We start from the raw sequence: 57,671 nt of genomic DNA on the forward strand, positions 1-57,671 counted from the left end.
GAAGTTCTTGAAGTGCTACTTCTCCGTCCTGGAAATCACGCAGCTTGGTGGCTCTGCCGTCTTTTTCCAGAAATCGCTTTGCGATCATGATATAGATGGAATCATCATCGATCAACCAGAAGTTCATATTACCGTTGTTCAAAATCATTATACTTATTGAAATTGATGATGAAAGTAGTACCTCTACCAGGAGAACTTTCAACCGTTATTTCACCTCCGAGGGATTCTATTTGATTCTTAGTCATAAATAACCCGATGCCCTGCCCCTCTTTTTCCCGATGAAAGGTTTTGTTCATTTTAAAGATTTGGTGACCATACTTTTTAAGATCGATTCCCAATCCGTTATCTCTAGCGACTAAAAAGACTTTTTTCTCCTCCACAAATGAGACGAACGAAATTTCCGGTTTTCGACTTGGGTCCGCGTATTTCAAAGAATTACTTAACAAATTCAAGAGAATACTTTCCAAATATACCCGAGGATAAAGAATTTCGGGAGCTCCGGAAAAGTCAGTAACGATCTGGGCGCCCGCTTCCTTGATCTGTGCAGATAAAAGGCTCTGTACCTTACCAAAAGCGTCCTTGAACAGGACCTGTTGTTTGTCGATATTTCGATTTCTTCGGATCTTGATCACTTCTACGATATCATTCAACGTTACCATCAAATCCTTGGCGCTTGTTTCCAAGGATTCAAGAAGTTCGTCCTTGTCCGTACCGTCTTTTTCGCGGAGCATTGTGGATAACGTGAATATGTTTCCGATCGGAGCCCTAAGATTGTGCGACACGATTTGATTGAATTCCTCCAACTGAGAATTTCTCTCCGTTAGGTGATTGCTCAAAGCTTGAAGCGCTTCGTTTTTTTCGACCAAAGCCGAGATCATGTTTTTACGATCCGTGATGTCTTGAATCTGAGAAATAAAGAACAAAGGTTTTTTATGAACGTCTCTCACAAGGGAAACGATCAACAGTACCCAGATCGTGCTTCCATTCTTATGAAAGTATCGCTTTTCCATCCGATACGTGTCCCGCTTTCCGTCCAAGGTTTCCTGAAGCAGCGTTAGATCGGCCATCAGATCGTCGGGATGTGTGATGTCTTGGAACGTGAGTTTTAAAATCTCTTCGCGAGAATAACCGATGATCTCCAAAAGACTCGGATTCACTTCGAGCCATTTTCCTTCCAGGGAAACGAGAGCCATACCGACGCCCGAGTAATAAAACGCATTGAAGAATTTTTCCTCCGAAAGACGGATGTCGTCGAGAGCCTGTTTTTTTTCCGTCTCATCCGGAATCGTATTCAATCCCTGATATTCCCTGGAAGTCGTAAGAAGGGCGGTCACTTCTCCTTGATCGTCGTAAATCGGCTTCGCAATCGTCTGAAGCCAAACATACTTCCCATCTTTTTTGAGGAATTGATACTCGATCAATCCGATCGAATTACCCTGTCGAATTGGTTCATGAGAATTTTTTAAAATTCTTTCACGATCCAAAGGATTGAAATAATCGTAAGGATTTTTTCCGATAAGTTCCGCGGGTTGATAACCTAACATCGATGTTACGGAAGGACTTACGTACCGATAAATCCCGTCTGGCTCGTGGATACAGATCAGCTCGGGACTTTTCTCGACGATAAATTTATACATATCGGCCGATTGAATATCAAAGTCGTTCAATGTAACTACCGTAGGTTTTCCTTAAAATAAGTTCCATTTCATAAAAGACAATCCATTACGAATCGGAGAAGGGGGAATTTTACCTTTTTTATCGGCAATCGAACGCTCGATTTCAAAAAAAGAAATCGTTATACGAAGTTTATTACGGCAAAACAGAACGCGGGCCTGCCATTGTAAGCAGTTCTTTTAAAAGAATTAGACCTTAGAATAAGAAGAAAGAATTATTTGCGGAAGTCTGGAACAGATCAAGGAATAAGGAAGAAAGCGGATTTCCTTGTCGGACATGAATCCGACAAGTTTTCGATTTTATTCTCCGTCGTTTCCGAGCGCTTCCACGGGACAGATTTCCATCGCCTTCTTTGCCGCGATTTCCTCTTCCGGAGTCGTGGGTTGCTTATGAAAATAAACCTTGGATTCGTCTTCGGTGTATTTGAGAAGCGTAGGAGCTTCTTCCAAACAGTCGTTACAAGGAACGCAGCTATTATCGATATAATATTTACCGGGTACGTTCTGTTTGACTTTATCGTTTTTATCAGCCATGCTTACAAAGTTTATCGAACGATTGTTTCGTCAACCCCCTTTTCAGAATTGACACCCATTCCAACACGAGGATACTCACCGAAGTTATGAGCGTATGGACGGAAAAAATATCGAGACGTAAGCTATTCGGTTTCGGATTAGGCGGACTGTTGAGCATCGGAATCGGAAGCATCTTTCTGAGCCGATCCAAAAACGAATCCCTTCCTAAGACGTTATTCTTCTCTTCCGCCGAAGCTGAATTCATTCTCTCTTACGCACAAACTCTACTACCGATCGAACCCGGTTTCCCCGATTTGGAAAAGACCGAAGTGATCCGCAGACTCGACGAAGAATTCTTTTTTGTCGACCCGACGATCTCGGACGATTTCAAATCCCTCATTCTAATTTTGGAATATCTTCCGTTAGTCAGCGGATATTGGAGCCGCTTTTCAAGGATGAACGAAGAAGACAGAAAGAATTTTCTTCATTCTCAGGAAGCGACGGACTCGGATACGATTCGAGCTGCATTAGCAAACCTTAAACTTCCGATCTTCTTGGTTTATTACGGACACGAATCTTCCTTTAAAGCGATTTCGTATGACGGACCCTTCGGAAATCCTCCCGAAAGATTAAGCGAATCCAGAATCTATTATAAAAAAATGCTGGGGGAGCTATGAGCGGCCGAGTTTACGAATGGAAAAATCTCGGAGATTCGAGAACCGTTAAAGCGGACGTTGTCATAGTCGGAACGGGATGCGGCGGAGCGACGCTTGCATACGAACTTGCCAAAAACGGAAAGAAGGTCGTTCTCATCGAAGAAGGCGGTTACTATCACACAGGCACATTCGACAATCATGAACTCAATATGGCCGGAAAAGTTTCCGCCGAAAGAAACATGGCAACGGATGCGACGGGAACCATCAATCTCGTTTATGGAAAGAACGTCGGCGGCGCCTCCGTTCATTATTGGGCCGATAGTTATAGAACGCCCGATGATCGACTCAATCTTTGGAAGGACCAATACGGAATTCACGCTCATTCACCGGAGGATCTGAATCCATATTGGAAAGAACTGGATGAAACCTTAAACGTTCATCCCGCCAAAGAAGAATATCATAATAAGATGAATCAGCTTGTGAGAAAGGCCTGCAAGTCCCTCGGTTGGGAAGGCAATCCGGTTCCTCAAGCAAGAAAGAACTGTCAAAAGTCCGGGCATTGTATGCAGGGATGTATGTACGGAGCGAAACAAAGTCAGTTGGTGACGCATATTCCGAGAGCGATGGCTTTGGGAGCGGACATCTACGCGGATTGTAAAGCGACTCGCTTGGAACTCAAAGGCGACACGGTTGAATATTTGGAAGCGGTAATGATCGATCGCCCATCCGGAAAAGAATCGGGAATCACTTTAAAATTCGAGGCTCCGATTTTCGCGATCGCGGCCGGAGGGTTCGGAAGTTCCACATTCTTACTTAGAAACGGATGGAAGAAAAAACTTCCCGCACTCGGAGAACATCTTGCGATCAACCCTTCTCCCTTCGTTCACGCGTTTTATGACGAACCCATCGTTCAATGGAGAAACATTCCTTCCGCATTCGGAGTGGAAGAATTTCGCTTAGCCCTTTTTCAAAAAGACGGAAGTTATATCGAAGGCGGATTTTTGATTATGGCGAATCAGCTTCAACCCGGAAGCCTCGCCGCTTTGATTCCCGGATTCGGAACGGAACACAGAGAAATTATGAAACGACTTCCGCAACTGGGAGGAACGATCGGCTGGATCGACGACGTTCCTTCGGAACTTGGAAACATATCCGTTAGTTCTTCCGGAAAGCGAACGGTCACATATAACTTCGGAAAACTTACGAAAGAATTCCTTAAGGATTGTATTCGCAAACAAGTGCTGTTGAATTTTCGAGCGGGAGCGAAGTGGATTCTATTACCGGATCTGAAACGAACAAAACTTCTTTCCGAAAAAGAAATCGATAAAATCGATCAACTCGAATTAAGTCCCGCTTCGATGATGATGGCCGCTCCTCATCCTGCCGGCGGATGCAGGATGGGTCAGGATCCATCGCGTTCCGTCGTGGACTGGAAACATAAGGTTCACGGATTGAAGAATCTTTACGTTTCCGATTCGAGCGTGTTTCCCACGGGAGTTTCGGTGGATCCGAGTTATACGATCATGGCTTTCAGCAAACAAGCGGCGAAATTCATTCTCGAAAATTAAACGCGATCGATTTTAAGAAAGAATCCGGCTTAGTAAAATAATTTCTTGCATTCGAATACGGAAGGCTTAATATCTTGCTCCGTTATCCGAAAAGAGTTATGAAATTTTTACGCCGCTTTCAACGGACGAAAGTCGAAATTTTGTTTTTTACCGTTTTACTGATCGGGTTCGGAACTCCGACCGTCTTTGCCAAAGAGGATCTGCAACCGATCCTCGCAAAAATCAGGGAGAATTCCAGAATGTCGATCTCCTCGTTTAAAGGAATCGATTATAAAAGAAATCTTACGATCACGGAAATCGATTCTTCGACCGGAAAAGAAATCTCCGTTTCCAAGGTTTTAACGAGAAGAGTGGAATACTACTACGATCGACCCGTGGTAGTCGTATTAAATTATGTTAAGAACGGAGTGACCTTACCGCCGAAAGATTATGAACCGGAAAAATCCTCACCGACCTATCCGATCTTTGACGATCAATCCGACGAACATTATCTTTTCAACATAAGCGGACCCGTTTTTTTTCAGAACCGTCAGAGTTACGTCGTGGAGATCAGCCCGCTTCAACTTTCGACCCGGCATTTTAAGGGAAGAATTTATTACGAAAAGAATTCTCTGCATCCGTTTTACGTGGAAGGAACCACTTCGAAACTGAAATTCGGAGTCAAGGAAATGTATTTTAAGATCTTTATGGAGGTGTCCAAAGAAAAAGTCGCAATCGTCCGCTCCGGGGAAGTGTTCGTAAAAACGTACATTCCGTTTCTGCTTCCGGAAAAAGACATTCGAATTCAAATCGAAACGATCGACGCGGTCCCGATCCGTAAATAAGAATCACATCATAAAAAATGCATACGTTTTTTAGGAAACGAATGCTCCTTGACTTCCCGAACTTTAAAATTAGAATCGATAGCGTATATGGAAAGTTTCGCGAAACCGTTTCTCGTTCTGGGCGCTTTGTTTTTATTCCTGGGTTTATTATTTCTGTACGGAAGTAAGATTTCTTTTTTTGAGTTTTTTGGAAAATTGCCGGGGGATATCCGGATCGAACGGGAGAATTTTAAATTCTACTTTCCTTTAACCACGTCGATCTTGATCAGCGTTCTGATTTCCTTGATTCTATTTCTGATTCAAAAGTTCAAAAGCGGTTCCCCATGAAAGAATCGTTCTCTTTCAGTTCGCGTTTCTCATTTCAGGAAGGAGAAAACGAATTTGCGGAAGTTCTTTCGCAATATAAGGAAAATCGAATTTCCTATTTCGATTTAACCGCGTCGAATCCTACCCAAGCCGGTTTCCAATATCCTACCGAAGCGATTCGACATAGCTTTCATACGGCGGATTTAATCACCTATCACCCTGATCCGCAGGGGAATCTCGAAGCGAGAAAAAAAATCGCCGGCTACTATCGGTCCAAAGGATTGGAAATCGATCCCGAAGATTTATTTCTAACTTCCTCCTCTTCCGAGGCATATTCCTATTTGTTTAAGTTGTTCTGTGATCCCGGAGATTCGATCCTGATTCCCGCTCCCGGATATCCCCTCTTCGAATTTCTTTCCGTGATGGAAGGTCTTCAGACGATTCCTTATTTTACGAAAAAGGAAAACGCCTGGAAAATCAAGGACGCCGATCTAAAACCGCAAGACCTGGCAAGGGCGAAACTTTTGCTCGTCGTTAGCCCGAACAATCCCACAGGGGCAATTTTTGGAGAATCCGATTTCACTTCCTTGAAACGCACATTCAATCATTATAATTTACCGATCGTGATCGACGAAGTTTTTTCGGATTACGTTTACGGGGAAGAATCGCATAAAACGATTTTAGATTCGGAAATTCCCGTGATCAGCGTAAACGGTTTATCCAAAATTCTCGGTTTACCGGGAATGAAACTTTCCTGGATTCTTCTAAGCGGTCCTCCGGATTGGAAACGAAAAGCAAAAGAATATTTGGAACTGATCTCGGACACGTATTTGTCCGTAAATACTCCGGTTCAAAACGTCCTTTCCGATTTGCTACAATGGAAGAATTTGATTCAATCGCAAATTCTAAAACGAATTCAAAGAAATCTCGTCTTTTTAAGACAGACATTGATCGATCCTAAACTTTCTTCCAAGGTTCGATGCGATTTCCCGAGTTCAGGCTGGTATTGCGTTTTAGAGAGCGAAGCATTCTTCCCCGAAGAAAAAGTTTCACTTCGTTTATTAAAAGAAGGGAAAGTTTATGTTCATCCGGGAGAAATGTTCGGTTTTCCGGAAGAGAAGAATAGCGGAAGAATCGTCCTCAGTCTTTTGACCGAAACGGAGACGTTCGAATCCGGAATTCAAAAGATCGTTTCGTTTTCTTCCGACAATTTTTCGTAAAACGCCCGGCCCCTCCCTTTCTTTGGGTGGGGGGTGAGGTGGTGGGAAGAAATCGGGAAATTTCCCTTTATCACAAAATTAAAGAACCTGCAACGATCTTTCGATCTCTCACAACTGTCGGAACTCCTACATTCCTCGGAGATCCCGTTCCCAGTCCTTCGGCCTGGTTAAAGCAAGACGAACAAAATCCCGCAAAAATCCTCTGTATCTTCCGACCGTCTCGATTTTGTTAAACGAAGCCGGATTGAAGATTCCGCGTTTGCGAAAGAGCTTCGACGGATCTTCCTTTATGTCCGACCAAGTCCCCACTTCCAAAGTCAAAGGGAGAAGTTTCGATTTCCAGTTGGATGAATTCTCGGTATGATAATTTCTATAGTGATCGTAAAACTTATCCCACAGATCTCCATGAGTCGTATACGTCTCGCTCTGCGGTCCGTATTGAAAATGAAGATGTCCACAATGATTTTTGAGATGATCCCCGATCTTTCGATATAAAGCCGTATCGGGACAAGCCTCTTTCGTATAAGCGTAAGGCCACCAAACGTTGTCGATGGTCCCGAAACCGGAATGTAAGTCCAATACGGGAATAATCGCGTCTTCGACTTCGAAGAAAGATTCCTGAACGAGTCGAAACAACGCTCTCGATTCGGGTTCCAATCCGTTCCCGCGAAAGTAAGGAAGACGTTTGGAAATTTTTTGACCGCCGAAAAAGGGCAACGGTTTTACAGCGTCGATCCCCGAGTTACGCATCAAATCCACTCCCGCCGGATTGGATCTCTGTTTTAAAGCGACGCCGCCGGGATTGACGATCGGAAGAATTACGATTCCTAACTTTCCTTTTTTCAATTCCGGAAGGTAACCCGTGGAATCCGGATGAAGAATGTATTCCAAAAAGTCGAGGAGGATCAAAATTCCGATCGTTTCCAAACCGTGAACTCCCGCCACGATTCCGACCGGATGTTCTTTCAAACCCTTCTCCGTTCCGATCCGCAAAGCCTGTATCGGAAATCGAAAACCATCCGCGGTCTTTCTGGAAAATCCGATCTGGCTTAGGGACGCGAGCTCCCCTCCCAATTTAAGAATTTTCAGAATCTTCTTATCGTAGCGATTGAGTCGTTTAAGACCGCGTAACATAGTTACTCACGTTCGGATTGTATAGTCTGCAATCGAGTGCAATCTTCGGAAAATTTTAAAACGCCTTTTCGGATTTTTTCACAAGATGCGGACGCCGCCATTTGAAAACAACCGCGGACCGCCTGTTTAATCGTTTCCGGACTTTCGTGAACGAGCAGATACGCGTTCGATTTGCGGAATTTTTCCGCGCAGTTCGCCGGATTTAATCTTTCCTGAATCAATGTTTTCGCCGAGTCTTTGAGTTCGGAAGAAGTTTCTTCGGCACAGGTCGCGATTTTTTGACAGTAAGCGGAAACAAGTTCGGAAGATTCCTCCCTCCACTTTTCGTCCACGATTCCCTCGGGACTATTCGCTTTTTTACAAAATAGTAAATTCAAAAAAAAGAATATTCCCAAAAGTAAGAATGTTATGTAGGTTTTTTTCAGTTTCATATCGATCCGATCAATGTTCCGTTTTTTTACGAATATAGATTTCGACTCTTTCTCCCGACGCTTTTCCTTCCGGTGTTGCCGCGGAAGATTCCACCGGTTTGAATCCGCTCGACGCTTCGATGGAAATTTTTTCCTTTGGGATTTTATAATTCTTAGATAAGGAATCCGCAATCAATTCGGCGCGATAGGCATTGTATTCCCATGCGTTTCGGAAACCTTTCTGCGCCGCTTCGTTCCCGTAAGGAATCTGAACCTTCAGAGTGATGTCCACATCCATTGCGGTCGACAACTCCGAAATTTTCTGAAAGGCAAAGATCATTTCCTCGTCCGGCTGAAACTGACCTTCCCCCAAAGAAGAACCGAACAGAATGATTTTAATCTCTTCCGTTTCCTGGATTCCGATATTGAGTTTGGCTTTTTCTTTCAGCCGCTTCAAAGCGTAGCTGATTCTTTCCCAAAAACGATACAAAGAAGTTCTGGGTTGAAGAAGAGGATCTTCCTCGATCGTGACATTGCTTCCTTGAAAGAAGGATTCTCCCAAACCGAAACCGCCTCGAATCACGTCCGCGACCTGCTTCAATTTGATTTGGTCCACTTGAGAAATCGAATACATAATGATGAATAAACCGAGCAGGAGAGTGATCATGTCGGCGTAGGTCAAAAGCCAACGCTCTCGGTTTTCGTGAGATTCTTCCTTGCGGCGACCTCTTTCCAGAAGCTGTCTGCGAAGTCGGCTCATGCTTCCTTACGATTTTCCCCAAGCAAATTATGAATGTATTCCGTTTCCCGTTTTTCCACTTCTTCGTAAAACGAATTGAAGATGTTCGCAGAAACCGGAAGAGTCGCGTTATAGGCTTCTTCCACGCTTTGAAACAAAGCGGAAACTCCGAGCAATGAGGCCATAAAACGGGCCGGCTTGATCAGATAAGCGCTGATGGGTTTATGCGCGAGTTCGTAAAATACTTTCAAATTTCTTAATACGATTTCGAGCTGCCTCATTCTTTCATGATAATGGCCCATTTGACTGTAGTGAAGATCGTATTCTTCCCTGCTGAGTTTTTTTCCGTCCCAACCTCCGTCTACGAGGTGTTTTGCGAGAATCGTGTCCATCTCTTCGGTAAGATTGTTGAGCTCTATCAAATATTCGATATTCTCGCGGGAAGTTTCCTTCATCATACCTTTTACTTTTTGGTACGTATCCATCGCGAGCTGAAGCCACACTTCCCTTCCTTCGAGATTGTAGATCTTCTCGAAAAAATATTCCACCATAGGAATGGTTTCTTCCAAATGAAAGTAACTCGCGTAAAACACGCGGAATCGCTCCACTTGTGCGCGAACGACTTCGGCTCGGGCCGCTTTCAGTTTTTTTCCCGCGAGATCACTCATTCTTTTTTCGAAACCAGCTCCAATTTGTAGGAAACGAATCCTTGCTGATCGGTTTGTTTTTGAATCGATCCGAATTGATTCGGGAGATTGACGACTTCTCTTCCCATTCGAGTCGAGGATCGAAACAAAACGCTCGGAGTTCCGTCCTTATCCGGCGTTAAAGTAAATCGAATTCCGTACTTATGATTTCTTCCCCAACCTTCTTTCGTGATTTCAACGAGAGGAACGGAGGAGTTGATGTATTTTCCGGTCGAAGAAAAGACGCTCGAACCGGGAGAATAAATTCTTTGTCCTTCTTTAGTCGTATCGATGCTAACCTTTCCTCCGTCCGGAAACGAAAGGGAAAGATACGTGACTCCAGCGTAAGAGCCGCGATTTTTAAACCAAAGAATCGCTTCGCCCGGAACTCCCTTTTTCCACTCGTTCGGAGCCTCCAAAGAAAGAAGAGAAGGAACCGCAACTCTCGGAATATCGGGAACCATTTCCCAGCCGTTGAAGATGAAGTTCTGCGCATAACTTCGGTTCGACGGAAAAATAGTGATGTTCTTTTCACCCTTGTTGTAATCGAAATCGGTCCGTTTAGATTTAATTAGAAATTCATGATCTTTTAATGAAACCAACCCGTCCAAGATCTTTTGTCCCTTGCGGATCGCATACGGAACGGAAAAGAGTCCGAGAGGAGGTTCTTCGCTCAACACTTCCAAAAAGAGGGAATTGAATCCGTCTCCGGGAAGTTCGTCCATTAGAATTCTCTTAACTACATAACTCGCTTCTCTCGTCTGAACGTCGCCTTCTCCGGGGAGCCAAGACGATTTGGAAGCGTCGTAGTGAAGCGGTCCGATATTCAAAAGAGAAAAGGAGAATTTGCCGAGCAAAGACCATTCCCCTCCTTTCTTTTTAAAAACTCCGAGAACCTCTTCGGTTCCGTTGCGGACCAAGGCAAAGGATTCCAATTCTGGATCTTCATCCAGGTTCCCTACTTTTTTTAAAACGACATCCGGATTCTTTCGATCACCGGTCGGCAATAATAGATCTACGATTTGAGAATCGGAAGGGGTCTTTGAAGAACAGCCCACGGCCAATGCGAGCACGATCAAACTGAAAAGAATTTTCCGAAAACGAAATGAGAATGGGTTCATGTTCGATTACAGAATCCGGGAGGGAAAACGGCCTGTCTATGATTTTCCGAGGAATCTAACTTAGGTCCAAAACTTCCTTTAAGATCCGTGAATTGACTCTTCCGGTATACTCGTCTTCGTAACGTTCCAATTTCGTTACAAATTCCTGCGAAAAACCGGCCTCTATCCTGGTTTCGGGAAAGTAATGATACCCCTTCGCCCTTCTCGGCGTAAACGGAAACTCGATCAAGGAAAGATAGTGATCCCATTCGTTTTCGGAATCTGACATTCTTTTTTTGATGTAATGATACCCGCGCCGCACGTGTTTGATTTCGTCTTCGTAGACTTTCCGCATAATGTCCGCTTTTTCGAAATCTCCGAATCGTTCGAATGCCATCGTATAAATTTTCGAAAAGTCGAGATTGGCTCCTTCGAAGGAAATCGCCATAATCGCGTAAAATTTTTCGAGAGTCTGCATTCTCGGAATCTGTTTCCAAAAGATATAATTCAAGGGCCGGTCCCCGAGTTCCATTCCGCCTTTTTTCATTTCGGAAAGATAGAGCTTCAAATGAGTCTGTTCTTCCAAAAGGGTCCGATACAATCCGAAACGAACCGAAGATGCGGCGTCTTGAAATTTTAGAAGGGCGTATGCGAAGAGTTCGATCGCCATAAGCTCATGATTGGCAAAATGATGCAGGGTAACGATTCGATTCTCTTCGTTAAACAACTGCTCGAGCCTCGGAATCTTGCTTTTATGATCGGAGATCGCGATCTTTTGTTCGCGGATCGGCAGCGACGGTAAATCAGTATATTCTAAAGAACGAATATCCATCGGAGGAACGGAAGGCGAAAAAAGTTTATCTTCGAGGCTGGGGCCGAGAAGCACCTGTCTGGCGAACTCGTTTAAAGTCATGGTCAAGCGGTATGTTTGGAAGCGTCGAACCCTAGTTCGATGATCGAACCTTGAATGTTCTTTTCATCGGGGTTCGAAGAAATTTTGCCTTCTCCGCAGTGATACATGATTTTGAAAGTGTCCATCAAGGATTGGATGATCTGAAGTCCCCTTCCGATGTTTCTGTGAGGGATTTGAGATCCTTTCCAAGGGAGAATCTCGCACTTCTTTTCTTGATGTTGTTTGATGCAGTTGAGATAGTCTTTGAGGTTGGAAACTCGGGAATCGGTCATGATGGATTCTAACTTTTCGGATTTGAGTCCGGAACCGTAGTCCATGATCCACATCGTAAACTTACTATCTTTGATCACCCAACGACAAATGATCGTTTCGTCGGAGCTGACTTTTACGTTAGCGGAAATGGAGTTGGTTAGAGCCTCGTCGGCGGCCAATTCGATATTGGTAATATCTTTGGTTGAGAAACGGTTTTCCGACAGGGAGTTTCTCAAAGCGAACCTAAGTTCTTTGATGCTGGTTAAATCGGTGGGAAGAAACATAACGTACGACCCGCCATTGTGTTTTACCAGTAATGATTCGTCAGAATCTCTCATCTCCGTTCCAGCGCCCACTTTCAAAAATAACAGCCTAAAGCAGGCGATTTGAGCAAAATATACCGGTTTTTTTCAGGACGACAACGAAATTCCTGCTTCCCCGGCTGTTTTTTCAATTCTCTGTAGGAGCTTTTCTTTCCCTAAAAGAGGAAATAATATCGGTAACTCCAGTCCAGCTGACTTTCCGGTGGTTGTAGCCCGGATCGGCATATAGAGAGTTTTTCCTTTCTGTCCGGTTGTTTCCCCGACCTTGGACATTAGGTTCTTATAGTCCTCATCGGTCTTCGGATCTCCATTCTTCAGCATTCCGTAGAATTCCCGGACCACTTTCGGGCCGTCGCCGTCCTTCATAAATCCGGCCGCTTCCGGCGACTGGATCTTTAAATCGGTTACGAAGAATTCCGCGATGTAATCCGGAGCCTGGGTCAGGTTGTCCAGATATACTCTTACAGATTCGACGATTGAAGTAAGCACGGGGTTACTTACATTTTTCACTTCTTCCGGAATATCTTTTCTGTCTTTCAGAAAAGGGAGAAGGTTTTCTACTACTTTCGGTAAGTCTAATTCTCTAATCGTTCGGTTGGATAACCAATTGAGTTTCGATTTCGGATTCATCGCTTCGGCGATTTGCGCGAGGTCGGAGAAGTTCGTTACGACCTCGTCTTCGGCTTTCGGCTTTTTGAATACGTCGAAGGTGGACGGAGATTTGGAACAACGATGTACGTCGAAGATTCTTTCCAGTTCGTCGCCGGGCAGAAATTCTCTTCCGTCCGCGGAAGTCCATCCGAGGAGCGCCATATAATTTCGGAACGTTTCCGGAAGATAACCCAAATCCCGGAACGCAAGAATGGAGGTCGCACCCGCACGCTTGGAAAGTTTTTTTCCGTCCATACCGACGATCTCGGAAGCGTGCGCAAACTCGGGAACCTCGTAGCCGAGAGCTTCGTACAACAAAATCTGTCTCGGAGTATTGGAGAGATGTCCGACGCCTCGAATGACGTGCGTGATCTTCATCAACGCGTCGTCGACAACGACCGCGTAATTGTAGGAGGGAAATCCGTCGGACTTCACGATGATGAAATCCCCGATCAGTTTCGTTTCGAATTTCACTTTTCCCTGAATGATGTCGTTGATGATCAAAGTTTTTGCGGGAGTTTTAAAACGAACCGAATAGGGAATTCCCTGTTTGAGTTTTTCTTCCACTTCTTCGTCGGACATGTTCGCGTGAAGTCCGTCGTAGACGTACGGAACTCCCATCGCCTCGGCTTGTTTTTTCTTGGCCTCTAATTCTTCCTGAGTACAAAAACAACGGTACGCTTTTTTTTCCTTCAGGAGTTTTTCGGTGTATTCTTTATAGATGTTTAAACGCTGGCTTTGAATGTAAGGCCCGTATTCTCCCCCGGCCTCCGGACCCTCGTCCCAATGAACTCCCAACCATTTCAAAGATTCTAATATGATTTTGAAAGAATCTTCCGTGGATCTGTTTTGATCCGTGTCTTCGATTCTTAAGATGAACTTGCCGCCTTGAGCTTTTGCGTACAGATAATTGAAAAGAGCGGTTCTCGCTCCGCCTACGTGTAAAAATCCGCTGGGAGACGGAGCAAATCGTGTGCGAACTTCTCTATTTTGATTCATGGGGATTGATTCTTCTCGTTCGAAATTCTTATGATAGGATAATTTTTGAAATTAGCCGTTGTGGTAAATGGTTTATTTGCGATCAGATCGTAAAATGAAACGGATTTTTTGACTTCATTCTTTCTAAGCGAGGTTAAGTCGATCTCGGAAGGAAGATCCAAACAATAGTATTCGACATAAGAATCGGTTTTTCGAAGAGGAAGAATCGGAATCGAACCGCTAAGTCCGATCGCGGGAGGATATTCCAAGGATTCGTAATCGTAGTCTCTGGATAAGGAAACAACTCCGCTTGCGGAAACGAATTCGGTTTGCATCACCTTCGTCAAAATTCCACGGAGACTGTGTCTCCATTTTAGAATTCCGATTCCCGGAACTCTGCGGATTTCTTCGACTTCGCGCAAGCCGCCCTCGTCGTTGATCAGAAATTCTTTTTTGAAATCTTCAAAGACTTCGCTTTTCGGTTGAGGAAGAATTTCGGGCAACGCTTTCGTGTTCGATATTTCGGATCGTTTGCTTATCGACTTCGCAACGAATTCGATTCTCCGATTGTCGTTCGGATTTCTAAGAATCGGGCCTCTCCACTCCGAAACTTCGAGAAGAATTCTCTCGGAACGTTCCGCCTTTTCGCCGAGCTCCAAGTATTTTAGAATTCCCTGAATCATTTCATCCTTTCCCGATCGGTTGCGGAGGATCACGTACCGAACTTGAAGGCTGGACGGTTCGTAATACGGAGAGTGGAGCGTGGAAGAAGCGAAGAAGATTTGTGATGCGTAGTTTTCGGAAATCGGTTTGGAACCGAAATGCAAAACCTCTTGAATACTTCCGCATTGAAATAAAAAGAAAAAAGAGCTTAGAATCCAAACTTTCTTGGAAAGCGAATTCCGTAGAATCGAAAGCGTCTGCATAGGTTTGAAATCGGTTTTCATTGAATTGTTCATCTTGATTTTCGAAAAAACCTGCAAGGAAAAACCCAAAAATTAAACTTTCTTTACAAAAACGGGGGGTGGTTTATGCAAAGTGCCCGAAAGCGAATTGTTCAAGAATTCGCCTCAAAAACACTATATTCAATCCGGTCAACTTTTTTCATTTGACAGGATAGTCTTCTAGAATTTCGTTGGCCAAAACCGTATGAAGAATTCCAATCCACCAAAATCAAAAGAATCGTTTCCAAAACGTCCTTTTGAAGATCAAGTCAATGACGATCAGAGAAAATATTCTCGCTATGTATGTGATTCTCGGGCGATTCCGCACGAAATCGACGGTCTGAAACCCGTCCAGAGAAGAATTCTCTGGGCTATGTGGAACTCGGACGCAAGAAACCGTTATACAAAAACCGTAAAAGTCGCCGGTCTTGCGATGGGATATCACCCGCACGGCGATAAATCGATTCAGGATGCGCTTTCTCAGATGGCTCAGGACTTTACCTTTGCCAACAATATTCCTCTCGTTTCCGGTGAAGGAACCTTCGGAGACGTTTTGGATCCGAGCGCGATCGCTTCTCCGCGTTATACCGAAGTAAAACTATCCGACTTTGTAAAAGATTTGGGATTCTTTGAAAGTTTGCCGGATATCGATTACGTTAAGAACTACGACGAAACCGAGGACGAACCGATTCATTTTGTCGGAAAAGTTCCGATCGTTCTTTTGAACAACATTCAAGGAATCGCGACCGGATTTCGTTGTTTTATTCCGGGCCATAGACTCGCCGACATCGTTCGATCTCAGGTCAATTATCTCAAAACCAAAAAACCTCTTCCGTTAAAGCCTTGGTACAAGGACTTCAACGGGGAAGTGAAGATGGCGGAAACCGAAGCCGGAAATATCACGATGTCCACAACGTTCGCGTTTAAATGGGACGGAGATACTTTGTATCTTACCGATTCGCCTATGAACTGGAACCGCGAGAAGGTGATTTCCCTCTTGGACGATATTCTCGAAAAGAAGGATTCGTGGCTGAAGGATTATGTGGATTATTCCAGCCAAACGTTTAAGATCGAACTTCAGTATAAGAAGGGAGAAAAACCGAGTCAAAAGGAAATCATGGCCCTCTTCAACAAAGAGGACGTGCAAACTCTGGCGACAAACGTCATCACATACGACGGTAAACTGAAGAATTTAAAGCCCGAAGAAATCATCAAACGCTTCTGCGACTTCCGTAAAACGCATTTGATCCGAAGATTCAAACGACTCGCCGGTTTGGAAGAGGAGAAAATCGAAAGAAACTCCGAATTGATCCGTTTTATTAAAGAGAAATGGAACGAGAAAGTCATCGGAATCAAATCGAAAAAGGATTTCGAGGACAAACTCAAGGCTTCCAAGTTCAAATATTTCGAATGGTTGTCCACGATTCCCGTCTATAGAATGACGATCGAAGAAGTGCGTAAATGCGAAGAAGCGATCGTGGAAGCGAAAACGACTCTGGCTCGTTACCAAGGTTTGGTCAAAGAAGACAAAAAACTGACCGACTATATGATCACCGAGCTGGACGAACTCCAAAATAAATGGGATAAAGTATGAGCGCCGATAAGAACAAAGTAAAAGAAAAAACATCCCAAGAAAGAAATTTTAAAAAGTTATCCAACGTGGAACACGTTCGGATGAGAACCGGTATGTGGCTGGGACAAAACTCCGCTTCCACATTCGAACAACATTTTTTCCGTAAGAACAACGAGGGAAAATACGAGATCGTTCACGAAGAACTCGAAGACGTTCCGGCAAAACTGAAATGTTTGGACGAAGCTTGTATGAACGCGGTGGACGAATACCGCAAGAATCAAAAGGACAAAACGATTCCTGAAAAGGATAAGATGTCCAAACTGATCATTCAACTTTCTTCCGATCGCAAATGCGTGACGATCACCGATAACGGACGCGGAATTCCCGCCGCCAACGCGGAAGGGGTTTATCTCCATTTGATGTATGGGGAGAATTTCGACGATCACGTAAAACAGGATCACGTCGCCGGTCAAAACGGTGTGGGGATTTCCCTCGTGAGAATGGTTTCCAGCTACTTCAAAGTAAAAACCGTTAACAACGGAAGTTCTTTTAAAAAACTTTTTACCGTTCACGATGAAGTAAAAAAACAAATCCGTTCCTATAAGCTTTCCAAGGAAGATACGGATCGTGTATTTCTTTACTTCGACGAACACGGAAAGTTCACCGATTGCAATCTTCTTACCAAGGATCAGATCGATAAGCTCGGACCTTTGTTGAAGAAAACGAATATGCAGGAATTGATCGAAAAGGCCCCCAAAGAGGACCACGGAACAACCGTAGAGTTCGAACTCAATCCTCAGTATTTCAACAAACTGGACATTTCCTTCAACGTGGATCTGATGAAACAATATCTCCAGGATATTGCGATGACGAACCCGGGACTGGAGGTTCAGTTCGTTTTCAAAGGGAAAAAGGAAAAGTACAAGTTCAAGAAAGGTTTGGACGAAATCTTTTCCCATTCCGATCTCGTTTACTACAAGATGGACTACGTCGCTCCGAATTCGCCTTCTCAACTTCATCTGGAAACCTATCTTGTAATCGGTCAGAATAAGAACCTGGCTTGGGTCAATTCCATCTTCGCGCCGCAAGGCGGATCCGCGATCGAATATCTGGAAAACAGAATCTGCGACGAGGTTCGTAAAAAAAGTCAGATCGTTGCACTGGAGAAAAAACTCAAAACAAGTTCTACTCGTAACGACGTGAGAAACTGTTTTCACATGTATGTGAACGCGAGACTTTTGAATCCTCGTTTTAAATCCCAGGATAAATCGTATCTGATCAACGACTTAAACGAAGAAATTCGAAACGCGGTCGATAAACATCTCGAGAAGTTCATTAAAAAAACCGGACTGATAGAAGAGATCAAACTTCAGATGGAAAAAAGAACCCAACTCAAAGCGTTTGAAGACGCGCAGAAGGGTTTGAAAAAAGCGAGCCGGATGAACATTCCGAAACTCATGCCTCCTACCGGAAAAGCCGGAGATCCGGGCCGAGTTCTCTTCGTGGCGGAAGGAGATTCCGCAATCGCGGGTCTTCGTCCCGCGAGAAATCCGAAACTTCACGGTCTATTTCCGTTAAGAGGAAAGCCGTTGAACTGCAAAGGTTTAAGCATCGCCAAAGCGATCGCAAACGAAGAATTAAAAAACATCGTAGCGATCGTGGGACTTCCTTTGGATCAAAAGGTAAAATCTTTGGACGAATTGAATTACGAAAAAGTCAGCATCATCACGGATGCGGACTTTGACGGATATGCGATTCGATCCCTGATGCTTTCTTTCTTTTACGAATATTGGCCCGAACTTTTCGAACTGGGTTTTATTCATATCTCCAGCGCCCCGCTTTACGAAGTGGACGTGAAGTTCGGAGATAAGAAGAAGGAAACCGTATTCTGCATCGACGATAAGGATTATGAAGACTTAATCAAACGCGTCGAAAAAAGCGGAGGCGAGATCACCCGTAAAAAACGGAACAAGGGACTCGGTGAAACCGGTAAAGAAGCGATGAAGTTTGCGGTCGAAGAATGTATGACAAAGATCACGATCGGAAATAAGAAAGAAGCTTCCAAAGTTCAGAATCTCTGGTTCCACAAGGACTTCGCGGAACAAAGAAGGGACGCAATCTCCGAATATGCGATGAGTGTGATCGAAGATTAAAATTTCTGACTCGAATAGGGACGATTCACTGAGAGTATTTTGTGAGTGATGGTAGTAGGTGAAAAATTAAGACTCCTACGCTTTCTGTAACAATTGTATGTTGCTCTCTATGGATCGCAACATAGGGGCTTCGGCCCCTTTTTTGTTTTGTCGGAGTTCCGGCAAAATTTTATGTTTAAGATCGGATTGACTTTTTCGGGTTTTTCTGTTATAAGCGGATTCGGCAAAAACTTCCCACAAAGTTTAACTCAGCGTCTCGCTCTCTATGGATCGCTCGTCACTACCACGCCCAATTAGTGGGGGCGCGAACTTTCACGGTAAAACCGTAGGAACTACAACAAAATCTTAACTTCGAATTCCTTCTTGAAGCATCTTAAGAATTTTTCCGATCTCCGCTTCGTCGTCAAATCGATCGTCTTTGGTTAAAACGAACCGATATACGAGATACGATATATTGATGCTGTACGAAGTTTTTACGAACGTTTCCGGATCGAGATCCTTTCGAATCTCCCCCTTCTCCTGAAAATAACGAACCGCTTCCAGTGCGGGTTTGAAAAGGTTCTCTTTCCAGACTTCTCCGAAAAAATCCGCAAAACTCGAATCGTGTAAAATCGCGGACAATAAGATTCGAATTTTTGAATGATTCTCTTTAGCCGCTTGAATCCGATTTTTCATCATAGAGAGATACCACTGTTCAAAGGACACGTTTCTTGTTTCGAGAAACTTGCGGAGCTCCGGCATTTGGGAACCGAAAGCGGTTTCATAAACGATCGCGGATAAGATTCTTACATAAAGATCCTGTTTTGTCGGAAAGTATTTGAACAGCGTCCGTTCCGTGACGTTCGCTTTTTTCGCGATCTGCGCGGTGGTCGCTCCTTCGAAACCGAATTCTCCGAAAACATTTTCACCGGCCTTTACGATATCGGTTTCTTTTTCCGAAACCGGATTCGCGTATCGTTCGTATTCCGAAATCAGTTTTTTACGATTGAGCTTCAAACGTTCCTCTTCGATCGATCTTGAAATTTTAACCTAAAAAGAAAACCGATTTCGAACGATTATCGTCCCTTTTCGAGGCGTTTTTTTTCGAAAGGTTCCCAAAAAATTGTTGTATAGTAATTACTTTACCGTCTATTGTTTTAGTATAGTATTTACTATACATGGAGAATTTATGAAAAACGTAGATACAAAACTTCCCCCTTCTCTTCCGGTTTCATGGCTCAAAAAGAACGTAAATACGGCCGAATCGGGGATGGAGATTTTACCCGATGGTAGAGTGAAATTCTGGATCCGCCATTCTCCCTTAAAAGGCGTTACACCGAAAATGTTGGTCTGGTGGTTTTCCCATTTGGAAGGTACGATGGAGTACGACGGCGGCGTATTCAATCGGTACCGTGTTTGGCATCCCGAAGATCACGTTCACGCGAGTTATGAAAGCCGTTTGCCCGACGGTTCGATCGGCCCGGGCGCTTCCATTCGGTTGGTGGAATATCTGGGTAGAAACAAAAATCACATCGTAAACATCGTGACCGAAATCGAAAAGTTGGACGAAACCGGTTACATTCATAATCCAAGATTGGAAGGCAAATTCAAGGTCGCGAGAATGGAATACGAATTCTCCGCGATCGGCAACGATACGTTTTATACGAACTGCCTTATAATCGGTTGGAAAGGATGGACGTGGAACTGGATTCGTCCCTTGTTCCTAAAGTTCGTGTTTAACAAAGAAAGAGGTTTCGCTTGGATCAAACACAACGTGGAAGAAGTCGGTCAGTTCGAAAGATTCTTACCCGAGTTGTATCGGAAAGAAACTTCGGAAAAGAATCAATCCGCTCAAACCGACGCTTTCGCATCGGTTTGAAATACGATTCGACTTTAAACCTGATTCACAGCGCGGATCGCGGAGGTGAGAGCGCCTTCCACCGTTCCGTTGATTTCCGCTGTGTGTTCTCCCGCAAAGAAAATTCGATCCATGGGTTTTAACAAAGAGATGATCGAACCGTAACTTCCAGGTGGAAAGGTCGCGATTCCCGGAGGAACGAATTTAGAATGCGATACTTCGCTGCTTTGAATTCTTAAAACCTGCAGATCTTTTTTTTGTCCCAAACGTTCGAGCGCGAGACGGATGTATTCCACTTTCATTGCGTCCGTGGAAGAAGCAAATACGTCGTATCGATCCCCCGTCGCGATCATGCCGAGAACCTTGTCTTCGGAACCGGCCTTGGTTCCCGCGTCGTAGATAAAACCGGCGACCGAATCCGAATACGCTGAAAAATTCTCCCGATTCCAAGGAGCTTCACGAAGCATTAGAAAAGTCTTATAGATTCTGGAATAACGGATTCGCAACGCGGACAATTTCTTTTCCTTATCCAATTCGGGGTCCCATTGAATCGACGTTAATTGATTTGCGGGAAGCGTGGAAATACAAGCGCTGCCTTCAAGCTTCTTTCCGGATGCGGTCGTTACGGAGACCTTCCCTTCTCCTTGTGTTACGGAAACGACCGGATCGGCAAAGATGGTTTCGGTATTCTCCAATGAGAAAACGAGCGCTTTTGCCAACGCTTCCATCCCGCCTTCGACGCGCGTATTGTACTTCGGAAAGTTGACGAGATCGGACAAAACCTTCTGCGCGGATAAGGAACGAAGAGAATCTCCATAATATAAGGAATATTTAAAGTTCAATACGTTCAAATCTTCCGGAGTCATTCCCTGATAGGTTAGAAAATTATAAAAACTGATTCGATCCAATTCCTGTTGCTGCGTGGAATTGATTTTAGAATTCATCTGAACGAGTTTGTTCAAAATCTCTTGCGACTTCGGAGAAATGTCCCAAGTGCCGAACTTCTGATACGATCCGAAAAACAAATCCGATTGAACTTCGAAGTCGGTCGTCTTTAAACCCAATTCGCGGATTAAACTTCTTGCGGTTCTATGTTCGTTTTGAATCCACTCGGCGCCCAAATCCAAAACGTTGCCGCTTCCATCGGCGACAGTCCGGATTCTTCCCCCCAATCGATCCGTCGCTTCGATGAGTTTTACCTTGATTCCGGTTTTGCCCAAAAGGTAGGAAGCGTAAAGCCCTGAAATTCCGCCGCCAAGCACGATCACGGTCTTCTGAGGGGAAGACGTCCCTTGCGCCCGTAAATTCATCCCAGGAAGGCCGGAAATGCCTGCTGCGGTCAAAATTCCAAGTTTGATAAACTCCGATCTGCTTAGTTTCATTGGGTTGTCCGAATTGAATTTGGAAAGTTAGATTCCTTTTCTTTTATTTTCGGTCAAAATCTTGCATTTTAAGAATCATTTTGATCGTACTTTTGGAAATCCGTCTCATTCTCCCTTCTGGGAAAAAAATCTTGCCCGTACAAGCTTCCGATTTTCCCCTGTCCATAAGCTTTCAGGGAGGAAGTTGGGTGAAATTCCCACGCTGACCCGCAACTGTGAATTCGATTTTAGTTTTAGAATCGGACAGCCAGATCTTCCCCGCGAACAACGTCCTCGAGGTAGGGACAGTTCGAAACTCGCCTTTGCATTTTTCATGCGTCCGCGATGGGGTCCCGAAAGACGAACGTCGGGGGACCCGAGTGGAAAATTCAAATTTTTCAATCCATTCGCTTAGAGCGGATTCTAAATCGAATTTTATACATTCTCAATTTAGAATCTTTTCTACCCTGACAAAGGAAAACTTTTGCAGGTAACAACATGAAGAAACTTTCATTCCATTGGAAACTCTTTGCGGTAACTTTTCTGATTCTCGGATTGGTGAATTGTTTTGAAACGAAGAAGGAAGAGGATAACAACGATAATAATCTTCTTCTTGCTGCGATCATCGCGAATAACTTCGAGATTGCTGGTTCTTGGACCTTTTATAACGGAACTCCCGATTACGCAGGAGCAGCGTTCACGGAAAAAGGAACAATTTCTCAAGGAACGTATACGATTACTAATTCTAGAATTTCTCGAAACGATAAAGATGCCGGTTTCGGAGCAAGCCAATTGATCGGAGATATTATGGAAATCGACCTCTCTAGAAAAGTCGTTTATGTTCAGTTCACTCAAGATTCCACTTTTTCCAAAGGAAAATTCGCGTGGTATCGTTGGACATACAATAGCGGTTACTTCTATATTTGTCCGGATCTTTCCGGTGTAAACAACCAAAACACTCTCGAGCAAGCAAAGGCGGATAATCTTGATACCTATTCCAACACTGCAAGCATCAACGCAGGTTGCGGTTTAAACAGCGGATTCGACCCATCTCCCTGGAGTCGTTTGGAAATTAAAACGAATTAAGAATTCTTAATGAGACGGACGTCTTCCGGCGTCCGTCTCATTTACAGCTTTGTTTAAATTGGACTCATTCATGAAAAAAACGATTCTCATTCTAGTATATTCAATTCTCCTTATGGCCTTCATTGCATGTAAAGAGAATGCTTCCGATAATACGGAATCGGTCGTCGGGCTTCTTGCTTTAGCTCAGATTCAACAATCCGGTTCCACTTCCAGACCTTGTAAGGATAGAATCGCTATCGATCAAACCGGAGTTTACAACGCGAAAGAAATCGTAAGTGCCCCCGCAAATACGAACACAGGTTTTCAGGATTCGCTCTGCGCCGTTGACGGCGTTTTGGGGATGGGAAGTTTTAACGGCTCTCTCGACGTTTTTACATTGGATACGAATGGGGCCGGAGCTTCCTTGATTCTTGGATGGAACGGTAAAAAAGTCACAAATACGATCGGTGCGGATTTTATCGTCTTCGAAAATCCGTTTCAAGTAAGCGGAAACGTAAATACCGTCTTTTTAGAACCGGTAATCGTCGAAGTCGGCAACGATCAAACCAATTGGTGCGGTTGGAATCCGACCTATACCGGCGGCGGGACTTTCTCGAATAACCCTACCAATTGGCTTCGATTCGCCGGACTGAAATACGTAGATTACAATCAAATCACGAATCCGATGAATTCGACCACTTTATTCGCATCGGGCGGAGGGGATTCCTTTGATCTCGGGGATGCGAATTTCGGAAATTCCGGAACGGGTTGCAGCGGGGCTTTAAAAACCGAGCTTCAAACAAACGGATTTCTTTACGTAAAACTTACATCCGCAAAAGCGATTCTTACTTCCCTTCCGATTCCGGGTTCCAACGAAAATCCGGACATCGACGGCGTAATCGCCAAACAAGTCAGTCCATAATATTAGGAGAATTGAATGCAACTGCTCGATAAAATTTTACGAAATCTGAAATCAAAATTCGCTTCAGAGGATACGATTTCCATACTCGGCGTGATTCTTTCCGGAATCTCCCGTTTTTTACCGCACCCGTCTAACTTCACTTCGGTGGGAGCTATGACCGTTTACTCGGGGGCAAGAGTGCAAGGTTGGAAGGCGTTCGCCTATCCGATGTTCATGATGCTTGTTACCGATTTTATTCTATCTAAGATTCACGGCTTCGATTGGTTTTACGAAGGACTTCCTGTTGTATACTGTTCGCTTCTCGTGAACGTGTTCTTGGGAAGAATCTTTTTGAAGAACAACGACAAGCTCGTTTCCGTAGCGGCGGTCTCTCTTTTAGCGAGTGTTCAATTTTTCATTCTTTCGAATTTTTCAGTTTGGGCATTTTCTTCTCTCTATCCTAAAACGTCCGTCGGTTTATTGACTTGCTATATCGCGGCTATCCCTTATTTTGGTGGGACTCTGCTCGGAAACATGATCTACACTCCCGTACTTTTCGGGGTTCTGGATCGCGTTGAACTGAAAGTGAAAGCGAATTTTACAAACCCCGGCGTCGAGACAGAGAAGGAACTTTCTGTTTGAACTTGAATGAACTGCTTACGAAATTACAAAGTAAGATCGATCTAAAAACCAAACCTCCCGGTTCTCTGGGGGCTTTGGAATCTCTTGCACTTCAAATCGGTTTGATTCAAAATACCGATTCTCCCGAACTCAAAGATCCTCATATTCTCGTTTTTGCGGGCGATCACGGTCTCGCAAATTCCGGCGTCAGCGCGTATCCGAAAGAAGTCACCTATCAAATGGTATTCAATTTTTTGAATGGAGGAGCGGCGATCAACTCGTTCTGTAAACAGAATTCCATTCGTTTGAAAGTCGTGGACGCCGGAGTGGATTTCGCGTTCCCTCACGATTCGGTTTCCATAAATCCGGATTTTATCGGAGCCAAGGTCGGCTTCGGAACAAAAAACATTCTGATGGAACCCGCAATGACGAAGGAAGAATGCGCACAAGCCATCGAAAGAGGGGCTTGGGTTTCCACTGAATCCGTATCAAAGAATTGTAATATTATCGGGTTCGGTGAAATGGGGATCGGAAATACGTCCTCTGCGAGCCTGATCACCGCGAGCGTTCTTAACAAGGACTTAAAGGAAGTTACGGGAAGAGGTACGGGACTCAACGACCAAGGTTTTCAAAAAAAGATCGTGATCTTGGAAGAATGTCTCCGCAAATACCAAGCTTCCCTTGAAACGCCGTTCGACGTATTACAGACGTTCGGCGGTTTTGAAATCGCGATGATGGTCGGGGCTATGATCGATTCGGCCAAAAAAGGAAGAATTCTTTTGATCGACGGTTTCATCGCGACATCGGCGTTCTTAATCGCGCAAAGAATGGAACCGGTGATCGTAAAGAACGCGGTTTTCTGTCACAAGTCCGTCGAACCCGGTCACACATATCTATTGGAAGAATGGAACGCAAAACCGATTCTCGATCTGGGACTCAGACTCGGAGAAGGAACGGGTTGTGCGATTGCTTATCCGATCGTCGTATCCGCCGTGACCTTTCTCAAAGACATGGCCTCGTTTGAATCCGCAAAAGTGGATCAAAAACGTTGATATCTATGATCCGAGAAGAGTGGAATCGTTTCTGCGCTTCTTGGATGTTCAATACAAGACTTCCCGTTCCTCCGTTTTACGTTTATTCCGAAGCGACCGTTTCCCGTTCCTCTCGTTACTTTCCGCTCATCGGCTGGATCGTTTCCGGCGGAGCCTCCTTTACCACCTTCTTTCTTTCCTGGATCTTACCCGTTGAAATCTCGGTGATCCTCGGAATGATCGCGAGCGTTTTGATTACGGGCGGGTTTCACGAAGACGGACTCGCCGATGTCTGCGACGCATTCGGAGGAGGATGGAGTAAGGAAAAAATTTTAGAAATCATGAAGGACAGCCGAATCGGAACCTTCGGTTCTTTGGGATTGATTCTTTCATTGGGTTTGAAATATCTCCTTCTGGTGAAGTTGTTTCAAATGTCGCCTTGGATTTTTTTATCCGTTTCCTGGTTCGCACACGCAGCGAGCCGATGGTTCGCATTGGTCATGATGATGTTGATCCCTTACGCGAGAGATAACGATCTGTCGAAATCCAAACCGATGGTCAAACGGCTTCCCCTTTCGGATTTTATTCTTTCGGTTTTTTTCGGATGTTCCCCCGCGATCTATTTCGCGTATCAATATCAGGAAAAGATCATAAACGTTCTGCTCGGTTTTTTCCTTTCGTTTTTGTTCGTTCTCTATTTTAGAAGTTACTTTAAAAAATGGATCGAAGGATTTACGGGAGATTGTCTCGGTTTTACGCAGCAAGGAACCGAACTTCTTTTTTATCTGGGAATTACGATCGTTTGGAACTTTATTTAATCCGACATACGACTCCGGATGTTCCGTCCGGAACTTGTTACGGAAGAACGGATGTCCCTCTTCAATCCGATTTTCTATCCGAATTTTCAAACGTTCTTGAAAAGCTCCCGGCGCTTCCGCAAACGTTCTATTCCAGTCCCAGTTCCCGTTGTAAAAAACTCGCCGAATTCTTAACCGAAAACCGACCCGTTCGTTTAGAATATTCTAATTCTTTAATGGAACTGGATTTCGGAATCTGGGAAGGAAAACTCTGGTCGGCGATTCCTCGCTCCGAATCGGAAGTCTGGACGAAAGACTTCGTAAAAGCGCGTCCTCCCGGCGGCGAAAGCTATCTCGATTTGAACGAAAGGGTTTCCGACTACTTGGACGAAATCTTAAACACTTCCGAAAATTCTCCGATCGCCATCGTGACCCACGCGGGGGTGATCCGAGCCGTTTTATGCAGATTGTTGAACATCCCCTTGGAACAAAGTTTTTCCTTCGAGTTGCACTACGGATCGGTCAGCAAAATCGGTATTACGAAGAATGGGACAGAATTTTTTTCCAAGTTGATCTTTTGGAATCGGTGATTCTTAAGCGCTTCTACGTTACGAAAACGCAAAGTTTTTTGTCGAAAACCGAACGCGCCATAGATAGATTTTTTCGGATTCGCCGATACAATTCTTAGTATGCGAACTTTTTTCAAATCAGTACTTATTTTATTTTTTGTATTCTTATGTACGGGAACGGAGATCTCTTCGGAAAACCAAGAGCGTTCGAAATTATTCATCATCGACGCATCCGGATCGATGAACGAATATCTCGGAATCTATCAAAAAATCCATCTCGCCAAAAAACACGTTAGTCGCTATGTGTCGGTGCTTCCGAGCGAAACCGAGGTCGGTTTTATGGCGTATGGGAATCGAGTTCCGGGCTGTTCCTCTTCGAGGTTGTATCATCCTTTAGAGGCGGGAAGCCACGACGCTTTTAAGAATCGCCTCTTCGGTTTAACGCCTTCGGGCGCGACTCCTCTTGCGGAATCGATTCGAATCGCTGGAAGCCTGATCTCTCAGAGAAAAAAAGACACGGAAATCATCTTGGTAACGGACGGAGTCGAAAGTTGTTACGGCGATCCGAAAAAAGAACTTCAAGCTTTAAAACAAAAAGGAATTCCGTTTAAATTTCATATTCTCGGTCTTGGATTAAAACCGAACGAAGAACATCAGATGAAAATTCTAACCGAAGAAGGCGACGGTAAATATTTCGGAATCGAAGACGATTCTTCTTTTTATTCCGCTTTGGATTCTTTAAGAAATCAAAACGTTTCCGCGCCGGCAGGACATCAAACCGATCCGGTTCCGGAATCGAACGAGGACCGGATCGTATGGTTCGAAAAAATTCATAGAAATCAGGAATCGGATTCAAAAACGACGTATACGATCGACTTCGGTTTTAAAACGCAAGCCAATCCTTCGAACTGCGTGGTATTCAACCTAAAACAAAAAACCGATTCTTCCAATCGGAACCTAGGTCCGAAACGAATCGTGGCCCCGGAGAGTTTACTTTTAAGCAAAAGCGCGTGTTTCGATCTCCCTCAAGGAAAAGGAATCATCACGATCGAAATTCCAAAGCAGACTTTCTTAACAGGAGTTTTGGAACTATGGGATATGACTGGAGTTCCCTCTCCTCTTGGAATCTCCAAAGAAGAGGAACTCCGCTAAACACGTTAGTCGTCACAGGTTCAGATCGTATTCCGAAGGGAAGCTGACCTTATACTTCAAACGGATTTCCTGTTTCTGATTCGGTCTCAAATCGAGTTTCCATTCTAAGATTCCGGAATCCTTTCTGACTTCGGTATAACCGGGTGTCGTATTCGAATCGATGGAGATCTTTACGCTTTCCACGCCGGAAACCGGAATCGATTCCTGAAACGAAATCGTTCTGGATTCTTTCGCGAAGTTTTCGAGTTCGACTCGGATCAACTTTTCGATCACCTTCGTTCCCGAAAGAATTCCTTCCTTGGTCTGATTGGATTCTTTTCGATAGATCGCGCGGACTTCGTTTTCCGAACCGAAAGAAATTTCGGCCTTTTCACCGGGACTGATATAACCGAAATTCGAAGTCCCCACCATTCCCGCCTGACGGAATACGGCCGCTTCTCCGGGAAGAATCGGAAACTCCGAAAGATTTTTAAAACTTCCCCGAATGAGCGGATAACGTTTTAACGCGGGGACATACAAGGCACCGAACGTCGCATCGGTCGTAAACGAAGCCAAGGACAATTTTTTGGATTCTTTTCGGGAAAGGAGCGTAACCGGTTTCGCATAACGGAATAAGAAACCGCTTCCCGATTCCTCGCTTTTTCCGGTCGTCGGTTCCGTGCTCGCCTCGGGAGCTTCCGCTTCAGGGGCCACATTGGCCTCGCCGCCGGTACTCTGACTTTGGAAAGTAATCAAATTATCCTTGTTCGTTTGTTTCTTTTGATCGTATAACTTCTGACTGGAAAGACGGGGTCTTCTACCGCTCACGTCCGGACTGGAAGTAGATAATAAAAGATTAATATTATTCCAGTCCTCTCCGCTTTCCTGATTGATCTCGGCGAGATATTCCAGTTCGATCTTTTCTCTTCCTTCCATGCGGACCGAATAGAACGGTTTCCAAGAAACTCCTCCGGTTTGATACGTCAGGTTCAACTTGACTTCTTTCTTTTCCGTTCCGTTAAAACTTACGAGAACCTTCGTAATCCGCGAAGATTTTTCGGATAAGGAAAGAATCACTCCCAACTTGTCCCGTAATTCCGAAAGTTTTTTCCGAAGATCCTTGATCGAACGGCTGACTTCCTGATTGGAACCGAGCGCTGCCTGTATCGCTTGTCGATTTCCGGCAAGACTTTGAAACCATCGTTTGGAATCGGCCTCGTTCTTTTTGTAGAACAGATTTTTCGAGATCATCTCCGTCAGTTTCAATCTCGTGTCAGTTAGAATTCTTCTTAAATTTTTAAGATTGGAATCTTTGCCTTCGTATCCTTCGATCTCCTTTTCCAAGGCTCGGATTTTCTTTTGAAGTTCCAAAGCTTCTTCGTTGTGAATGATCGCTCCGGTTTCGATCCAAGTGCTGGAACCGACCACCGAAGCTCCGGCTGCGTCCACGGAAGCGACCAGAGATTCGTCCTGAAGCTGAACCGGAAGATTTCGGATGATGAGTTCGTTCACACCCGGTTCCAAATTGATTCTTCCGCTTCTCAAAACTCCGGCGGAAGATTCGTATAAGGTCACGTCTTGAACCTTGAGTTCGACTTCCCTTGCGCTCGTTTCGGAAATCGCGAAAACTCCCGCCAAAAAAAAGAACCCGATGGACAAACGAAACTTTTCATTTCGAAGTTTTGCGGAAAAACGAAGAACTCGCTTCTTTGCGGAAGAATTCTTCCGTGTTTTTGTCGAAACGCTTTGAGTTTCGGATTTTAGTTTCAACATCGAGAATATTCTAAAATTAGAATGTTTCATTTTAATATCCTCCCGAACCCGGGGTGCGGATCAGACGATTTTCGGCGGGGTGACTGACCGAATATTCGAACTCGATCGTTTTCTTTCCGCCGGCGGGAAGTTCCATTTTGTAGGTAAGAATTCCTTCCTCGTTCTTAACGGGAACGTCTTTGCCGAAGTCGAATTTGATTTCGACGCTGTCATCCACCGTATATGGAACACGATCGATCAACGTAAGGGCGGCGTTTCTTTTTTTACGGTTCTTAATTTCTATACTGACCTTGTATTTGATTTTCGTCCGCGATGAGATCACGCCTTCTTTTTGTTCGAAAGAAGTTTCCCTTCTATTGACGAGAATATCGCGATCTTGACCGAGTTCCATACGGATCGCTTCGCCCGGTTTACTCACGCTCACGATCGTGTTTCCTAAAAGAGTATTTCCCGAAAAAACTTCCATCGGTCCCGCAAGCAAAGGTTCTCCTTCCGAGTTCGAAGCCTCGACGGTAAGATAGGCTCCCGATCCGGCCAACGGAGAAGAGGAATAACCGGGCGTCAAAGAAAGAGACTTCTTCTTTAGAAAAACCTTATTGAGGGAACGATCGGATGGAATCGTTTCCGAAATTCCGGATGCGTATTGATAATCAAAACCTTCCAAAGGAGAAGGAGGGATCAAACCGCCGGGAACTTTTTGCGAAGAAAGAATCAAACTTCCTTTGCGCAGCAGGTCTTCCGTGTACGTTTCGATCGAATTTAATTCCTTCCGGGAGAAGTCCGAAAGTTTCGAAAACTTCTTGAGGGCTTCTTGTCCGTAATAATTCGCCTGATCGTATTGACCGTTGTTGAAGTTGTATTGCTGATTCGCTAAATCGGTTTTCAACTGATTGAGATTGTCTTCGGTGCGGAGAGAATTCGCGCGGTTGGAATAATTCTGTTGAATGATCTGACGCGATTGTTCCATCGGAGCCGGTGCGTTTTTTGCCCGCTCGTTGCTTTGCACATAGCCGTCGGCTTTGGAAGGAGCGCGTTTGCTTTTTTTCTTGGCTTCTTCCTTCTTTTCGCGGGCTACGGCTCCTGCACTCGGTGCGGCATCCGCACGATCATAGGCGGCCGTTTCCTCAATCTCGTTATAAGCCTGCTGCTTCGTTTCATCGATGGAAGCTTGCGTTTGAATTCTCCATTCGCGAACAACCGGAAGATCGATATCCAAGTCCGGATTGGAAGCGGTAAAGAAAAGTTTCACCTTATCCCAATCTTCGCCCGTATCGTTGCGAACCAGAGCGAACCAACTTAGATCGCCGCTTCTCGATTCGTCCGTAAGCTGCAACGAATAACGCGGAAACCAACTCGCGCCGGGTATCAAATATTTATATTCGATCAAGGCTTCGGCATCTTCGGAAGTTTCGGTCTCGAGATAGATTTCTTTTTTTTGTTTCGCTTCCAATCTTCCAAGATGGTCCAAACGTGCGTCCACGACCAACCCTTCTTCGCGGACTTGATCCAAGGTTTCCAATTTTTTTTGGCGGACTGCGGACAACTGGTTTAGATGTTCTTGATATTGTTTTTGAAAGCCGGATAAGAATTCAGGATCTGCGATTTCTTCCTGAGGCGCGGGATCCTTTTTTACGACCGGAGAAATTTTTACGATCGTCTTTTCTTCCTCGATCAATTCCTGAATTTCCGAACTCAAAAGTTCGATCTGATCGTTCAGGATTTCTTGTCGTTTTAACAAAGATGCGATTTCCTTCGTTCTCGCTCTTCGTTCCACTCGAATCTTTCCGCGAATTCCGCGGATCTTAATCTTCTTGGAAGAATCCGGAAAACGAACCGAGATCGTTCTTTCGGAAACCATCTCGGGAATTTCTCCGAGATAAATTTCGGAACTTCCGGCTTTGATTTTGGCGCGAAGATTTCTCGTAACATACGCAAAGCTGGAATACAGAACGACGGATTGAATTTTGGAAGGATCGGGTTTATCGACGGTTGTCGCCGCAAGTCTTTCCCCCGCTGCGGGATCGCCGTCTTCGGCTTCATCCTGACCGCGCGCGGGTGGCGTCGTCAGAACGATTAAGGTAAGAATTAAAATCGGAAATAACTTTTTTTCGATCCGCAACGATCGAAAGGGATGTCTTCGCATACGGGTTTTCTCCAGGAAACCGGATTTCTTCTTCACGAAAAGAAACACCGGTTCCCGGAAAGGGTCAACCGTTTTCCCTAAGGGTAGAAAGCGGGTTTCAGAAAGTACTTTGTGTTTGGGGCTTTTGACCTCGAATCGAAAAGAATCGTTTCTGGCTGATCAAAAAACCTCCGAAGATCGCAAGCGATACGATCGATCCTATCTGGAGAATTCTAGGCAAAGCGAGAAGCCATTCGTTGCTCAAAAACAATTTCAGTTTTTCAACGCCGGTAAAATCCATCGGAAAAAGGAATGAAATGGCCGCTATGGAACTCATCCTTATGATTTCGGAAATCAAACCGCTCGTCTTGGTTTCAAAGATCGCGCTGATATTCCAGAACGTCCAAAGAATATAAAATCCGAGAATCAACATTTCCGTTAAAGGAAGTTCTTTCTTAAATTCGATATAAATCATCGACGCGCCGATTCCGAACGCGAATTGAACCGCGGAATACGTCATCAAGGTCGCAGGAATTTCCGTATTAAATTTTTTGTATGTCTTTTTATCGATTTCGGGAGGTGTGAGAAATTCACCCAAATCGGAGGGCTGCCAGCCCGGAGGTTTGAACCAAACCAGGAATTTATCCTTCCAATTCTTCGTTTTCCAGGCCATTCTCGCAAGATCCTCGAAGTGATGAATCTGCGCGTGAACCGGACTCCAAGTCTGAAGCGGTTTTACGATTCCGTAAATCGGCTCGTCTTCCTCTTCGATATACGTTCCGAGCATTCTATCCCAGATTGCGAACGTGCCTGCGTAATTCTTGTCGATGTATTTAGGATTTCGCGCGTGGTGAACTCTGTGTTGAGAGGGTGTGTTCAAGATATATTCGATAATTCCGAGCTTGCCGATCAAACGAGTATGAATCCAAAATTGATAAGCGAAATTGATTTGGATGCAAAGCACGAACATCAAAGGAGAAAATCCTATGATCGCCAGCGGAAGATAGAACGGAAGGGAGAAAATATTCTGAAAGATTCCCTGTCTTAACGCGGCTGTGTAATTGTAGTCTTCGCTTTGGTGATGAGCGACGTGCGAGGCCCAGAGTACGTTGACCTCGTGGCCGAGACGATGATACCAGTAATAACAAAAATCCGCCAGGACGTAACAAGCGATCCAACCCCAAACGGACGTATCGGAAATTCGAAATATTCCAAAATTCTTATATACCCAAGCATAAATCGCGACTAGACCCACGGTTATGAAAACCGTAAAGACCTGCATATAAATTCCGGCGGTTAAATTGCTGACGGAATCCTTAAAACGATAAACCGGTTTCTTAACTGCGTATCCTGCGATTAGCTCCACAACCAGTAGCACAAAAAAAACGGGAGTAATCAGCTCGATGAGATTCTTTTCCATTAGAGTTCGCTTCCTTTCATCTTCACTATAGAATTTATGCTGCAAAGTCGTAGGATTCCTTAAGGAATCCCACAGAACGGAAACATAAACCCTAGCTAAAAGTGGTTCTGTAGCGAACGCTATTGTCAACAAAAAAGGCGAACTATAAAAATACAATCGGCCAGGATAGCCTAACGTACGTTATGGATAAAATGTTCCGATCGATTTACTTCTTCTCTTTTAGAAGAAAAGAGTCATGGAAACCCCAATCGTCCAGATATATCCGCCATAGGAATAATTCGGATTTCTTTCCGTTGGAACGTATTTGTTGACTTCCATCGCTTTCAACTGGTGATTTTCGAACACGACGTCGAAGATGATCGGCTTACGAAGACGATTCATAAACCGGAACGTTGTCGGACTAAATATATAGGAAAATCCTAAGCTGAAAATATTCCGATCCGAATCCATCCAGTTGTTGGTTCCAGGCATCGCAGGAAGAGGGGTCGGCTTGGTCGCGAAACCTACCCTTGTTTTTAAGAATTTAAACAAAGAGTATTCCGCTCCGATCCGAAAGTTCGTCGTATCATGCAGGTAAAACGCTTCCGAATATTTTTCCTTGATGCGGGACATTTTGAACTGACTCCAAATTTCGCGATTCGCATCAAAGCTAAGAACCAAACGATCGTTAGGTCGGAATGCAATCCCATAGGAAAAAACTCTCGGGTTGAATCCGTCCAAGATCGCGAGATCGAAGTCCAATTGAATTCCAAGCAAAGTAGTTTGCGCTCTTGCAGGAACCGGATCGATTTGCGCGACGGTTTCCCGTTTGTAAGAAGCCCCTAAACTGAATTTACCGTAGGTAAACTGCAGACCGTATGTCGGATTGACGAGAGGTTTTACGGTAAGAATCACCTGTGAGTTTGCCGAAACGGGATCGGGGGAAATCGGAACGTCCTTCATCAAAATACTTCCGGTTCCTCCGGCAGTTGCGGTAAAACCGATTCCCGCAAAAAGGCGATCCTTCCAGATCTCGAGACCGAGACCTCCCATAATGGTCGGTCTTTCATTGCTGATCCCCTGTTGCAGATAACGTGGAACGGTTGGATTCTGATCGTTGAGAGTCATCAGATTTCCGCTCCCAGGAACAAGAGCGTTGATCCCGAAACGAAGACCTCTTCCGAGATCGAACATATCGTTCAAGTTGAGAGTCAATCCAAGACCGACGAAACTATCTCTGATTTTTGTAATATTTTGATTCCGCGGGGCGTTCGTGTGAGAAGTCGGATTCGCGTAGTGATATTGGAAACTGACTTCGTGAACGTTCCTTTCCGGACGGTTGAGCGGTTTATACTTTAGAACGTCCTTTGTAAAACCTTCCTTCGTATCGGCCCAAAGGCGTTTGTACCAAGGTCCAGTTGCAACGATGGGCTGGTTTGCCGGATCGACTGCCGCAGGATCTGCGTTAGGAGGAGTCGCGGGAGGAGCGTCTTTGTTTTCCGGATTTTCCGCACCGTTGGTTCTGGCTTCTTTTTCGATCGAGGCAAGAATCAAATCCCCCTCGGAAAGCCTCCCGAGTCCGGCAGGATTGTAAAACACGGCCGACGAGTTATTGACGATCGCCGTGACCGCACTTCCCATCCCCGCTGCGCCAGGATGCGCGCCGTAAATGTCTCCGTAACTTCCGGCTTTGATTTCTTTTGCAAAGCCGATTCCTAAAAGTAAACCTATCCCGAATGTTCTTTTTAACTTGAGAATTTTCAATTTCGCCTGCCCTCTTTTATCCCTCTCAAAGGAACCAAAGATACATTTTGACTTCTATGTTTGGCTGATATTATTATTAAATATCAGTTATTTTTAAAAAGTTCTGATTATCTTATAGGTCGATACTTAAAAAGTCGAGAAAAAAATTGGAGCGTACGTTACAGACGACGAGTTATGTTTCATCCTTTGGAACCGAAGGAGCCGATTTCGCGCTTTTGGGAAATGTGTTTTCGAAATAGATTTTCATTAAATCGGCAAATCGCAGATAGCCGATAAAGCGATTCTCATCAACGATCGCGATTTTATCCAAATCCTGATCGATCAGATTCTTCAATAAACTCGCCAAAGAATCGTCGAGCGTTCCGCTCGGAGCCGAAGTATCCGTAACGTCTCCGACCGTAATCAAATTCCCGGCGACATTTCGCGATTCGAGCGTATGCCTTGCTTTGCGAAGAGAAAGAATTCCCAGATAGCGATTGTCCCGGTCCACGATCACGTAATCGCTCGCTTGAATTTTGAGTGCCTCTTCTTCGAGTTCCGAAAGCAATCGATGTTCCTGCGCGACCGCAATCGTGCGAAGCCGATTCCTGCAACTTCTCACCTGAATCTCTTCCAAAAAATCCCGGTTCATATCCCAGAAATGCGCCGGAGATTGAAACCTCGTCTCTTTCTGAGCGCGGTACAAACTCAGCTTATGACTCAACACGAAGGTCAAAATCGAAACGACCATCAATGGAGGAAGCAAGGTGTAACTTCCGATCATCTCGCAGATCATAATCATTCCCGCGATGGGTGCGCTCGCAACCCCCGCATAAAACGCGCCCATCCCGACTAAGATAAACGAAGCGACGGAAAGATCGGGATATACAAGAACCTTTGCGAGCGTCCCCACTCCTCCTCCGAGCATTCCTCCGATAAACAACGAAGGACCGAACATTCCCGCGGATCCGCCCGTTCCGATCGTAAACGAAGTGGTGAGAATTTTCATTCCCGCTAAGATGAAAAATAGAGCGACCAACCAAAGACCGGTCGTTTGAAACATCGATGAAAAAATTCCCTGTGTTCCGACCGGGTCTTTTCCGTCGAGTGCGACTTGTAAAACGCCCGCTCCGGTTCCGATCGTCTCCGGCAGGAAAAGGCCGACCGTTCCGATCACGATTCCACCTAACGCAGGTTTAATGATCGGAGAAATTTTCAGACGGATCGAAAAGTTCTGCACCTTTCTAAAAAATCGAATGAAGGCGTCCCCGCATAAAAAACAAAGAACCCCGAGACCTAAATAAAAAATCAAATCGGTATATCTGGAAAACTCCGTGTCCGCTACACGATATACTGTGTTGAAGCCGTTGAGAGCGCAGTAAACCAAGTACGCGGAAACCGAAGAGATAATACAAGGAATCAAAGAATCACTTTCGATGTCCTCGCGATAGATCATTTCGACCGAAGTCAACGCTCCGCCGAGTGGGGCATGGAAGATCGCTCCAAGTCCACCGGCGGTTCCCGCAAGAAGCAACGTTCTTCTTGCCCGTGCCCCTGCCTTCAACAGAGTCGCAAGCAAGGAACCGAATCCGGCTCCGATCTGCGAAATCGGACCTTCTTTTCCCCCGCTACCGCCGCTCGCGAGAGTAAAGACCGTAGCGATGGATTTGATCAGCGAAACGACGGGGTTCATTCTCCCTTCCTGATTGTGGAAGGAATCGATCATAGCGTCCGATCCCGTCCCTCCCGATTCGGGTGAGAATCGATTTACGATCCAACCGGTCAACAAGCCGCCGATGATCGGAAGAAAGAACAAAAGCCAAGGTCGGTACTCGTCCGAAAAAGGAATTCCCCACTGAAGTACGTCGTTCGAGTCGATCAAAAATTCTCCCGAAGCGTGCGGAAGAGAAAGGCCGGCGGCACGGTCCAAAAAAAGATATTCGCAAACCGCGAGAATTCTCGAGAAAACGAAAGCTCCTAAACCGGAAACGATTCCGGTAAGAATACAATAAAAGTATAATGATCTTCTTCCGCTGATTCGAAAAATCGGTTGTTTAACTGTTTCCGTCTTCATGGGCGCGGCGATCGTTTTCCTATACGAAGGGAAGAAGGCGATCTTATTTTCGAAAAAGAAATTCTAAAAACTTAATATTTATACGTGTAAGACAATTCCACCAAACGGTTATGCGTCGTCGTATCTTCGATCGCTCCCGTCATCCGATACAATCTTGGAACCACAAGAGCAGCGACGAAAATCCCCCCATACGGGGAATCGAATACGTTCCCGCTCGGACCTTCTTTGTTGAGAAGATTATCCATCATGCTCTTTTTTGGAATGCTGTTCATCGCAAAGTAATACGCAAGACCGCCGATCAACAAATCGGAAAGCAGATAAAAGGACGTTCTTGAAAACGTATCACCGGAAGTATAAACCGGGGATTTTCGGGAATTGTATAAAACGGAAAACGCGGGAGAAATCAAGTTCAAACCTTGGGAAACGATATGGGACTTTTTTTCCAGCTTTTCGATCTTATCATCCGGATTCGTTCCCGAAGAAGGAGTGCCGATTCCGGCGGCATCCTTTCTTTGTAATTCTTCCTTAAAGTAATTCCGAAACACCTTTTCCATTCCGTTTTTCGGAGCTTCGATCCGCATAATGCTGACATTGTCGCGTTTTGCGAATTCTCCCAAATAAACGTTAAACGAATACCGGGAATACCAAGGATTCGTATAATGATATTTGAATCCTTTGGTCTTCTTGCTGAACTTCACCGAACCTTCCGCGAACTTATTCAACGCCGAAGAAACCTTCATGTTGTTTTCTTCCACGTTTCCTTCGAGTTCGATAACCTCGGAAGCTCCCAGAGAATAAACCGTCAAAAGATAAACGATTCCGATCGGAAGGAGTTTATATAAACGACTCACTGAATCTCTCCTCCTTTGATGTAAGCGATCAACAACATGATGGAATTGTAACTAACGTGCGCGGAAATGGAATACCAAATATTTCCGGTTCTCAGATAAAAAAGTCCGAAAAACATTCCCACAAAGCTGAGAAGAATCGGAACGCTCACGGATGTTTGTCCGCTGTAATGAACCAAACCGAAAACGACGGACGTAAATAAAAGACCGGGCATTTCCAAACCGCGGGCTTGGAATTGTTTCAGACAGAACCCGCGGAAGAAAACTTCCTCCACGATTCCAGTGATCAAACCTACGCTGTAAAGCGACCAGAGTAATAAGGCGCGATTCCCTTTCATTTCTTTGAAAAGCGCCTCTTGAAATTCGTTCGGAGTCTGTTTTCCGAAAACTTTGGTGAGAAAAAAACCGAATACGATTACGAATAAAAAGACCAACGCGCCGAGTCCGGCTCCGGTAAACATCGTCTTGAAATCGAAAGGATCGCTGAGATTGGCGTATTCCGCTTTGAAGAATCTCACCAAAATAAAATACGCGGGAAGAATAAAACAGAGAGCCCAGATCAATCGGTCCACGATCAAAAGCCAGGGTTTTTCCTTAACCATCACTTCGACATAACGATGATAGATTTGTTTCGTATCGGTTTGGATTTCTTTCTGAAATTTTTCGGCGGTCTGTTTATAAATTTCCGCTCTTGTTTCCCCGTCGAGATACGGAAAGTCGCTCGGAAGTTCTTTCGAAATTAAAACGGTAAGAACGATCGAAGTCGCGATCAAAGGAAGAAGGATATATGTTCCAAGAATCAAAACGAGAAGCTGTTGAAAGGCGATAAAAACCGGTTCAAAGGGTTTCTTTTGCGGATTGCCGATATTTTCTAAGGATTCCATTGGATCGGGAGTCTCGGTTACAAGCATTTCTGTCTCTTTTTTTGCGTCATTGTTTTTTTAGAATCGGCCGATTCTACACGTATAAGACCATGAAACGTTCTCTTCGGTATCCAATCGGATTCATAACCGCGGCCGTTGCGCTGCTTTTTTTAGAGGGTCCGATCGATTCCCGTCAAAAACCGGAACTTCTCAAAAACTTAGATTACAACAATCAATCCGTAAAACGACTCCGAGAAGACGTAAAAAACAATCTGAGAATCTCCGTTTCCAATTTGGAACGATCCGACCTAACATCCCTCGAATTTTATCGATACGTAGTAAAGAAAGAGGACAACTTCTTCAAGATCATGGCCCGAACCGGAATGGACATCGATACGATCTCTTCGGTGAACAGCTTGTCTTCTCCGTATGACATTTATCCCGGAATGGAACTTCTGATTCCGAATATGCGGGGAGTTTACGATTCGGATGAACGGGAGAATTCTTCCGCGGCTCGGAAAAAACTTTCCAAGAAATACAACCTCTCCGAGAAATTTATTTCCTTTGACGAAGGAAAGGAACTTTGGTTCATTCCGGGAAAAGGACTTCCGAAAGAGGAAAGGTCGTTTTTCTACGGAGTCGCTTTTTACAGACCTTTAGGGGAAGAAGGAATCGTATCCTCCCGTTTCGGAAAACGGAAAGATCCGTTTACGAGAAAGGAAACCTTTCATGGCGGATTGGACATCGCTGCCGACGAAGGAACTCCCGTGTACGCTTCTGCGGACGGAGAAGTTTCCTTTTCGGATAAGAAGGGCGGCTACGGAAATCTGATCGTGCTCAATCATCGACTCGGCTATGAGACGTTATACGGACATCTCAGTTCCATTTCGGTCAAGCCGGGAGAAAGAGTCCGCAAAGGTCAAAAGATCGGAGAAGTCGGTCAAACGGGAAGAGCGACGGGAAATCATCTTCACTTCGAAGTCAGAAGATTCAATCAAAGACAAAGACCCGTCTTTAGAGATCATGCTTAAACGAATTCTACTTTTTATCGGCGTATTCTTACTCACGTCTTTCGCGTTTACTACATTTCTGTTTTTCAGATCGTATAAGAACACGGAAGAATATCTGGTGGATTCTCCCTTTGATCCGGGTAAGAACAATTATCTTTTGGAATCGGAATGGATTCATAAGGAATCCTTAAACCGTCCTTACGGAATCGCGATCGACACGTCGGGTTACGTTTATACGGGAACCGCGGACAATAAAATCATGCGTATCCGCACGAACGAAAAGGTGGAACCGTTTGCGGTCGTGAACGGAAGACCTTTGGGAATGGTTTTCGATTCCTCCGGAAATCTTTTGGTCTGCGTCGAGGAAGTGGGAATCGTGGAGATCAAAAAGGACGGTTCTCAAAGGACGTTGATTTCCGAACTGCCGGACGGCTCGGCGCTTCGTTTTCCGCACGGGATCGACGTTTCCAAAAACGGGAGAATTTATTTTACCGTTTCGAGCCGATCGCATTCTTGGAACGAATCCTTTTTAGAAGAACTTTCCTCCCTTCCCGACGGAATGATTCTCGTCGCGGATAAGAATTCGAATACATTAGAAATATTGAATGAAGAATTGTTTTATCCGACGGGAATCGCATTGTCTTCCAACGAACAATTTCTGCTCGTTACCGAACCGTTCCGTCACAGGGTTTCTTCGGTTCCTTTGTACGGTCCGAAAAAAGGGGTGGAGAAGTTCTTTCTTACCAACATTCCCGGAATTCCAGGTTTGATTTCCGGAAACGGTGGTTCGTTTTGGGTCGGAATTCCGTATTATCGAAACGAGGTTTTGGATCGGGTTCAAGAATATCCTTATATCAAAAATCTGTTATCCGGTCTTCCTACGTTTCTTTTTGCGAGAAACACACCGAGAGGGTTGATCTTCGCGTTGAACGACTTCGGTGATATTACTGCAAATTATCAGGATTTCTCGGGTTCTTCGATCAACGGCGTGACGGCCGTATTGAACCACGGCGGGAGTATCTACTTGGTTTCTTCGACCATCGGTAAAATCGCGAGAATGAAACCGATCATCGAAGAAATTCAGTTTTTCTAATATTCGAGAAGCTTTACAAACCTCTGCAATCTTTCGATTGCGACGCTTTCCGAGGATCGCGCCGCTGATTCTTACATAGATCCTAAGGTTTCTCTGAATCTTTCCAACGGGAAGCGGTTTACGAAATCGCCGAACTTTTCTCCGGGATTTCCTTCGTTCTTCCAAAGCGTGAACACTTTTTCGAGTTGGTTCGGAATTTCAGCAAGAGGAACTTTTTTCGCTACGTAGTCCCCCACTTTGGTTCCTTCCGAATCCGCTCCGAGGAAGATGGAATATTTTCCTCCGGCCATCTGACCGACGATTCCCACTTCGGCGGAATACGGTCTTGCGCATCCGTTCGGACAACCGGTCATACGAACCACAGGAGCTCTGTCGCTCAATCCGAGTTTGTCCAAAACCTTTTGAATTCCGTTCAGAACTTCCGGAAAGGAACGCTCGGACTCGGTCAACGCAAGCGCACAAGTCGGAAGCGCAGGACAAGCAAGTGCGCGATCAAAAAGCGGAGAAGGACTTTCCCAAGCTACATTCAATTCTTTTAATCTTGCTTCGATTTTCGTACGGTCGGATTTTTCAACTCCGAGAAGGATCAAATCCTGATCCGCGGTGATCTGAACGCCGAGTTTGTAATTTCCGATGATTTCTTTCAAAGCGGACTTCAACGGTTTTCCGGGGAAATCCTTGATTCTTCCGGCAAGAGTGTGGAACCCGAGAGAAAGAGTTCCGTCTTCTCTTTCATGCCATCCTAAATAAGAAGGAGTGGTCCAAGTCGGAAGCGCCTTATTCGTATCAAGTTTCACCTTAGAACGGGATTCCACTTCGGTTCTGAACCATTCCACGCCTTTTTCAGCGAGAACGTATTTCAAACGGGCGTGTTTGCGATTCGTTCTATCTCCGAAATCTCTGTGAGCGGTTACGATCGCTTCCGCAACGGGAATCAATGCGCTTTCAGGAATCCAACCGAGCAAACTTGCGGCCCGTGCAAACGTTTCCGGTTTGTTGTGGGTCATTCCGAAACCGCCGCCCGCAAACACGAAATAACCGTCGATATTTCCGTCCGCGGATAAAGTCGCCGCGAAACCCATGTCGTTCGCGTAGATGTCCACTGTGTTGTTTCCCGCGAGAGTTACTGCGATCTTAAACTTCCGAGGAAGATAGGTCTTTCCGTAGATCGGATCCTCTTCGTCTTTGTTGAGTTGTTTGTCGCCTAACCATACTTCGGCGTAAGCGTTCGTCTTATATTTAAAATGATCGGATAAAAGCTGAGCGACTCCGTCCAACAGTTGTAGATCCTTTTTACCGAGAGGATTTACGGCTTGAGTCACGTTACGCACAACGTCCCCGCAGGCGCCCATGCTGGAAAGATTCACTTCGTGGATCGCTTTCATCACGTCGCGGAGATGAAAAATTCTCAGCGTATGAAGCTGGACCGATTGTCTCGTTGTTAAACGAATCGCCCCGCCTCCGAATTTATCTCCCAGTTCGTCCCAAACCAAGTATTGCTCGGAAGACAATCTTCCGCCGGGAATTCTACCCCGAATCATAAAGCTGGTAGGAGCTTCGATATCGTTTCCGTTTTCGTCTTTTTTACGATCTCTGTCTTTCTGTTGATACAGTCCGTGAAACTTCAAAAGCTGTTTCTCGTCCTCTTCGTAGGAATCGATGTTCTGGTCTATGCCTTCGGCGATTTTTCCTCTTAGATTTCTAGAGTTCAGCTTAATCTCTTCTACGGGTGATAATTCTTTTGTTTCTGACATGGCTTGGATCTTTTTCCTTTTTCGGGTTTATGATTTCGTTATATACGTTTGGGTTCCGCGGGGATTTTGAAATAATCCTCTTTCAGAGTCTGCAACAACTCTTTCAAAACCTTTTTTCTTTTTTCGGGATCGGGAAGAATCGACTTCAATTCTTTTCTAAGCCGCATCAACTCCTGCAGTTCTTCTTCGTGCTCGTCGGGAATAAGTTCTTCCAATGTCGTCTTAACGACTCCGGACAAACCCGCAAAATTTCCTTCGGTGGAAATTGCAACGCGTACAGGACCGCGATCCAATACGGCTGCGGAATAAAAATCGCAGTTCGAAGGATCGTCCGCACAGTTGATCCAAATCTTCCAAGAATGCGCGTAATCGCTGAGTCTTCGATTCAAATCGGAATCGTTCGTCGCGGAAAAAACCAAGGCCCGTCCTTGAAGATCGGAAAATTCGACGGATCTGTATTCTACTTTGATCTCGGGATGTTTTTCCAAAATCTGCGCGACTTCGCGGCAAGTTTCCAAGGCGATCAACGTGATCTTAGCGCCCGCATCCAAGAGATGCGGTAATTTTTCGAGAGCGACCTTGCCGCCGCCGATCAAAAGAACATTCTTATTTTCTAAATTCAAAAACGCTGGATATTTACGGCTCATTCTTCTTCGCCTCCCAGCGTTTCGGAGACAAATTGTGCGAAACGGGTTCTTTCCAAAAATTGAACGACCTTTCCGATATAGATGATACCCGGACCTTTCGTCTTTTTTTCAAAGTAAGAATCGGCCGCTTCCCGAAGCGTGCAGGTTTGAACGTTGCAGTTTTCGAGCGACGCATTTTCCACAAGAGCGACCGGTAATGAAGGATCGCTTCCGTGCAGCAAAAGAAGTTTCGCAATTTTAGGAAGAGAGGTCGTCCCCATAAAAAGCGCAATCGTTCCTTTGAACTTGGCAAACCATTCCCAATCGGTTTCCTCGTTCAGAACGGTATGCCCGTCCATGATCAAAACCTGGCGGGACAAACCTCTGTGAGTCAGAGGAAATCCCGCAAAGGACGAACCCGCGTTCAGAGAACTGACTCCGGGAACGATTTCGTATTCTATATTATGATTGAGTAATGTGATGAGTTCTTCGCCGCCTCTTCCGAAAACGAAAGGATCTCCTCCTTTCAGACGAACCACATTCTTTCCTTGCAAAGCGTAGAAAAGAAGAAGCTCGTTGATTTCTTCCTGCGTTGCGGAATGAGCGCCGGAACGTTTACCAACGTAATGAACCACGGCGGACTTCGGAAAAATCTCCAGAAAAGAAGGATCCAAAAGCGCGTCATACAAAATGACCTCGGCATTGGTTAGAATTCGATACGCACGTAAAGTAAGATCCTCCGGATTTCCCGGTCCGGCTCCCACAAGATACACCTTGCCGGGTTTAAGATCTTTGTTCGTATCGGCGTTTAACACGAATTAGGCTCCGACTCCGGTGATCATTCCCGCGCCGACGGTGGAATTGGTTCCTTCATCCACGAGTATAAAACTTCCCGTGGAACGATTGATTCTATATTCGTCGAAACTCACAGGCTTTGCGGTGCGGATTTTGATCTTACCGATTTCGTTCAGCGTAAGACCTTTCGACGCGTCCTGTTTTTCATGAGTGTCGGGAGCGACCTTGAATTCGATTTCTTTTACGATCGCTTTTACCGAATTCGTGGTTTGACGCAGAAGGTATTTATTACCGGACAATAAAACCTTGGAATCCATCCAGCAGATGTTCGCTTCCAAATCCTGAGAAACGATCGGCTGGTTATCGGACTTAACGATCATATCTCCGCGGGAAATATCGATCTCGTCCTTCAAACGAATCGTGACGGACATCGGAGGAAACGCTTCTTCCACTTCTCCGTCGAACGTATCGATCGCTTCGATCGTACTCGTAAATCCGCTCGGAAGAACCGTGATCGAATCGCCTTTTCTGAAAATTCCGCTGCGGACCTGTCCCGCGTATCCTCTGTAATCGTGGTGTTCGTCGGAAAGAGGACGGATCACGTATTGCACCGGAAAACGAGCGTCTTCTATGTTCTCGTCGCTTTCGATATAGACTTCCTCAAGATGATTGAGAAGAGTACGTCCGTCATACCAGGAAAGGTTTTCGGACTTATCGACTACGTTGTCCCCGTTGAGAGCGCTGATCGGAATAAATTCAATATCCTTAATGTCCAATCGGGACGCGAAGTTCAGATATTCGGCTTTGATTTCTTCGTAACGAGATTGGGAGAATTCCACCAAATCCATCTTGTTGATACAAACCACGAGATGAGGAATTCTTAACATCGATGCGATGTAAGAATGACGATATGTTTGTTCGATCACGCCCTTACGAGCGTCGATCAGAATGATCGCCAAATTGGAGTTAGACGCTCCCGTAACCATGTTACGTGTGTATTGAACGTGGCCCGGAGCGTCGGCGATGATGAACTTTCGTTTCGGAGTCGAAAAATATTTATAAGCGACGTCGATCGTAATTCCTTGTTCTCTTTCCGCTTTGAGACCGTCCGTGAGAAGAGCCAAGTTGATCTGACCGTTGTTGCCGCGCGCGGTTTTTTCGATCGCTTCAAGTTGATCCTCGAAGATCGATTTGCTGTCGTAGAGAAGTCTTCCGATCAAAGTGGACTTACCGTCGTCCACGCTTCCCGCAGTAATAAAACGCAATAAATCCATCAGAAGTATCCTCCTCGTTTTCTGTCTTCCATAGCCGCTTCCGAACGTTTGTCGTCGAGTCTGGAACCTCGTTCCGTCGTCCGAGTCGTTTGGATTTCGAGGATGATGTCGTCGATGTTATCCGCTTGCGAATCCACTGCCGCGGTGCAAGTCATATCGCCCACCGTGCGGAAACGAACGATCTTGTCTTCCACGCGATCGTTTCCGTCGATCGTAATGAACTTCGAAACGGGGAAGAGAAGATTCTCGCGATAGATCACTTGTCGTTTATGAGAAAAATATAAAGAAGGAAGAGCGATGTTTTCTTTGCGGATGTATTCCCAAACGTCCAACTCGGTCCAGTTGGAAATCGGAAAAACGCGTACATTCTCCCCCGGACTGATTTTACCGTTATAAATATTCCAAAGCTCGGGTCTTTGCAGTTTCGGATCCCATTGACCGAATTCGTCACGAACGGAAAAAACCCGTTCTTTCGCTCTGGCTTTTTCCTCGTCGCGGCGCGCTCCTCCGATGCAAGCGTCGAATTTGAATTCGGCGATCGTATCCAAAAGGGTCACGGTTTGAATTCCGTTTCTGCTCGGGAATTTTCCTTTTTCTTCCACCGCTTTGCCTTGATCGATGGAATCCTGAACGTAACGAACGATGAGCTTCTCGCCGATCTTGGAAGCGAGTTCGTCTCTGAAATCGAGAGCTTCCTGAAAGTTATGACCGGTATCGATGTGGACGAGAGGAAACGGAAACTTTCCGGGACGAAACGCTTTCAACGCGAGATGCACAAGTGTGATCGAATCCTTTCCTCCGGAGAAAAGAAGAGCGGGTCTTTCAAATTGAGAAGCGGTTTCCCGAAGAATATAAATCGATTCCGCTTCGAGTTGTTCGAGATGTGTAAGTCTGGATCTATTCATAGTTGAATTCATATTGCTCTTTTAGGACCGGATTTTTGACGGACCAACTTGCCGTCGACGACGTGAAGTCCGCATTCTTGGTTGGATTCTTCCCACCACCATCTTCCGGCGCGGATATCTTCTCCCGGTTGAACCGCTCTTGTGCAGGGAGCGCAGCCGATCGAAGGAAATCCTTTTTTGTGTAACACGTTTACCGGAATCCGATACGTATCGATGAAGTCTTGCGTGCGTTCCAAAGACCAATCGAGAAGCGGATGATACTTTAAAATATTACGCGAAGAATCAAGTTCCACTTTCGTGAGCGAATGTCTGGAATCCGATTGTTCCGACCGGATTCCGGTGATCCAAAGTTTTGTTCCGACAAGCGCTCGATTGAGAGGTTCGACTTTTCGGATATAACAACATTCTTTTCTGTTATCCACCGAATCGTAAAAGCTGTCGGGCCCTTTCGTATTGATGAGATTTTGAACCGCGACCGTGTCGGGAAAAAACGTTTCGATCTTTTTATTATAACTTGCGTTCGTAAGTTTGTGAAGGTCGTACGTTTCGTTGAAAAGGCGGCCCGTATCCAAAGTAAAAACTCTGATTTTCAGATTTCGGGAGAATATAACGTGAGTGATAACTTGGTCTTCAAGACCTAAGCTCGTGGAGAAGGCCGCAGTTTCCCCATACTCGTTGCTGATCCATTCTAAAGCGTCTTCCAGGCTCAAAGGCGCAAGTTTTTGTTCCAACTCTTGCGGGTTCATGTTCGTGATAATCTAAGTCTTGAATTGGAGGCTCACGCATCCAGCTTGATTTTATAATTGATCCAAGAAATAGTCCAGATTTAAGAAAAAATGGACCTATTTATTTGCCAAAGTTCTATATATTGGATTTTTTGTAAACTATATTTGATATAGCGCATCCTCAAGCGTCAATTTCTCAGTCTTACTGGAAATTTAGAAAGTATTGGAAAGAATCCTCCCCTTTACTCCAATCGATTCCTAATGGAAATCCTATCGATCCTCAAGGGATTCTTTCGGAAGAATCGAGCGATTTATGTTCTCCTATTTGGAGTTTACGGAAGCGTTTTTCTCCTTCTCTTTCTCAACGAAGAATTCGGATTTCCCCTTCTTGCCTCCAAAAACCCCGTACTAAAAACGATCGCCACGCTCTGCATCTACGGAATGCTGATGCTCTTCTTCTACTTTCACCTTCCCCAAAAAAGAAGGAGCCGATTTGCTAAAGGAAAACTCGCCGGTTTTCTCTTCGTATTTTGGATTTGTATGATCGTGCTGGAATTTTTGGATCTTTCCCATGAGAAATTTCTAATGTATCTCCCCAGGGAATGGATCTACTGGTCTTGGAAGGTCGCGAAACAATTCGTTCATTTCGTTCCGTTGCTCGCGATTCCCTTGTTGTACGATTTTTACAGACACAAAACCGATCCGGTTCCGTTCGACAAAAAGAAAAATCCCCGTTACTATCCGATCTTGATTCTCGGATTGTTGATCGCGGCGATCGGATCTTTCGTTCCCGGCTTTCGCGAATTTTATCCGCGAGCGCCTTTGAGCAACGAACAACTTTTGTATCACGCAACTTGGTTCACGACTTTGGGTTTCGAAATCGTTTATCTTTCCACGTTTTATTTCACGGAATTCTTTTTTAGAAAATTCATCATTCGTTATTTGAGTTTTGCGGGACGGTATCACGCCGTCGGAATGGGCGCATTGATTTACGGGATGGTTCATTTCGAAAAACCGAGAGGAGAAATTCTCAGTTCGTTTTTCGGAGGTTTGCTGATGGGAGCTTTGAGCATACGAACGCATTCGATCCGAGGCGGTCTTTACGCGCATATCGCGCTCGCGGCGGGAATGGAATTTTTTGCGGGTCTTTATGTTTGGGACAAGTTGTTTTGATCGAATCGGAGAACGGACTTTTCGTAAAAATCAGGGCGACTCCTGCGGAACGATCCGTAGAGAGGGACGAGCCGGATTTTTGCAGGACCGGGCTCTCGCTTCAATCTGCGAAGCGCCATAAAAACTTTTTCAAAACAAAAAACGCCTCGAAAAAGAACGGCGCATCGCAGTATTTCCGCTCGATCCCTGTCGCAAAATACATTCGAAAAATCTAATTTTTTCGGATCTTCACGATGCAGGCCCCGCGAATCTGGGTTTGCATCGTATCCTTTGCGAACTTCAATTCTTTCGTTAAGATCTCCGTAAGACCTCCCTCGATCTCTTCGCAGGATTTTGCAACGATGAACCAATCCTCTTTGAAAACCGGAGAGGAGGTTGTTGAAATCGCCTCGGAGGCGCGCGCTTTCAAAAATTCGACTTCTTCTTTTTTTCTCTTTTCACGGACGTTTTGGTAATTCAGAAAACCGGCTCTATAAAAAGACAACGTAATATCCGGTCGATTGTGATGTTCTAACGGAAGCAAATTCCATAAAACGGAAGTACGACTTACTTCTTTTAGGAAGAATTCTTCCGCATCGTCGGCGGTATAAAACAAAGAACGGTCCACGCCGGAAAAACAGAGATTGGTTCTTTCCCAAACGGAATGATTCTTCCAACTCCAATACCCGAACGTAAACATAAGAAATAACGAATATACCGCCGCGGCAAAAATTTTAGCGGATTCTTCTTTCGAAAATTCTTCGTAACAAAAAATTCCGATCGCGATCAACAGAGCCGGATACAAATGATAGATATGTCGCGGTTGATGATTGGGAGTCATCAGCGTAAGTCCTAAAATCGAAACGAAGATCGATAAAAACAAAAAGAACGAAGCGCTGACTTCCCGCTTCTCGCGGTAACGAAAGATTCCGAATCCGATTCCGAGCAACAAGCCCGCACACAGAATCCATCCTCCATGCGGAGCATAAAAAGAATTCTCGATAATTTCCTGAAAATAGGTCAGGCTAAAGATCGATTCATCGCCTTGTCCCGGCAGTAAACCGGCCCCTTGTGCGTGTTGAATCGTGCTGCTCGAACTGGAAAATCGGTCCGGATGCAATAAAACCCAAGAACCGATCGGAAGTATCACATACGTCCAAAAGTATTTCCAGACGACGCCGATTTCTTTTTTATTTTCTTTCGAATAGAATAATTTCCAAATCACGATGCTAATGCTGATCCAAAAGAGCAGCGCTCCCGCATAACGCAATAGCGCTTTGGTCTTTCCCGGAAACGCATCCTTGGAAATTAAAATCGAGGTAAGAAGCAGCACGAGCGAAAGAACGATCGGAAGCGAAGCGCCCCATTTGATTCTCCCGAAAAAATTCTTTGCGGAAGCGTTTTGATACGAATTCAAAAGTACAAATAGGAACGTTTTGGTTTTTTGAAAACGAAACACGGTTAAAAACAAACAGCCGAAAAAAACGAAGATATAACCGTACGGATATTTCGTATGGAACAAAAGGTTCGCGCTGACAAACAAAAACCAGGGAGAATCCGCTTCTTGATTTTCGACGGAATTTCGATACAACTTCCAAAAGGCAAGAATCGCTGGCAGAAAGAAAAGGCCGCCCTGTATTTCCAGCATTCCTGAAAAGGAATAATGCATAAATCCCGGATTTTGCAAAAGCCCGGCCCAAACGATCGGAAACAAAATCGCTGCGGCGATCCAACTTTTATTTTTGTGAAACGACCTTAAAATCCAAGGAACGATTCCAAAAAGAAGAATCAATTCCACAAACGTGAACAACGAAACCGGAGTTCCTCCGGGACCGAACATCAAAACGAGGAAAGCCTCGGGAATATTTCTGAGAACCGGCCAAGTCGGCGAATCAAAGATCAACTTCAGAACGGTGATCGCGTCAAGGGAACGCACGGCTTCCGCGATTCGAATCGAAGTAACCAACCTTGCGTCCGGGTCCCACGTTAAAAAATTCTGATTCGGACAAAACGTTATAAATTTAAGATACAGTTTTCGGAAATAGATTCCTAAAATAACGAACTGAGGTAAAAAAAGTCCCAGAGATAAAATTGCGGACGCGCGGATGTTCTTCAAAAACTGCATGATCGATTTCAGGAATCATCACAACTTCTTTCGGATTACGGTCAATCGACTAATCGGAATCTATTTCTTATTCCCGATTTTTTTTACGCTTCACGCGGACGATCGGCCCTTCGTTTTTCCCAAGGATCATTCCTTTCATTCTCCGTATAAAGTGGAATGGTGTTATTTCGTGGGAATCATCCGTTCATCGGACGGCAAACGATACGGATACGAACTTAGTTTTTTCAAAGGAATTTTCGGTAAGAATAGGGAAGCGTTTCCCGTTCACTTTGCGATCTCCGATTTGGAAAACAAAAAACACGAAACGGCGCAAGCCGTCGAACGTAAGTTAGGCGGAATGGCGGGTTATGACGGAAAACGGATTTTTAGCGGCGACTTCGTTCTGGAGATCCGAGGAAAAACGGAATTTCATCTGATTGCAAAACCGAAAAACGTTCCGGGACTTTCCCTGGATCTGCATCTCAGCGCAGAGGATTCAAATATTCTAATACACGGAGACGAAGGGAAATCGATCAAGAGCAGAAAGAATCCCGATTTCTATTCGTATTATTACAGCATCCCCGGACTTTCCACACAAGGAGAACTCGTTTTCAACGGGAAAAAGATTCGGATCGAAAGCGGCAATTCTTGGATGGACCATGAGTGGAGCAGTCCGTTGGATTCCACAAGACAAGCGGAGCTTTCGGACAAATCCAATTCTTGGGATTGGATCTGCATCCAACTCGAGGACGGAACCGATCTGATGGCTTTTAACTTTCGGGAAACTCCAGGCTCGGCTTCGGAAAGTTTCGGAACGCTCCGATTGAAGTCCGGACAAAAAACGAAATTTGAAAAGGAAGGAGAAATTCTTTTCTCACACGATTCTTCCTTTTGGAAAAGTCATCGCACCGATAAAAAATATCCTCTTGTATGGAATCTGACCACTCGATCGACACAAGAAGATTCGACTCTCCAGCTTATAATCGAACCCTTCTTTGAAGATCAAGAATTCGATTCCAGACCTACAACCGGATTCAGTTATTGGGAAGGCGCGGTAAAAGTTCGAGGAAAGAGAGCCGGAAAATCCGTTCAAGGTTTCGGATATTTGGAACTCAAAGGAGGTCGCGATTGATGCCGAGCAAATCGAAACCTAACGTTCAAACCATTTCTCTTAACAATTAAAACTCTTTTTTGAAAAAGGCTTTGTCTTAGAATCTAATTCCTCGAAACTGTTTTTCCGGGAACCGGAAACGAAATGAAAAAATATTTCCTGAAACGATTTCTTCTCATCATCCCGACTTTGCTGGGAATGACGTTTATCGTTTTTTTGATTTCTCATTTTGCGCCCGGCGGTCCGCTCGAAACCGAAATCGCAAAGATCCGAGGATATGCGAACGCACAAGGCGGGAGCGCAAAAACGATCTCCGAAGAAGAAATCGACATCATCAAAAAAAGATTACATTTAGATAAACCCGTCGGCATCGCTTATCTTTATTGGCTCAAAGAAATTCTTACCTTTAACCTGGGAGAATCCAGGCTTCATACGCGGCAAGTCACGGATTTGATTTTGGAAAAACTTCCCGTATCGCTGACGTTCGGTCTTTCCGGTTTTTTTCTTTCCTATTTGATTTGTATCCCGCTCGGAATTTCAAAGGCGCTTCAGAACGGAGAACGATTCGATATCGCTTCCAGCGGAATCATCTTAATCACGTATTCGATTCCCGTCTTCGCGCTTTCCGTGTTACTGCTTTATATATTCGCCTCGGGAGAATTATTATCGATCTTCCCGCTCGGTCACGAGGTTTCGGACGAATACGAATCCTTATCTTCTTGGGAAAAGATCGTCGATCGAATCCAACACATGTTTCTTCCGGTGATCTGTTACGTTTCCGGTTCGTTCGCGGTTCTCACATTGTTGATGAAGAATTCCCTCTTGGAACAAATCTCGAAAGAATACGTCCGCACCGCTCTTTCCAAGGGATTCAGTTTTAAGGAAGCGATCTTCAAACACGCGTTTCGAAATTCTTTGATTCCGATCGCGACCGGCTTCGGTAGCAACCTCAGTTTGATTTTCGCGGGCTCGCTCGTGATCGAACTCGTGTTCAACATCGACGGAATGGGCCTTTTGAGTTTTCAAGCCGTCACGGAAAGAGACACGGATCTGATGATGGGACTTTTATTGGTTCAAAGTCTTCTTTCCTTGATCGGAAATATTCTCTCCGATTTCTGTTACGTCCTTATCGATCCGAGGATTCAATTCGAATGATTCTGAGTCCGATCTTAAAAAAACGATTTCAGAAATTCCGGGCTAACAAACGGGCTTGGTATGCCTTAAATATATTATTGATTTCTTATGTGATTTCCTTGTTCGCGCCTCTCATCGCGACCAATCAGCCTTTGATCGTAAGTTATCAGGGGAAATGGCATTTTCCGATTTTTGCGTTTTATCCCGAGTCTCAATTCGGTGGGGAGAATCTAACTCCGCCGAACTACAAAAAACTCGCAAAACGGGACGATTTCCTCTCCGGTTCCAATTGGATCCTATTCGCTCCCGTTCCGTACGGCTACAACGAGGACAACTTGGAAAGTTTGGAGGAAGGGGAAACGCCTCCTTCTTCTCCCAATCGAAAACATTGGCTTGGGACGGACGATCGGGGCCGCGACGTTTTTACGCGGGTTTTTTACGCATACAGAAACGCCCTCAGCTTCGGACTTATATTAGTATTTCTTGAATTAGCAATGGGAACGTTGATCGGTGGAATGCAGGGTTACTTCGGAGGAAAGACGGATATTCTCATGCAGAGAATTATCGAAATTCTTTCCGCGATCCCCTTCTTATATTTGATTCTGATCGTGGGAGCGTTTTTCGGAAGAGGATTTACGGTTTTATTGATCACATACGGCGCGTTGAGCTGGATCGGCATTTCGTATTATATGCGCGGAGAATTCTACAAACTCAAACAACTGACGTATGTGGATTCTGCAAAAGCGTTGGGAGTCAGTTCGTTTCGAATCATGCTGCGACACATTCTTCCGAACGCGATCACGCCCCTCGTAACATTCTTGCCGTTTACTCTGATCGGATCGATTTCCATTCTAAGCGCGTTGGACTTTCTCGGTTACGGAATTCCCGCGCCTAACCCGTCTTGGGGAGAAATGATCGGACAAGGAAGGGAACGATTGAGCGCATGGTGGCTCATCACGTTTCCGTCGTCCGCGCTCTTCTTCACGATTTTATTGACTTCGTTTATCGGAGAAGGACTAAGAGACTCTTTCGATTCCAGAGAAAAGGCGGTGTATGAATGAACGCTTCTTCTTTGCTTCAGGTTAAGAATTTTTCACTCGATCTTTATTCGGAAAACCGTTGGCTTCCCGTTCTTCAAAATTTGAGTTTCGACGTACGACCCGGTGAAATTCTTTCTTTGATCGGAGAATCGGGCTGCGGCAAGTCTTTGACCGCGCTCGCATTGACGCGTTTGATTCCTTCCAACATTTCGCGCGTTCGATCGGGTGAAATTTTATACCAAGGAAACGATCTTTTAAAACTTTCCGCCGAACAGATGAGAAAGATCCGCGGAAAGGAAATCGCTTATATCTTTCAAGAACCCTTTGCCGCGCTCAATCCTTTGTTGAAGATCGAAGATCAGATGATCGAAGCGTATTTGATGCACATATCGGATAACCGCAAAGAAGCGATCGAGAAAGCGAAGTATCTTTTGTCTTCGGTCGGAATCACGGATATTCAACAAAGATTATATTCCTATCCGAATCAGATGAGCGGGGGAATTCTTCAGAGAATCAGCATCGCGATGGCGTTGATGTGCGATCCGACTCTTCTCATCGCTGACGAACCTACGAGCTCGATCGACGTAACGATCCAAGCACAGCTTGTGGAACTTCTTCTTCGTCTTCAAAAAGAAAACGGAATGTCCATTCTCTTTATCTCGCACGATTTCGGCTTAGTCGGAACGATCGCGCATCGAATCGCGGTTATGTATGCGGGGAGAATCGCCGAGATCGGAGACACCGATTCCGTCATCGATTCGCCCAATCATCCTTATACGAAGGATTTACTCGCGTCGATTCCGTCGCTTGCCAAATCGGTCGAGGACTTGCAGCCGATTCAGGGAATCGTTCCTTCGCCCGATCAATACCCGATCGGTTGTCATTATTCCACACGTTGTAAAGCGGTGATGAATTCGTGCAAAGAAACCAAACCGGAATTGTTTACCGTACGCTCCGAAAAAGAACCGCATCTGGCCGCTTGTTTTTTAACGAAAGAATAGGATCGTATCGAAGAAGAAATCATGATCGCCATCAAAGACCTATCCATCAGTTTTTACACGAAATCCGGATTCGGATTTAAAAAGAATCGAATCGCCGCGGTAGACGGAGTCAATCTTGAAATCGCAAGCAACGAAATTCTAGGATTAGTGGGAGAATCGGGTTGCGGTAAGTCCACGTTGGGAAGAGGTCTCGTAAAACTTTTAAAACCCGAATCGGGAACGATTCATTTTGAAGATACGGAGATTTCTTCGCTTTCTTCTTCCGAATTTTTTCCGCTTCGAAAAAATCTTCAGATCATCTTTCAAGATCCGTATTCTTCCCTGAACCCGAGAATGACGATTGCGGAAATTCTTATGGAAGGTTTGGAAATTCACGAAAAACTTTCCACCGAAGAAGCCGAATCCAAAATCAAAGACATTCTGCAAAGAGTGAATCTATCATCCGATATTCTTTCCAGATTTCCCCACGAGTTTTCCGGCGGTCAAAGACAAAGAATTGCGATCGCAAGAGCGCTCGTTTTAAAACCCAAGTTTGTCATCTGTGACGAATCGGTCTCCGCACTCGACGTTTCTACGGGAACTCAAGTTTTAAAACTTTTGGTCGAATTAAAAAACGAATTCGGGCTTTCGTATTTGTTTATCTCTCACGATCTCGGTGTGGTAAAATCGATCTCGGACAGGATCGCGGTCATGTATTTGGGGAAAATCGTCGAGCTTGGAAAAACGAAGGACATCGTTTCTTCGCCTGCTCATCCTTATACAAAGGCTTTATTTCAATCGACGTTCGACGTTTACGATCGAAAGAAAATTCGAACTCCGCTCCAGGGAGAAATACCGAGCGTGGTTCATAAACCTTCCGGTTGTCACTTTCACACGCGATGTCCGATCGCACAGGATCTCTGCAAAAAGGAGATTCCCGTTTGGAAAGAAAACGAAAACGGGCAAAAGGTTTTGTGTCACTTTCCGTTGGAAAAAGGAAAATGAAATTCCTCAAGCGCATTCAAGAATTCTTATACAGCAATCGAATCAAGTTTCTTGCGATTCTGTTGTTTCAGGTTCTTGCATTGGCGCTCTTCACCCTGTTACCGATTCTTTCCCGTCAGGATTTTTATAAAGACTTTATATTAACCGAAATCGAAAAGGAAACCGGATTGGAAGTAAAGGTGGAATCTTCCGATTTGATTCTCTTTCCGTTTCCCGGAATCGAGCTGAATTCCGTGCAAGTTCGAAAAGGCGATTTGATTATCGGAATCAGCGATCAGATCAAGATAGATATTTCCTGGTTCGGTCTGTTAGGACAAAAAGTCGAGATCCGGGACGTTTCGATTTCAGGCGGACAAATCAATCTTCACAAACTGAAAGACGGTTCTATCGATTTGATCGAGTTTCTTCAAAACGGAAAGGGAGATCCGAAAGAGGATCATGAAACTCAGACGATTAAAATCTTCGATCCTACATCATCGAACTCAGGCGCTCCTCTGAATCCGAAAGATGTTCTCAAGATCGGATTAAAGAACATTCAGATCGAGAATTTCTACGTTCATTATCAGGACGATACTCATAATAGGACGTATGGAATCTATCTTTGGAAATCCTCTTTCGGTATTTCCTTTTACGGAAATACCCTCGACATAACTCTGCAGGGAAAATTGGACGAGCAGAGTTTCCAAATTTACGGAAGCGCCGGGTTGGACGAGTTTCCTACAACGCTCGAAAAACTTCAATTCCAAGCGACGATCATATTCGACAACTGTTCTCTTTCCATCTTTCGCGATTTACTTTCGATTTTTCCCAACGCCGATTTTTCCAAGACGACCTTTAACGGAACGATCAAAATCAACAAAGCCGTCAACGAAACCATCAATTTCAACGTAATCGCTCAAGCGAAAAACTTCGCATACAAAGGTGGGAATCCGTTCGGCGATCTGAAAGTGAATTTGGAGTTACGTCTGGATATTCCGAATAAAAAATTAGATTTTCCTTATATAACAGCGGTTTGGCCCGGAGTGGCGGAAGGAAGTGCAAGAGGAACTGTTCTGTGGAACTACAAGACAAATTCTTCATTTCAAATTTCCGCAAACTATCTGGATTATCAGAGTTTACTTCGTCTCGGAAAGTTATTTGAATTTACGAAGAAGTTCGACGATCCTAAACGTCCGGACGGCGTTTTCTATTTCAGCGCCGATCTGAAAAACGTGTACGCATTAAAACATAGATTCCCGGTTTTAAAGGCGGAGATCAAATATACGTATCCCTGGATTCAGATTTCCAGTTTTCACGCATATATTTACAACGGAGAAATATTAGGAAAATCTAAAATAAATCCGTTCAAGTCCAGATTCGAGGTTCAAGGAGAAGCGTATCGAATTCAAACGGATCGGATTCTCATGCCTTATGTAAACGATCGGATCATCAACGGAAATTTGTTCAGCAAATTCAGTTTTGTAACGGAAGTCCGCGATCAATCTCCGGACTTTGTGGGAGATTTTTTTAGGAACATGGAAGGCTCCGGAAATCTGCAGATATTAAACGGAGAACTTTTGGGTTACGCGAACTTTATGATTCCTGTTTTGAATACGCTTGGAAAAATCATTTCCTTCAACGGTATCGACGGAAGAAAGGTGGAATTCTCCTCTTTAAAATCGGATTTCAAAATCGAAAATAATCGATTCTACTTTCAAAACTTAAAACTGCAAGGTAACGGTTTGGAAGCGGACGTAAAGGGCAACATCGGCTTCGATAAAAATGTGGACGTTCTTCTGAATTTAAGAATGGGCGGGAACATCGTCGGCAAGGCTCTGAAAATTCCGATCATTTATAAAGGGGTCTTTAAACAATCGATTCCTTATATAGATCCGATTTGGCTGGGATCGGTCTTTGCAGGAAGCACCATCTTAGCACCATTCTTCACGCCTGTGGGAGGACCGTACGGCGGTGGCATTGCCGGATCCGTCGTATCGGAATATGTGCGAGATGCTTGGGAAGGCTTTAAAGGTTTATTCTCATCCAAAGAAGAGAACAAGAAAAAATAAAATCGAAATTGTCTGGAGAATTCATGAAACCAAAATTATTGATTCGGATCGCCGCCATTATGATGCTCATCTTTGCGATCGGACATTCAATCGGTCATTTTACTCGATACAACACGACCAATCCGCAAGCGGTTACCGTTATTTCTACAATGCAGCAAACAAAG

General features: G+C 44.8%; 53 protein-coding genes (2 of these 53 running past the window's edge). 25 read left to right on the forward strand and 28 right to left on the reverse strand.

Annotated features, from left to right (window positions below):
• The 3 genes from DLM76_RS04830 to DLM76_RS04840 form a co-directional block, all read right to left on the reverse strand.
• A protein-coding gene (locus DLM76_RS04830) for a response regulator (RefSeq protein WP_118964570.1) crosses the window boundary here: on the reverse strand, positions 1-127 show its beginning. The gene continues 263 nt to the left of window position 1, outside the view; only the first 127 of its 390 coding nucleotides appear in the window; its start codon is at positions 125-127; its stop codon lies beyond the left edge, outside the window.
• 1 nt (position 128) lies between these two features.
• The gene (locus DLM76_RS04835; protein ID WP_118964480.1) at positions 129-1,667 is read right to left on the reverse strand and encodes a PAS domain-containing sensor histidine kinase; all 1,539 of its coding nucleotides are present in this window, start codon (positions 1,665-1,667) and stop codon (positions 129-131) included.
• 306 nt (positions 1,668-1,973) lie between these two features.
• A complete protein-coding gene (locus DLM76_RS04840) occupies positions 1,974-2,207 on the reverse strand; it encodes a ferredoxin (protein ID WP_118954698.1) in 234 nt (77 codons plus the stop codon).
• Between the two features lie 86 nt (positions 2,208-2,293).
• Between DLM76_RS04840 and DLM76_RS04850 the strand changes: the two genes are divergently transcribed.
• From DLM76_RS04850 to DLM76_RS04870, 5 genes are all read left to right on the forward strand, one after another.
• A complete protein-coding gene (locus DLM76_RS04850) occupies positions 2,294-2,863 on the forward strand; it encodes a hypothetical protein (RefSeq protein WP_118964482.1) in 570 nt (189 codons plus the stop codon).
• The gene (locus DLM76_RS04855; RefSeq protein ID WP_118964483.1) at positions 2,860-4,410 is read left to right on the forward strand and encodes an FAD-dependent oxidoreductase; all 1,551 of its coding nucleotides are present in this window, start codon (positions 2,860-2,862) and stop codon (positions 4,408-4,410) included. The genes DLM76_RS04850 and DLM76_RS04855 overlap by 4 nt, the downstream gene beginning before the upstream one ends.
• A gap of 98 nt (positions 4,411-4,508) precedes the next feature.
• A complete protein-coding gene (locus DLM76_RS04860; RefSeq protein ID WP_135581378.1) occupies positions 4,509-5,234 on the forward strand; it encodes a hypothetical protein in 726 nt (241 codons plus the stop codon).
• Between the two features lie 87 nt (positions 5,235-5,321).
• A complete protein-coding gene (locus tag DLM76_RS04865; RefSeq protein ID WP_118964571.1) occupies positions 5,322-5,561 on the forward strand; it encodes a DUF2905 domain-containing protein in 240 nt (79 codons plus the stop codon).
• Positions 5,558-6,760, forward strand: coding sequence for a pyridoxal phosphate-dependent aminotransferase (locus tag DLM76_RS04870; protein ID WP_118964485.1), 1,203 nt, complete (start codon positions 5,558-5,560; stop codon positions 6,758-6,760). Before DLM76_RS04865 ends, DLM76_RS04870 begins: the two co-directional genes overlap by 4 nt.
• A gap of 126 nt (positions 6,761-6,886) precedes the next feature.
• Here DLM76_RS04870 and DLM76_RS04875 read toward each other — a convergent pair whose 3' ends face one another.
• The 9 genes from DLM76_RS04875 to DLM76_RS04915 form a co-directional block, all read right to left on the reverse strand.
• Positions 6,887-7,894, reverse strand: coding sequence for a M14 family zinc carboxypeptidase (locus DLM76_RS04875; RefSeq protein WP_118964486.1), 1,008 nt, complete (start codon positions 7,892-7,894; stop codon positions 6,887-6,889).
• A 2-nt stretch (positions 7,895-7,896) separates the two neighbouring features.
• On the reverse strand, positions 7,897-8,325 hold the full coding sequence (locus tag DLM76_RS04880) for an LA_2478/LA_2722/LA_4182 family protein (protein ID WP_118964487.1): 429 nt from the start codon (positions 8,323-8,325) through the stop codon (positions 7,897-7,899).
• Between the two features lie 10 nt (positions 8,326-8,335).
• Positions 8,336-9,064, reverse strand: coding sequence for a flagellar motor protein MotB (locus tag DLM76_RS04885; protein ID WP_118964488.1), 729 nt, complete (start codon positions 9,062-9,064; stop codon positions 8,336-8,338).
• Positions 9,061-9,711, reverse strand: a complete 651-nt coding sequence (locus tag DLM76_RS04890) for an FFLEELY motif protein (RefSeq protein ID WP_118964489.1) — start codon at positions 9,709-9,711, stop codon at positions 9,061-9,063. The genes DLM76_RS04885 and DLM76_RS04890 overlap by 4 nt, the downstream gene beginning before the upstream one ends.
• Entirely contained in the window at positions 9,708-10,850 is a 1,143-nt protein-coding gene (locus DLM76_RS04895; RefSeq protein ID WP_118964490.1) for an LIC13341 family surface-exposed protein, read from the reverse strand. Before DLM76_RS04895 ends, DLM76_RS04890 begins: the two co-directional genes overlap by 4 nt.
• Before the next feature lie 55 nt (positions 10,851-10,905).
• Positions 10,906-11,742 carry a DUF455 family protein gene (locus tag DLM76_RS04900; RefSeq protein ID WP_118964491.1) on the reverse strand — a complete coding sequence of 279 codons (837 nt, stop codon included), beginning with the start codon at positions 11,740-11,742 and terminating at the stop codon, positions 10,906-10,908.
• Positions 11,743-11,744: 2 nt separating this feature from the next.
• On the reverse strand, positions 11,745-12,332 hold the full coding sequence (locus DLM76_RS04905) for an ATP-binding protein (RefSeq protein WP_118964492.1): 588 nt from the start codon (positions 12,330-12,332) through the stop codon (positions 11,745-11,747).
• Between the two features lie 72 nt (positions 12,333-12,404).
• Positions 12,405-13,967: a glutamate--tRNA ligase gene (gene gltX / locus DLM76_RS04910; protein ID WP_118954686.1), complete on the reverse strand. Its 1,563-nt coding sequence runs from the start codon at positions 13,965-13,967 to the stop codon at positions 12,405-12,407.
• Positions 13,964-14,893 carry an LIC_13346 family putative lipoprotein gene (locus DLM76_RS04915; RefSeq protein WP_167450728.1) on the reverse strand — a complete coding sequence of 310 codons (930 nt, stop codon included), beginning with the start codon at positions 14,891-14,893 and terminating at the stop codon, positions 13,964-13,966. The genes gltX and DLM76_RS04915 overlap by 4 nt, the downstream gene beginning before the upstream one ends.
• Before the next feature lie 202 nt (positions 14,894-15,095).
• Here DLM76_RS04915 and DLM76_RS04920 point away from each other — a divergent pair, with 202 nt between their 5' ends.
• Entirely contained in the window at positions 15,096-16,484 is a 1,389-nt protein-coding gene (locus DLM76_RS04920; protein ID WP_118954685.1) for a DNA gyrase subunit A, read from the forward strand.
• Entirely contained in the window at positions 16,481-18,616 is a 2,136-nt protein-coding gene (locus DLM76_RS04925) for a toprim domain-containing protein (protein ID WP_118954684.1), read from the forward strand. Before DLM76_RS04920 ends, DLM76_RS04925 begins: the two co-directional genes overlap by 4 nt.
• Positions 18,617-18,961: 345 nt before the next feature.
• On the opposite strand, the gene DLM76_RS04930 is transcribed toward DLM76_RS04925, so the two are convergent.
• Positions 18,962-19,612: a TetR/AcrR family transcriptional regulator gene (locus DLM76_RS04930; RefSeq protein WP_158586370.1), complete on the reverse strand. Its 651-nt coding sequence runs from the start codon at positions 19,610-19,612 to the stop codon at positions 18,962-18,964.
• 172 nt (positions 19,613-19,784) lie between these two features.
• Between DLM76_RS04930 and DLM76_RS04935 the strand changes: the two genes are divergently transcribed.
• Positions 19,785-20,474 (forward strand): DAPG hydrolase family protein, encoded by a 690-nt coding sequence (locus DLM76_RS04935; RefSeq protein ID WP_118954682.1) that lies wholly within the window; start codon positions 19,785-19,787, stop codon positions 20,472-20,474.
• A 14-nt stretch (positions 20,475-20,488) separates the two neighbouring features.
• On the opposite strand, the gene DLM76_RS04940 is transcribed toward DLM76_RS04935, so the two are convergent.
• Positions 20,489-21,835, reverse strand: coding sequence for a flavin monoamine oxidase family protein (locus tag DLM76_RS04940; RefSeq protein WP_118964494.1), 1,347 nt, complete (start codon positions 21,833-21,835; stop codon positions 20,489-20,491).
• A 477-nt stretch (positions 21,836-22,312) separates the two neighbouring features.
• On the opposite strand from DLM76_RS04940, the gene DLM76_RS04945 reads away from it, so the two are divergent.
• The 7 genes from DLM76_RS04945 to DLM76_RS04975 all read left to right on the forward strand — a co-directional run bounded on the left by DLM76_RS04945 (position 22,313) and on the right by DLM76_RS04975 (position 27,950).
• Positions 22,313-22,900, forward strand: coding sequence for an LIC13354 family exoprotein (locus DLM76_RS04945; protein ID WP_118954680.1), 588 nt, complete (start codon positions 22,313-22,315; stop codon positions 22,898-22,900).
• A gap of 70 nt (positions 22,901-22,970) precedes the next feature.
• Positions 22,971-23,801 (forward strand): LIC_13355 family lipoprotein, encoded by an 831-nt coding sequence (locus tag DLM76_RS04950; protein WP_118964495.1) that lies wholly within the window; start codon positions 22,971-22,973, stop codon positions 23,799-23,801.
• Between the two features lie 15 nt (positions 23,802-23,816).
• Complete coding sequence (locus tag DLM76_RS04955) at positions 23,817-24,422, forward strand: DUF6580 family putative transport protein (RefSeq protein WP_118964496.1); 606 nt, start codon at positions 23,817-23,819, stop codon at positions 24,420-24,422.
• Complete coding sequence (gene cobT, locus DLM76_RS04960; protein WP_118954677.1) at positions 24,419-25,453, forward strand: nicotinate-nucleotide--dimethylbenzimidazole phosphoribosyltransferase; 1,035 nt, start codon at positions 24,419-24,421, stop codon at positions 25,451-25,453. The genes DLM76_RS04955 and cobT overlap by 4 nt, the downstream gene beginning before the upstream one ends.
• A 5-nt stretch (positions 25,454-25,458) precedes the next feature.
• A complete protein-coding gene (locus tag DLM76_RS04965; protein ID WP_425528922.1) occupies positions 25,459-26,250 on the forward strand; it encodes an adenosylcobinamide-GDP ribazoletransferase in 792 nt (263 codons plus the stop codon).
• Positions 26,235-26,819 (forward strand): alpha-ribazole phosphatase, encoded by a 585-nt coding sequence (gene cobC / locus DLM76_RS04970; protein ID WP_118954676.1) that lies wholly within the window; start codon positions 26,235-26,237, stop codon positions 26,817-26,819. Before DLM76_RS04965 ends, cobC begins: the two co-directional genes overlap by 16 nt.
• A 99-nt stretch (positions 26,820-26,918) precedes the next feature.
• Positions 26,919-27,950: a vWA domain-containing protein gene (locus DLM76_RS04975; protein ID WP_118964497.1), complete on the forward strand. Its 1,032-nt coding sequence runs from the start codon at positions 26,919-26,921 to the stop codon at positions 27,948-27,950.
• A 12-nt stretch (positions 27,951-27,962) separates the two neighbouring features.
• On the opposite strand, the gene DLM76_RS04980 is transcribed toward DLM76_RS04975, so the two are convergent.
• From DLM76_RS04980 to DLM76_RS05010, 7 genes are all read right to left on the reverse strand, one after another.
• Positions 27,963-29,588: a mucoidy inhibitor MuiA family protein gene (locus DLM76_RS04980; protein ID WP_429946403.1), complete on the reverse strand. Its 1,626-nt coding sequence runs from the start codon at positions 29,586-29,588 to the stop codon at positions 27,963-27,965.
• A 145-nt stretch (positions 29,589-29,733) separates the two neighbouring features.
• Positions 29,734-31,845, reverse strand: a complete 2,112-nt coding sequence (locus DLM76_RS04985) for a DUF4139 domain-containing protein (RefSeq protein WP_118954673.1) — start codon at positions 31,843-31,845, stop codon at positions 29,734-29,736.
• Between the two features lie 97 nt (positions 31,846-31,942).
• Entirely contained in the window at positions 31,943-33,244 is a 1,302-nt protein-coding gene (locus DLM76_RS04990) for a sterol desaturase family protein (RefSeq protein WP_118954672.1), read from the reverse strand.
• Between the two features lie 219 nt (positions 33,245-33,463).
• Entirely contained in the window at positions 33,464-34,987 is a 1,524-nt protein-coding gene (locus DLM76_RS04995) for an OmpP1/FadL family transporter (RefSeq protein WP_118964498.1), read from the reverse strand.
• Between the two features lie 172 nt (positions 34,988-35,159).
• Positions 35,160-37,040, reverse strand: coding sequence for a chloride channel protein (locus DLM76_RS05000; protein WP_118964499.1), 1,881 nt, complete (start codon positions 37,038-37,040; stop codon positions 35,160-35,162).
• A gap of 71 nt (positions 37,041-37,111) precedes the next feature.
• On the reverse strand, positions 37,112-37,891 hold the full coding sequence (locus DLM76_RS05005; RefSeq protein ID WP_118954669.1) for a hypothetical protein: 780 nt from the start codon (positions 37,889-37,891) through the stop codon (positions 37,112-37,114).
• Positions 37,888-38,799 (reverse strand): CPBP family intramembrane glutamic endopeptidase, encoded by a 912-nt coding sequence (locus DLM76_RS05010; protein WP_118964500.1) that lies wholly within the window; start codon positions 38,797-38,799, stop codon positions 37,888-37,890. Before DLM76_RS05010 ends, DLM76_RS05005 begins: the two co-directional genes overlap by 4 nt.
• 62 nt (positions 38,800-38,861) lie before the next feature.
• Between DLM76_RS05010 and DLM76_RS05015 the strand changes: the two genes are divergently transcribed.
• Together DLM76_RS05015 and DLM76_RS05020 are read left to right on the forward strand one after the other, a co-directional pair.
• The gene (locus tag DLM76_RS05015) at positions 38,862-39,782 is read left to right on the forward strand and encodes a LysM peptidoglycan-binding domain-containing M23 family metallopeptidase (RefSeq protein ID WP_118954667.1); all 921 of its coding nucleotides are present in this window, start codon (positions 38,862-38,864) and stop codon (positions 39,780-39,782) included.
• Complete coding sequence (locus DLM76_RS05020; protein ID WP_118964501.1) at positions 39,775-40,854, forward strand: SMP-30/gluconolactonase/LRE family protein; 1,080 nt, start codon at positions 39,775-39,777, stop codon at positions 40,852-40,854. Before DLM76_RS05015 ends, DLM76_RS05020 begins: the two co-directional genes overlap by 8 nt.
• Positions 40,855-40,925: 71 nt before the next feature.
• On the opposite strand, the gene DLM76_RS05025 is transcribed toward DLM76_RS05020, so the two are convergent.
• From DLM76_RS05025 to DLM76_RS05050, 6 genes are read right to left on the reverse strand one after another with little or no spacing between them, the layout of a single operon-like run.
• Positions 40,926-42,608 (reverse strand): NADPH-dependent assimilatory sulfite reductase hemoprotein subunit, encoded by a 1,683-nt coding sequence (locus tag DLM76_RS05025; protein WP_118964502.1) that lies wholly within the window; start codon positions 42,606-42,608, stop codon positions 40,926-40,928.
• A gap of 38 nt (positions 42,609-42,646) precedes the next feature.
• On the reverse strand, positions 42,647-43,255 hold the full coding sequence (locus DLM76_RS05030) for a precorrin-2 dehydrogenase/sirohydrochlorin ferrochelatase family protein (protein WP_118954664.1): 609 nt from the start codon (positions 43,253-43,255) through the stop codon (positions 42,647-42,649).
• Entirely contained in the window at positions 43,252-44,049 is a 798-nt protein-coding gene (gene cobA / locus DLM76_RS05035) for a uroporphyrinogen-III C-methyltransferase (protein ID WP_118964503.1), read from the reverse strand. The genes DLM76_RS05030 and cobA overlap by 4 nt, the downstream gene beginning before the upstream one ends.
• A gap of 3 nt (positions 44,050-44,052) precedes the next feature.
• Entirely contained in the window at positions 44,053-45,303 is a 1,251-nt protein-coding gene (gene cysN / locus DLM76_RS05040) for a sulfate adenylyltransferase subunit CysN (RefSeq protein WP_118954662.1), read from the reverse strand.
• A complete protein-coding gene (gene cysD, locus DLM76_RS05045) occupies positions 45,303-46,208 on the reverse strand; it encodes a sulfate adenylyltransferase subunit CysD (RefSeq protein ID WP_167450720.1) in 906 nt (301 codons plus the stop codon). The genes cysN and cysD overlap by 1 nt, the downstream gene beginning before the upstream one ends.
• An 8-nt stretch (positions 46,209-46,216) precedes the next feature.
• Positions 46,217-46,954 (reverse strand): phosphoadenylyl-sulfate reductase, encoded by a 738-nt coding sequence (locus tag DLM76_RS05050; protein WP_118964504.1) that lies wholly within the window; start codon positions 46,952-46,954, stop codon positions 46,217-46,219.
• Positions 46,955-47,194: 240 nt separating this feature from the next.
• On the opposite strand from DLM76_RS05050, the gene DLM76_RS05055 reads away from it, so the two are divergent.
• Positions 47,195-48,106: a CPBP family intramembrane glutamic endopeptidase gene (locus DLM76_RS05055; protein ID WP_118964505.1), complete on the forward strand. Its 912-nt coding sequence runs from the start codon at positions 47,195-47,197 to the stop codon at positions 48,104-48,106.
• 211 nt (positions 48,107-48,317) lie between these two features.
• Here the strand turns inward: DLM76_RS05055 and DLM76_RS05065 are convergent, their stop codons facing one another.
• Entirely contained in the window at positions 48,318-50,210 is a 1,893-nt protein-coding gene (locus tag DLM76_RS05065; protein WP_118964507.1) for a hypothetical protein, read from the reverse strand.
• On the opposite strand from DLM76_RS05065, the gene DLM76_RS05070 reads away from it, so the two are divergent.
• The 7 genes from DLM76_RS05070 to DLM76_RS05100 all read left to right on the forward strand — a co-directional run.
• Positions 50,209-51,321, forward strand: a complete 1,113-nt coding sequence (locus DLM76_RS05070; RefSeq protein WP_118964575.1) for a lipocalin-like domain-containing protein — start codon at positions 50,209-50,211, stop codon at positions 51,319-51,321. The genes DLM76_RS05065 and DLM76_RS05070 overlap by 2 nt on opposite strands.
• Positions 51,322-51,444: 123 nt before the next feature.
• Positions 51,445-52,455, forward strand: coding sequence for an ABC transporter permease subunit (locus tag DLM76_RS05075; RefSeq protein ID WP_118955155.1), 1,011 nt, complete (start codon positions 51,445-51,447; stop codon positions 52,453-52,455).
• Positions 52,452-53,495, forward strand: a complete 1,044-nt coding sequence (locus DLM76_RS05080) for an ABC transporter permease (RefSeq protein ID WP_118954655.1) — start codon at positions 52,452-52,454, stop codon at positions 53,493-53,495. Before DLM76_RS05075 ends, DLM76_RS05080 begins: the two co-directional genes overlap by 4 nt.
• The gene (locus tag DLM76_RS05085) at positions 53,492-54,475 is read left to right on the forward strand and encodes an ABC transporter ATP-binding protein (RefSeq protein WP_118964508.1); all 984 of its coding nucleotides are present in this window, start codon (positions 53,492-53,494) and stop codon (positions 54,473-54,475) included. Before DLM76_RS05080 ends, DLM76_RS05085 begins: the two co-directional genes overlap by 4 nt.
• A gap of 21 nt (positions 54,476-54,496) precedes the next feature.
• On the forward strand, positions 54,497-55,459 hold the full coding sequence (locus DLM76_RS05090; protein ID WP_118964509.1) for an ABC transporter ATP-binding protein: 963 nt from the start codon (positions 54,497-54,499) through the stop codon (positions 55,457-55,459).
• Complete coding sequence (locus DLM76_RS05095) at positions 55,456-57,507, forward strand: AsmA family protein (protein ID WP_118954652.1); 2,052 nt, start codon at positions 55,456-55,458, stop codon at positions 57,505-57,507. Before DLM76_RS05090 ends, DLM76_RS05095 begins: the two co-directional genes overlap by 4 nt.
• Before the next feature lie 23 nt (positions 57,508-57,530).
• Positions 57,531-57,671, forward strand: partial view of an LIC_13387 family protein gene (locus tag DLM76_RS05100; protein WP_118964510.1) — the beginning only. Its footprint extends 285 nt past the window's final position; only the first 141 of its 426 coding nucleotides appear in the window; the start codon lies at positions 57,531-57,533; its stop codon lies beyond the right edge, outside the window.

The sequence above is a fragment of the Leptospira yasudae genome (genome assembly GCF_003545925.1).
Taxonomy (GTDB): Bacteria; Spirochaetota; Leptospiria; order Leptospirales; family Leptospiraceae; genus Leptospira; species Leptospira yasudae.

Excerpts from the sequence above, each read along its gene's own strand:
- DLM76_RS04840 (WP_118954698.1), bottom strand. The coding sequence starts at position 2,207 with ATGGCTGATAAAAACGATAAAGTCAAACAGAACGTACCCGGTAAATAT.
- DLM76_RS04850 (WP_118964482.1), top strand. The coding sequence starts at position 2,294 with ATGAGCGTATGGACGGAAAAAATATCGAGACGTAAGCTATTCGGTTTC.
- DLM76_RS04855 (WP_118964483.1), top strand. The coding sequence starts at position 2,860 with ATGAGCGGCCGAGTTTACGAATGGAAAAATCTCGGAGATTCGAGAACC.
- DLM76_RS04860 (WP_135581378.1), top strand. The coding sequence starts at position 4,509 with ATGAAATTTTTACGCCGCTTTCAACGGACGAAAGTCGAAATTTTGTTT.
- DLM76_RS04865 (WP_118964571.1), top strand. The coding sequence starts at position 5,322 with ATGGAAAGTTTCGCGAAACCGTTTCTCGTTCTGGGCGCTTTGTTTTTA.
- DLM76_RS04870 (WP_118964485.1), top strand. The coding sequence starts at position 5,558 with ATGAAAGAATCGTTCTCTTTCAGTTCGCGTTTCTCATTTCAGGAAGGA.
- DLM76_RS04875 (WP_118964486.1), bottom strand. The coding sequence starts at position 7,894 with ATGTTACGCGGTCTTAAACGACTCAATCGCTACGATAAGAAGATTCTG.
- DLM76_RS04880 (WP_118964487.1), bottom strand. The coding sequence starts at position 8,325 with ATGAAACTGAAAAAAACCTACATAACATTCTTACTTTTGGGAATATTC.
- DLM76_RS04885 (WP_118964488.1), bottom strand. The coding sequence starts at position 9,064 with ATGAGCCGACTTCGCAGACAGCTTCTGGAAAGAGGTCGCCGCAAGGAA.
- DLM76_RS04890 (WP_118964489.1), bottom strand. The coding sequence starts at position 9,711 with ATGAGTGATCTCGCGGGAAAAAAACTGAAAGCGGCCCGAGCCGAAGTC.
- DLM76_RS04895 (WP_118964490.1), bottom strand. The coding sequence starts at position 10,850 with ATGAACCCATTCTCATTTCGTTTTCGGAAAATTCTTTTCAGTTTGATC.
- DLM76_RS04900 (WP_118964491.1), bottom strand. The coding sequence starts at position 11,742 with ATGACTTTAAACGAGTTCGCCAGACAGGTGCTTCTCGGCCCCAGCCTC.
- DLM76_RS04905 (WP_118964492.1), bottom strand. The coding sequence starts at position 12,332 with ATGAGAGATTCTGACGAATCATTACTGGTAAAACACAATGGCGGGTCG.
- gltX (WP_118954686.1), bottom strand. The coding sequence starts at position 13,967 with ATGAATCAAAATAGAGAAGTTCGCACACGATTTGCTCCGTCTCCCAGC.
- DLM76_RS04915 (WP_167450728.1), bottom strand. The coding sequence starts at position 14,893 with ATGAAAACCGATTTCAAACCTATGCAGACGCTTTCGATTCTACGGAAT.
- DLM76_RS04920 (WP_118954685.1), top strand. The coding sequence starts at position 15,096 with ATGAAGAATTCCAATCCACCAAAATCAAAAGAATCGTTTCCAAAACGT.
- DLM76_RS04925 (WP_118954684.1), top strand. The coding sequence starts at position 16,481 with ATGAGCGCCGATAAGAACAAAGTAAAAGAAAAAACATCCCAAGAAAGA.
- DLM76_RS04935 (WP_118954682.1), top strand. The coding sequence starts at position 19,785 with ATGAAAAACGTAGATACAAAACTTCCCCCTTCTCTTCCGGTTTCATGG.
- DLM76_RS04940 (WP_118964494.1), bottom strand. The coding sequence starts at position 21,835 with ATGAAACTAAGCAGATCGGAGTTTATCAAACTTGGAATTTTGACCGCA.
- DLM76_RS04945 (WP_118954680.1), top strand. The coding sequence starts at position 22,313 with ATGAAGAAACTTTCATTCCATTGGAAACTCTTTGCGGTAACTTTTCTG.
- DLM76_RS04950 (WP_118964495.1), top strand. The coding sequence starts at position 22,971 with ATGAAAAAAACGATTCTCATTCTAGTATATTCAATTCTCCTTATGGCC.
- DLM76_RS04955 (WP_118964496.1), top strand. The coding sequence starts at position 23,817 with ATGCAACTGCTCGATAAAATTTTACGAAATCTGAAATCAAAATTCGCT.
- DLM76_RS04965 (WP_425528922.1), top strand. The coding sequence starts at position 25,459 with ATGATCCGAGAAGAGTGGAATCGTTTCTGCGCTTCTTGGATGTTCAAT.
- DLM76_RS04975 (WP_118964497.1), top strand. The coding sequence starts at position 26,919 with ATGCGAACTTTTTTCAAATCAGTACTTATTTTATTTTTTGTATTCTTA.
- DLM76_RS04985 (WP_118954673.1), bottom strand. The coding sequence starts at position 31,845 with ATGCGAAGACATCCCTTTCGATCGTTGCGGATCGAAAAAAAGTTATTT.
- DLM76_RS04990 (WP_118954672.1), bottom strand. The coding sequence starts at position 33,244 with ATGGAAAAGAATCTCATCGAGCTGATTACTCCCGTTTTTTTTGTGCTA.
- DLM76_RS05000 (WP_118964499.1), bottom strand. The coding sequence starts at position 37,040 with ATGAAGACGGAAACAGTTAAACAACCGATTTTTCGAATCAGCGGAAGA.
- DLM76_RS05010 (WP_118964500.1), bottom strand. The coding sequence starts at position 38,799 with ATGCTTGTAACCGAGACTCCCGATCCAATGGAATCCTTAGAAAATATC.
- DLM76_RS05015 (WP_118954667.1), top strand. The coding sequence starts at position 38,862 with ATGAAACGTTCTCTTCGGTATCCAATCGGATTCATAACCGCGGCCGTT.
- DLM76_RS05020 (WP_118964501.1), top strand. The coding sequence starts at position 39,775 with ATGCTTAAACGAATTCTACTTTTTATCGGCGTATTCTTACTCACGTCT.
- DLM76_RS05025 (WP_118964502.1), bottom strand. The coding sequence starts at position 42,608 with ATGTCAGAAACAAAAGAATTATCACCCGTAGAAGAGATTAAGCTGAAC.
- DLM76_RS05030 (WP_118954664.1), bottom strand. The coding sequence starts at position 43,255 with ATGAGCCGTAAATATCCAGCGTTTTTGAATTTAGAAAATAAGAATGTT.
- cysN (WP_118954662.1), bottom strand. The coding sequence starts at position 45,303 with ATGGATTTATTGCGTTTTATTACTGCGGGAAGCGTGGACGACGGTAAG.
- cysD (WP_167450720.1), bottom strand. The coding sequence starts at position 46,208 with ATGAATAGATCCAGACTTACACATCTCGAACAACTCGAAGCGGAATCG.
- DLM76_RS05050 (WP_118964504.1), bottom strand. The coding sequence starts at position 46,954 with ATGAACCCGCAAGAGTTGGAACAAAAACTTGCGCCTTTGAGCCTGGAA.
- DLM76_RS05055 (WP_118964505.1), top strand. The coding sequence starts at position 47,195 with ATGGAAATCCTATCGATCCTCAAGGGATTCTTTCGGAAGAATCGAGCG.
- DLM76_RS05070 (WP_118964575.1), top strand. The coding sequence starts at position 50,209 with ATGATCGATTTCAGGAATCATCACAACTTCTTTCGGATTACGGTCAAT.
- DLM76_RS05065 (WP_118964507.1), bottom strand. The coding sequence starts at position 50,210 with ATGCAGTTTTTGAAGAACATCCGCGCGTCCGCAATTTTATCTCTGGGA.
- DLM76_RS05075 (WP_118955155.1), top strand. The coding sequence starts at position 51,445 with ATGAAAAAATATTTCCTGAAACGATTTCTTCTCATCATCCCGACTTTG.
- DLM76_RS05080 (WP_118954655.1), top strand. The coding sequence starts at position 52,452 with ATGATTCTGAGTCCGATCTTAAAAAAACGATTTCAGAAATTCCGGGCT.
- DLM76_RS05085 (WP_118964508.1), top strand. The coding sequence starts at position 53,492 with ATGAACGCTTCTTCTTTGCTTCAGGTTAAGAATTTTTCACTCGATCTT.
- DLM76_RS05090 (WP_118964509.1), top strand. The coding sequence starts at position 54,497 with ATGATCGCCATCAAAGACCTATCCATCAGTTTTTACACGAAATCCGGA.
- DLM76_RS05095 (WP_118954652.1), top strand. The coding sequence starts at position 55,456 with ATGAAATTCCTCAAGCGCATTCAAGAATTCTTATACAGCAATCGAATC.